At 75.0% G+C, this 55,190-nt stretch carries 56 protein-coding genes (2 of these 56 running past the window's edge); 29 read left to right on the top strand and 27 right to left on the bottom strand.

Translation table 11 applies throughout. The features are described 5' to 3' along the window. Positions 1-1,669: the 3' portion of an APC family permease gene (locus SLAV_RS33005; RefSeq protein WP_030231477.1), read on the top strand. 290 nt of this gene lie to the left of the window's left edge; only the last 1,669 of its 1,959 coding nucleotides appear in the window; its start codon lies off the left edge, out of view; the stop codon is at positions 1,667-1,669. Here SLAV_RS33005 and SLAV_RS33010 read toward each other — a convergent pair. Continuing rightward, positions 1,569-2,909, bottom strand: a complete 1,341-nt coding sequence (locus SLAV_RS33010) for a PucR family transcriptional regulator (RefSeq protein ID WP_030231474.1) — start codon at positions 2,907-2,909, stop codon at positions 1,569-1,571. The genes SLAV_RS33005 and SLAV_RS33010 overlap by 101 nt on opposite strands. 142 nt (positions 2,910-3,051) lie before the next feature. Continuing rightward, on the bottom strand, positions 3,052-4,359 hold the full coding sequence (locus SLAV_RS33015) for a M48 family metallopeptidase (protein ID WP_030231472.1): 1,308 nt from the start codon (positions 4,357-4,359) through the stop codon (positions 3,052-3,054). Positions 4,360-4,778: 419 nt separating this feature from the next. Between SLAV_RS33015 and SLAV_RS33020 the strand changes: the two genes are divergently transcribed. From SLAV_RS33020 to SLAV_RS33045, 6 genes are all read left to right on the top strand, one after another. Next, the gene (locus tag SLAV_RS33020) at positions 4,779-5,192 is read left to right on the top strand and encodes a hypothetical protein (RefSeq protein ID WP_030231468.1); all 414 of its coding nucleotides are present in this window, start codon (positions 4,779-4,781) and stop codon (positions 5,190-5,192) included. Further along, positions 5,189-5,953: a hypothetical protein gene (locus SLAV_RS33025; protein ID WP_030231465.1), complete on the top strand. Its 765-nt coding sequence runs from the start codon at positions 5,189-5,191 to the stop codon at positions 5,951-5,953. Before SLAV_RS33020 ends, SLAV_RS33025 begins: the two co-directional genes overlap by 4 nt. Positions 5,954-6,024: 71 nt before the next feature. Further along, positions 6,025-6,474, top strand: a complete 450-nt coding sequence (locus SLAV_RS33030; RefSeq protein WP_234333651.1) for a roadblock/LC7 domain-containing protein — start codon at positions 6,025-6,027, stop codon at positions 6,472-6,474. Positions 6,475-6,566: 92 nt separating this feature from the next. Further along, positions 6,567-6,941, top strand: a complete 375-nt coding sequence (locus SLAV_RS33035; protein ID WP_030231460.1) for a hypothetical protein — start codon at positions 6,567-6,569, stop codon at positions 6,939-6,941. A 184-nt stretch (positions 6,942-7,125) separates the two neighbouring features. After that, complete coding sequence (locus tag SLAV_RS43260; protein ID WP_030231458.1) at positions 7,126-10,686, top strand: bifunctional glycosyltransferase/CDP-glycerol:glycerophosphate glycerophosphotransferase; 3,561 nt, start codon at positions 7,126-7,128, stop codon at positions 10,684-10,686. Positions 10,687-10,803: 117 nt separating this feature from the next. Further along, positions 10,804-11,286: a VOC family protein gene (locus SLAV_RS33045; RefSeq protein WP_030231455.1), complete on the top strand. Its 483-nt coding sequence runs from the start codon at positions 10,804-10,806 to the stop codon at positions 11,284-11,286. Positions 11,287-11,305: 19 nt separating this feature from the next. Here the strand turns inward: SLAV_RS33045 and SLAV_RS33050 are convergent, their stop codons facing one another. Further along, on the bottom strand, positions 11,306-12,034 hold the full coding sequence (locus SLAV_RS33050; protein WP_030231452.1) for an SIR2 family NAD-dependent protein deacylase: 729 nt from the start codon (positions 12,032-12,034) through the stop codon (positions 11,306-11,308). Positions 12,035-12,191: 157 nt separating this feature from the next. Here SLAV_RS33050 and SLAV_RS33055 point away from each other — a divergent pair, with 157 nt between their 5' ends. Together SLAV_RS33055 and SLAV_RS33060 are read left to right on the top strand one after the other, a co-directional pair. Further along, a complete protein-coding gene (locus tag SLAV_RS33055; protein ID WP_030231450.1) occupies positions 12,192-12,629 on the top strand; it encodes a hypothetical protein in 438 nt (145 codons plus the stop codon). A 95-nt stretch (positions 12,630-12,724) separates the two neighbouring features. After that, complete coding sequence (locus SLAV_RS33060; RefSeq protein ID WP_030231442.1) at positions 12,725-13,570, top strand: GNAT family N-acetyltransferase; 846 nt, start codon at positions 12,725-12,727, stop codon at positions 13,568-13,570. 90 nt (positions 13,571-13,660) lie between these two features. On the opposite strand, the gene SLAV_RS33065 is transcribed toward SLAV_RS33060, so the two are convergent. From SLAV_RS33065 to SLAV_RS33075, 3 genes are all read right to left on the bottom strand, one after another. Beyond that, the gene (locus SLAV_RS33065; protein ID WP_030231440.1) at positions 13,661-14,104 is read right to left on the bottom strand and encodes a subtilase-type protease inhibitor; all 444 of its coding nucleotides are present in this window, start codon (positions 14,102-14,104) and stop codon (positions 13,661-13,663) included. Between the two features lie 224 nt (positions 14,105-14,328). Next, positions 14,329-14,793 (bottom strand): Crp/Fnr family transcriptional regulator, encoded by a 465-nt coding sequence (locus tag SLAV_RS33070; RefSeq protein ID WP_030231438.1) that lies wholly within the window; start codon positions 14,791-14,793, stop codon positions 14,329-14,331. Between the two features lie 202 nt (positions 14,794-14,995). Beyond that, a complete protein-coding gene (locus tag SLAV_RS33075) occupies positions 14,996-15,298 on the bottom strand; it encodes a hypothetical protein (protein ID WP_030231436.1) in 303 nt (100 codons plus the stop codon). 239 nt (positions 15,299-15,537) lie between these two features. Here SLAV_RS33075 and SLAV_RS33080 point away from each other — a divergent pair, with 239 nt between their 5' ends. Further along, on the top strand, positions 15,538-17,460 hold the full coding sequence (locus tag SLAV_RS33080; RefSeq protein ID WP_037687523.1) for a glycoside hydrolase family 5 protein: 1,923 nt from the start codon (positions 15,538-15,540) through the stop codon (positions 17,458-17,460). Between the two features lie 76 nt (positions 17,461-17,536). On the opposite strand, the gene SLAV_RS33085 is transcribed toward SLAV_RS33080, so the two are convergent. After that, entirely contained in the window at positions 17,537-18,196 is a 660-nt protein-coding gene (locus tag SLAV_RS33085) for an HAD family hydrolase (protein ID WP_030231421.1), read from the bottom strand. A gap of 29 nt (positions 18,197-18,225) precedes the next feature. Beyond that, positions 18,226-18,915, bottom strand: a complete 690-nt coding sequence (locus SLAV_RS33090; RefSeq protein ID WP_030231419.1) for a hypothetical protein — start codon at positions 18,913-18,915, stop codon at positions 18,226-18,228. 367 nt (positions 18,916-19,282) lie between these two features. Between SLAV_RS33090 and SLAV_RS33095 the strand changes: the two genes are divergently transcribed. Further along, positions 19,283-22,012: a DNRLRE domain-containing protein gene (locus SLAV_RS33095; RefSeq protein ID WP_030231417.1), complete on the top strand. Its 2,730-nt coding sequence runs from the start codon at positions 19,283-19,285 to the stop codon at positions 22,010-22,012. Positions 22,013-22,266: 254 nt separating this feature from the next. Here SLAV_RS33095 and SLAV_RS33105 read toward each other — a convergent pair whose 3' ends face one another. Then, on the bottom strand, positions 22,267-22,749 hold the full coding sequence (locus SLAV_RS33105) for a hypothetical protein (protein ID WP_030231416.1): 483 nt from the start codon (positions 22,747-22,749) through the stop codon (positions 22,267-22,269). Positions 22,750-22,838: 89 nt separating this feature from the next. On the opposite strand from SLAV_RS33105, the gene SLAV_RS33110 reads away from it, so the two are divergent. Further along, the gene (locus SLAV_RS33110; RefSeq protein ID WP_051841036.1) at positions 22,839-23,150 is read left to right on the top strand and encodes a hypothetical protein; all 312 of its coding nucleotides are present in this window, start codon (positions 22,839-22,841) and stop codon (positions 23,148-23,150) included. 83 nt (positions 23,151-23,233) lie between these two features. Here the strand turns inward: SLAV_RS33110 and SLAV_RS33115 are convergent, their stop codons facing one another. The 4 genes from SLAV_RS33115 to SLAV_RS33130 form a co-directional block, all read right to left on the bottom strand. Continuing rightward, a complete protein-coding gene (locus tag SLAV_RS33115; protein WP_030231411.1) occupies positions 23,234-23,605 on the bottom strand; it encodes a MerR family transcriptional regulator in 372 nt (123 codons plus the stop codon). 26 nt (positions 23,606-23,631) lie between these two features. Continuing rightward, positions 23,632-24,441, bottom strand: coding sequence for an SDR family NAD(P)-dependent oxidoreductase (locus SLAV_RS33120; RefSeq protein WP_030231410.1), 810 nt, complete (start codon positions 24,439-24,441; stop codon positions 23,632-23,634). Between the two features lie 50 nt (positions 24,442-24,491). Beyond that, a complete protein-coding gene (locus SLAV_RS33125; RefSeq protein WP_030231407.1) occupies positions 24,492-25,325 on the bottom strand; it encodes a MerR family transcriptional regulator in 834 nt (277 codons plus the stop codon). 66 nt (positions 25,326-25,391) lie between these two features. Next, positions 25,392-25,868: a hypothetical protein gene (locus tag SLAV_RS33130; protein ID WP_030231404.1), complete on the bottom strand. Its 477-nt coding sequence runs from the start codon at positions 25,866-25,868 to the stop codon at positions 25,392-25,394. Positions 25,869-26,150: 282 nt separating this feature from the next. Between SLAV_RS33130 and SLAV_RS33135 the strand changes: the two genes are divergently transcribed. The 3 genes from SLAV_RS33135 (at position 26,151) to SLAV_RS41195 (ending at position 28,672) form a co-directional block, all read left to right on the top strand. Beyond that, positions 26,151-27,476 (top strand): MFS transporter, encoded by a 1,326-nt coding sequence (locus SLAV_RS33135; protein ID WP_078950379.1) that lies wholly within the window; start codon positions 26,151-26,153, stop codon positions 27,474-27,476. A gap of 44 nt (positions 27,477-27,520) precedes the next feature. After that, entirely contained in the window at positions 27,521-27,754 is a 234-nt protein-coding gene (locus tag SLAV_RS33140) for a hypothetical protein (protein ID WP_158740699.1), read from the top strand. Positions 27,755-27,817: 63 nt separating this feature from the next. Then, positions 27,818-28,672: a peptidoglycan-binding domain-containing protein gene (locus tag SLAV_RS41195; RefSeq protein WP_158740697.1), complete on the top strand. Its 855-nt coding sequence runs from the start codon at positions 27,818-27,820 to the stop codon at positions 28,670-28,672. A 70-nt stretch (positions 28,673-28,742) separates the two neighbouring features. Here SLAV_RS41195 and SLAV_RS33150 read toward each other — a convergent pair whose 3' ends face one another. Continuing rightward, on the bottom strand, positions 28,743-29,486 hold the full coding sequence (locus SLAV_RS33150; RefSeq protein ID WP_030231393.1) for an SDR family NAD(P)-dependent oxidoreductase: 744 nt from the start codon (positions 29,484-29,486) through the stop codon (positions 28,743-28,745). 168 nt (positions 29,487-29,654) lie between these two features. Between SLAV_RS33150 and SLAV_RS33155 the strand changes: the two genes are divergently transcribed. Beyond that, positions 29,655-30,731: an RNA ligase (ATP) gene (locus SLAV_RS33155; RefSeq protein ID WP_030231390.1), complete on the top strand. Its 1,077-nt coding sequence runs from the start codon at positions 29,655-29,657 to the stop codon at positions 30,729-30,731. A 194-nt stretch (positions 30,732-30,925) separates the two neighbouring features. Further along, positions 30,926-31,843, top strand: a complete 918-nt coding sequence (locus SLAV_RS33160; protein ID WP_030231388.1) for an NADP-dependent oxidoreductase — start codon at positions 30,926-30,928, stop codon at positions 31,841-31,843. Positions 31,844-32,066: 223 nt separating this feature from the next. Here SLAV_RS33160 and SLAV_RS33165 read toward each other — a convergent pair whose 3' ends face one another. From SLAV_RS33165 to SLAV_RS33175, 3 genes are all read right to left on the bottom strand, one after another. After that, positions 32,067-34,949 carry a poly(A) polymerase gene (locus SLAV_RS33165; RefSeq protein ID WP_030231378.1) on the bottom strand — a complete coding sequence of 961 codons (2,883 nt, stop codon included), beginning with the start codon at positions 34,947-34,949 and terminating at the stop codon, positions 32,067-32,069. Then, positions 34,949-36,760: an RNA ligase family protein gene (locus SLAV_RS33170; protein WP_030231360.1), complete on the bottom strand. Its 1,812-nt coding sequence runs from the start codon at positions 36,758-36,760 to the stop codon at positions 34,949-34,951. Before SLAV_RS33170 ends, SLAV_RS33165 begins: the two co-directional genes overlap by 1 nt. 94 nt (positions 36,761-36,854) lie before the next feature. Then, on the bottom strand, positions 36,855-37,472 hold the full coding sequence (locus tag SLAV_RS33175; RefSeq protein ID WP_030231345.1) for a hypothetical protein: 618 nt from the start codon (positions 37,470-37,472) through the stop codon (positions 36,855-36,857). A gap of 369 nt (positions 37,473-37,841) precedes the next feature. Between SLAV_RS33175 and SLAV_RS33180 the strand changes: the two genes are divergently transcribed. The 6 genes from SLAV_RS33180 to SLAV_RS33205 all read left to right on the top strand — a co-directional run bounded on the left by SLAV_RS33180 (position 37,842) and on the right by SLAV_RS33205 (position 43,100). Further along, on the top strand, positions 37,842-38,849 hold the full coding sequence (locus SLAV_RS33180; RefSeq protein ID WP_051841034.1) for an NUDIX domain-containing protein: 1,008 nt from the start codon (positions 37,842-37,844) through the stop codon (positions 38,847-38,849). A gap of 51 nt (positions 38,850-38,900) precedes the next feature. Then, positions 38,901-39,431: an SRPBCC family protein gene (locus tag SLAV_RS33185; RefSeq protein ID WP_051841033.1), complete on the top strand. Its 531-nt coding sequence runs from the start codon at positions 38,901-38,903 to the stop codon at positions 39,429-39,431. 136 nt (positions 39,432-39,567) lie between these two features. Next, the gene (locus tag SLAV_RS33190) at positions 39,568-40,302 is read left to right on the top strand and encodes an SDR family oxidoreductase (protein ID WP_030231323.1); all 735 of its coding nucleotides are present in this window, start codon (positions 39,568-39,570) and stop codon (positions 40,300-40,302) included. A gap of 102 nt (positions 40,303-40,404) precedes the next feature. After that, on the top strand, positions 40,405-41,019 hold the full coding sequence (locus tag SLAV_RS33195) for a hypothetical protein (protein ID WP_051841032.1): 615 nt from the start codon (positions 40,405-40,407) through the stop codon (positions 41,017-41,019). A gap of 76 nt (positions 41,020-41,095) precedes the next feature. Further along, positions 41,096-42,022 carry a TIGR04222 domain-containing membrane protein gene (locus SLAV_RS33200; RefSeq protein ID WP_030231314.1) on the top strand — a complete coding sequence of 309 codons (927 nt, stop codon included), beginning with the start codon at positions 41,096-41,098 and terminating at the stop codon, positions 42,020-42,022. Between the two features lie 142 nt (positions 42,023-42,164). Continuing rightward, the gene (locus tag SLAV_RS33205; RefSeq protein WP_030231312.1) at positions 42,165-43,100 is read left to right on the top strand and encodes a class I SAM-dependent methyltransferase; all 936 of its coding nucleotides are present in this window, start codon (positions 42,165-42,167) and stop codon (positions 43,098-43,100) included. A gap of 57 nt (positions 43,101-43,157) precedes the next feature. Here SLAV_RS33205 and SLAV_RS33210 read toward each other — a convergent pair whose 3' ends face one another. Both SLAV_RS33210 and SLAV_RS33215 read right to left on the bottom strand, forming a co-directional pair. Next, positions 43,158-44,669, bottom strand: coding sequence for a DEAD/DEAH box helicase (locus SLAV_RS33210; protein WP_078950375.1), 1,512 nt, complete (start codon positions 44,667-44,669; stop codon positions 43,158-43,160). A gap of 174 nt (positions 44,670-44,843) precedes the next feature. Further along, the gene (locus SLAV_RS33215) at positions 44,844-45,338 is read right to left on the bottom strand and encodes a MarR family transcriptional regulator (RefSeq protein ID WP_030231306.1); all 495 of its coding nucleotides are present in this window, start codon (positions 45,336-45,338) and stop codon (positions 44,844-44,846) included. A gap of 91 nt (positions 45,339-45,429) precedes the next feature. Between SLAV_RS33215 and SLAV_RS33220 the strand changes: the two genes are divergently transcribed. Together SLAV_RS33220 and SLAV_RS33225 are read left to right on the top strand one after the other, a co-directional pair. Further along, positions 45,430-45,798: an HGxxPAAW family protein gene (locus SLAV_RS33220; RefSeq protein WP_030231297.1), complete on the top strand. Its 369-nt coding sequence runs from the start codon at positions 45,430-45,432 to the stop codon at positions 45,796-45,798. Positions 45,799-45,913: 115 nt separating this feature from the next. Further along, entirely contained in the window at positions 45,914-46,120 is a 207-nt protein-coding gene (locus SLAV_RS33225) for a cold-shock protein (RefSeq protein WP_030231294.1), read from the top strand. A 103-nt stretch (positions 46,121-46,223) separates the two neighbouring features. Here the strand turns inward: SLAV_RS33225 and SLAV_RS33230 are convergent, their stop codons facing one another. From SLAV_RS33230 to SLAV_RS33240, 3 genes are all read right to left on the bottom strand, one after another. Beyond that, positions 46,224-46,418, bottom strand: coding sequence for a ferredoxin (locus SLAV_RS33230; protein ID WP_030231293.1), 195 nt, complete (start codon positions 46,416-46,418; stop codon positions 46,224-46,226). A 5-nt stretch (positions 46,419-46,423) separates the two neighbouring features. Continuing rightward, positions 46,424-47,611 (bottom strand): cytochrome P450, encoded by a 1,188-nt coding sequence (locus tag SLAV_RS33235; RefSeq protein WP_030231290.1) that lies wholly within the window; start codon positions 47,609-47,611, stop codon positions 46,424-46,426. A gap of 142 nt (positions 47,612-47,753) precedes the next feature. Then, positions 47,754-48,092, bottom strand: a complete 339-nt coding sequence (locus tag SLAV_RS33240; RefSeq protein WP_030231287.1) for a thioredoxin family protein — start codon at positions 48,090-48,092, stop codon at positions 47,754-47,756. Positions 48,093-48,225: 133 nt separating this feature from the next. Between SLAV_RS33240 and SLAV_RS33245 the strand changes: the two genes are divergently transcribed. After that, complete coding sequence (locus tag SLAV_RS33245; protein ID WP_030231284.1) at positions 48,226-48,495, top strand: hypothetical protein; 270 nt, start codon at positions 48,226-48,228, stop codon at positions 48,493-48,495. A 105-nt stretch (positions 48,496-48,600) separates the two neighbouring features. On the opposite strand, the gene SLAV_RS33250 is transcribed toward SLAV_RS33245, so the two are convergent. Continuing rightward, positions 48,601-49,194, bottom strand: a complete 594-nt coding sequence (locus tag SLAV_RS33250) for a TetR/AcrR family transcriptional regulator (RefSeq protein WP_030231283.1) — start codon at positions 49,192-49,194, stop codon at positions 48,601-48,603. Positions 49,195-49,256: 62 nt separating this feature from the next. Here SLAV_RS33250 and SLAV_RS33255 point away from each other — a divergent pair, with 62 nt between their 5' ends. Next, positions 49,257-49,742 (top strand): hypothetical protein, encoded by a 486-nt coding sequence (locus SLAV_RS33255; RefSeq protein ID WP_030231280.1) that lies wholly within the window; start codon positions 49,257-49,259, stop codon positions 49,740-49,742. On the opposite strand, the gene SLAV_RS33260 is transcribed toward SLAV_RS33255, so the two are convergent. Next, positions 49,739-50,116 (bottom strand): DoxX family protein, encoded by a 378-nt coding sequence (locus tag SLAV_RS33260; RefSeq protein WP_030231278.1) that lies wholly within the window; start codon positions 50,114-50,116, stop codon positions 49,739-49,741. The genes SLAV_RS33255 and SLAV_RS33260 overlap by 4 nt on opposite strands. A gap of 244 nt (positions 50,117-50,360) precedes the next feature. Here SLAV_RS33260 and SLAV_RS33265 point away from each other — a divergent pair, with 244 nt between their 5' ends. After that, positions 50,361-50,717: a YciI family protein gene (locus tag SLAV_RS33265; RefSeq protein ID WP_030231275.1), complete on the top strand. Its 357-nt coding sequence runs from the start codon at positions 50,361-50,363 to the stop codon at positions 50,715-50,717. Between the two features lie 67 nt (positions 50,718-50,784). Then, the gene (locus SLAV_RS33270) at positions 50,785-52,020 is read left to right on the top strand and encodes an RNA polymerase sigma factor (RefSeq protein WP_030231272.1); all 1,236 of its coding nucleotides are present in this window, start codon (positions 50,785-50,787) and stop codon (positions 52,018-52,020) included. On the opposite strand, the gene SLAV_RS33275 is transcribed toward SLAV_RS33270, so the two are convergent. The 3 genes from SLAV_RS33275 to SLAV_RS33285 form a co-directional block, all read right to left on the bottom strand. Continuing rightward, on the bottom strand, positions 52,010-53,476 hold the full coding sequence (locus SLAV_RS33275; protein ID WP_030231270.1) for a condensation domain-containing protein: 1,467 nt from the start codon (positions 53,474-53,476) through the stop codon (positions 52,010-52,012). The two genes, SLAV_RS33270 and SLAV_RS33275, sit on opposite strands and share 11 nt — an antisense overlap. A 112-nt stretch (positions 53,477-53,588) precedes the next feature. Further along, on the bottom strand, positions 53,589-54,596 hold the full coding sequence (locus tag SLAV_RS33280; RefSeq protein ID WP_051841031.1) for an ABC transporter ATP-binding protein: 1,008 nt from the start codon (positions 54,594-54,596) through the stop codon (positions 53,589-53,591). Continuing rightward, positions 54,593-55,190, bottom strand: the final stretch of a protein-coding gene (locus tag SLAV_RS33285) for a hypothetical protein (protein WP_100661117.1). The gene runs 2,204 nt beyond the window's last position; the window shows 598 of its 2,802 coding nt (coding positions 2,205-2,802); its start codon lies off the right edge, out of view — the gene reads right to left on this strand; its stop codon occupies positions 54,593-54,595. Before SLAV_RS33285 ends, SLAV_RS33280 begins: the two co-directional genes overlap by 4 nt.

The raw sequence follows: 55,190 nt of genomic DNA on the forward strand, positions 1-55,190 counted from the left end.
CGTCAGCTCCGAGAACCTCGGACCGACCGCCGCCCTCACCGCCGCCAGCGCCCTGCTCGTCGACTACGTGATGACCGTCGCCGTCTCCGTGGTCTCCGGGGTCGACGCCATCACCTCCGCGATCCCCTCCCTCAGCGACCACGAAGTCGCCCTGTCCGTCGCCTTCGTGGTGCTGCTGACCCTGATGAACCTGCGCGGCGTGCGCGAGTCGGGCCGCGTCTTCGCCATCCCCACGTACGGATTCGTCCTGGTCATCTACGTGATGTTCGCAGTCGCCGCGGTCCGCATCGGGACCGGCGAGACCATCCGGGCCGAGTCCGCCCAGCTGCCGATCCACGCCGTCGGCACCTACACCGGCTTCGCCGTGGTCCTCCTGGCCATGCGCGCCTTCGCCTCCGGCTGCACCGCCCTCACCGGTGTCGAGGCCATCAGCAACGGCGTCCCCGCCTTCGAGAAGCCGAAGGCCAGGAACGCGGCCACCACCCTCGCCGCCATGGGCGTGCTGTCCGTGACGATGTTCTCCGGCATCACCGTCCTCGCCATGACCTACCAGGTGCACGTCGCGGCCGACCCCACCGAACTCGGACTGCCCCCCGGCACCCCGATGTCCACCGCGCTCGCCCAGATCGGCCGCGCCACCTTCGGGAACTGGCACTTCCTCTTCTACCTGCTCCAGGCCGTCACCGCGGGGGTCCTGATCCTCGCCGCGAACACCGCCTTCAACGGCTTCCCGATGCTCGCCTCGATCCTCGCCAAGGACCGCTACGCGCCCCGCCAGCTCTACAACCGCGGCGACCGGCTCGTCTACTCCAACGGCGTCGTGCTGCTCGCCCTCGCCGCCATCGCCCTCATCGTCGCCTTCGACGCCGAACTGACCCGCCTCATCCAGCTCTACATCATCGGCGTCTTCGTCTCCTTCACCCTCTCCCAGGCCGGCATGGTCCGGCACTGGCGGCGCACGCTCGCCTCGGCGGGCACGCCCCGCGGGGACCGGGTCCACATCCACCGCCGCCTCGCCATCAACGCGGTCGGCGCCTGCATGACCGCCGTCGTCCTGGTCATCGTCCTCATCACCAAGTTCACGCACGGCGCCTGGCTGGTCGTCATCGCCATGCCCGCGCTCTTCATCGGCATGAAGGGCGTCCGCCGCCACTACGACGTCGTCGCCCGCCAGGTCACCGTCGCCCCCGGGATCAAGCCCCGCAAACCGTCCCGCCACCACGTCATCGTCCTCGTCGCCTCCGTCCACGCCCCCACGCTCAAGGCCCTCGGCTACGCCCAGGGGCTGCGGCCCGACACCCTGACCGCCCTGTCCGTCGCCGCCGACGAGGAGGACGCGCAGCGGCTGCGCCAGGCCTGGGGCGAGCACGACCCGGGCATCGCGCTCAAGATCCTGCACTCGCCCTACCGCGAGGTGGTCGGACCGGTGATGGCGTACGTGGAGGAACAGGCGGCCGCCGAGGGCACCGACGTGCTGTCGGTGGTCATCCCCGAATATGTCGTCGGCCACTGGTGGGAGCAGCCCCTGCACAACCAGAACGCGCTGCGGCTCAAGGCGCGGCTGCTGTTCACCCCGGGGGTCGCGGTGATCGACGTGCCGTACCTGCTGGAGTCGGCGCGGCACCCGGAGCCCCGCGAGGGGCGGGAGGCGGGGGCGCCGCGGGGGTAGCGGCCCGCTGGGTCACCGCCGCGTGGGCCAGGGCCAGTTCGACCACGTGCGCCGGGTCGGACAGGGCGCGCCCGGTGAGCTGCTCCAGGCGGCGCAGCCGGTTGGAGACGGTGTTGCGGTGGCAGTAGAGCCGCTGGGCGGCGTACGTCGTCGAGCCGCGGCAGGCCAGCCAGGTGCCGAGGGTGTCCAGCAGTACCCGCGTGTCCTCCGGGGGCAGCGCCAGCACCGGGCCCAGCACCACCTCGCGCAGCCGGCCGGCGAGTTCCGGGTCGCCCGCCACCAGGGCCGCCGGCAGCCGCTCGTCCAGCAGGACGGCGCCGGGAGCGGAGGCCGCCGGGGCGGTGCGCAGGGCGAGGGCCGCGAGCCGGCGGGCGCCGGCCAGCGCGGCCGGCGCCGACACCACCGGGCTGATCCCGGCGGGCACCCCGAGCGGCGCGAGGAGCTCGCGCAGCGAGTCCAGCGGATGGTGGCCGAGGTCGACGAGGCCGGTCTCCCCGTCGGCCCGCACCCGCCACAGCACCCGGGGCCCACCCACGTCCGCCCCCGGCCCGGGACCGCCCCGGGGCCTCCCGGCGGCCGTGACCGGCGCGGCGGCCGTCCCCGGTCCGGTGGCCGGTGCGGTGTGCGGTCCGTCGGTGCCCGGGGTGCCGGTGCCGGGGGCGAGGACGACCACGGCGAAGCGGCCCCGGTCCGCCAGTCCCAGCCGCCCGGCCGCCGCCGCCGTGCCGCCGGCCGTGCCACCGCCGTCGAGCAGCGTGTCCAACAGGGCCGCCCGCAGCTCCCGTTCGCGCTCGCCGCGTTCGGCCTCGGTCCGCAGGTACGCCTCCGACGCGGCGTCCGTCATCTGGTCCAGTACGTCCCACAGCGCCATCGCGCCCGGCAGCAGCCCCGGGAGCTCCGCCCGGTCGTGCGCGGCAACCGCCTCGGTCAGGCTCTGCCACAGCAGCCGCCCGCCCCGCCGGTAGGTCCGCCGCAAGGAGGCGAGCGGCACCCCTTGTTCGGCACGCAGCGCACCCGTGGCGCGGGCGCCGGCCAGCTCGGCCGGCAGCCCCCGGGCGCCGCGGACCAGGCCGTCGACGGCCTGGGTCAGGGTGAGGTGGATCCGCTCGCGCAGCTCGGCCCGCCCGAGCCGGGCGGCGTAGGCGGGATCCTCGGTCAGGGTCCGGTCGGCGAGCCGGTCCGCCGCGATGCCGATCCGGCGGTCCAGGTCCTCGCGTATCTCCTCGATGATCCGCTCCATGACGGGCAGGGTTGCACGGCCGGGGACGCGCTGGGGAGGGCCCGGAGGGCGAAGGTCCGCCGACGCGTGCGGAGCACTGCGCATGCAGTGCTCCGGAAACGGCCCCGGATCCCGCACCGCGCCCGCGAGCGGTGGTGCGCCGTCAGCGTGCGTGGTCGCGGATCACCCGACGGGCCAGCACCGCACGGTGCGCGGCGAGTTCGGCCGCCACCGCCGCCTCGCGCGCGGCGTCGCAGACGACCAGCGGAGGCTTCGGGGGGATCGCCGCGGCGTGGCGCCGCCGCAGGTGCGTCGGCGGGTGGGTGTCGTCCGCGCTGTGGCCGCGCAGGGCCCCGGCCCGGCGGAGCCGCTCGTACTCCCTCTCGGGAACCTCCCCGATGTGCGCGGCCAGCCGCTCCCACAGGCCCCGTTCCGCCCGCTCGCGGTCCTCCCGGCCGCCGCGCCCGCCCCGCATCTGCGCCGCCACCGACTCCCGGCGCAGCTCCGTGGCGACCGAACGGGAGACCAGCAGCCGGTCCAGCAGCCCGAGGGCGGCCTCCACGGACCCGGCGCGGGCCGCGCCCGTATCGGCCAGGTACTCGGCACGCTGTGAAGCGCGCAGGGTCAGCCGGTCCAGGAGCAGCAGCGTCCCGTACGCGGCCCAGCGGGGCAGGAAGGTCGCCGCGTTCACGAACCGGTCCAGCAGCCGCACCGCCGGGGCCGGCGCGAGGACGTAGTACCAGACCCTCAAGGAGTGCAGCGCCCCGGAGGTGACCCGGCCGTAGCGGAGGTCGCCGTGCGCGAAGTGGCCCAGCTCGTGCCCCAGCAGCGCCACCCGCTCCTGCGGCGACAGGATCTCCCAGAGACCGAGTCCGAGGTCGAGGACCCGGCGGCGGCGCAGGCCGTAGGTCGTCACCGCCGCGTTGCAGTGCGTCCCCACGACCACGGCGTGCACACCGGCCGTCCCGACCACCGCACCGACCTCGTCGATCAGCTCGAACAGCCGCGGCGCGTCGGCCCGGTACAGCACCGGGGCGTCCTTCGGCAGGCGCACCGTACGGGGGCGCAGCACCGCCGCCAGCCCCAGCAGCAGGGCGCCGACCACCGGCTGCACCCCGGTCTCCCACCCCAGGACCACCAGCAGCACCCCGGAGACCAGCAGGATCAGCGTTACCGCGTGCACCAGGAGGGCCAGCCCGAACGCGAACACGGTCGAGGCGTCCCACCCGGGCCGCACGCTCTCCGCGGCGGCCCGCTCCATCTCCTGCGCCAGTTGCTCCCCGAAACGGTGCGCCAGGCGTCGGCGCGCGGCCGCGATCCGCCCGGGCTCGGGATCGGGCGCACCCGGGTCGACGTTCCATTCGCACTCCGCGCACCACTCGACGTACCGCTCGTGGAGCGGTAGCGGACTTCCGCAGTCCGGGCACGGCCGCGTCCTCTCGGCCGTCGCCACCTCATTGCCGATCTCCATGTTCCCTCCCCGCCGGGCCCGTCCGGGTCCACGGCCCCGGAAGGATAGAAGGGGCCGCGCGCCCGCGAGGGGGCGGGGCGGCGGTCGAGCGGTTCGCCCGGCCGGCCGGCGTCGCGCCGCCGGCCCTCTACCACTTGCTGCGGACCCTGACCCGCGAGGGGTACGTTCAGGGGGAGCGAAGGTCCTTCCGGCCGACCGGTGCTTTTGCCGCCGGCGTCGTGATCCGGTCCTGGAACGTTCCTCTGATCGCACCCTTGATCAGAAACGAACATGTTCCGGCCAAGCTGTCACGCGGTACCGCGCATGTTCCAGCGGAAAATGCCAGAACGCCTTTTCGCAGAGTGGAAGTTGAGTAAGTTCCCTTCTTGTCGCGCCGTAGGACCGTGCATTCAGCACGTGCGGCCGGGAGGGGAGCCCGCGTGCCCGGGATCGACGAATGCCTGCTCGAAGCCATGGCCCTACCGGGTGCGCGTGGGGCCGCGCTGGTCGACTGGAGCAGCGGACTGGCCCTCGGCACTGCGGGGGAGTCGCCCGTCGGTGACCACGAGACCACCGCCGCCGAGACCGCCGAGCTGGCCCGGGCGGCGGCCGAGTACGAGTCGTTCGCCCCCGCGCCGGGCGAGCCGGGCTCCGTCGGCGGACCCGCGGCCGCCGGACCGCCCGTCGAGGACCTGATCGTCACCACGCGCACCGGCTACCACGTGCTCCGCTTCGTCGAGACGAGCTTCGACAGCAGCGTCTTCCTCCACCTCTGGCTCGACCGGACTGACGGGAACCTCGCCCTCGCCCGGCTCAGACTCCGCGCGCTGGCCGAAGGGCTGGTGCTCAGGTGACCACCGCCGTCTCCCCGCTGCTCACCCGGCTCGCCGCCGAACGCGCCACCGGCGCCCTGCTCCGCGACCGCGGGACCCTCTTCCTGGAGGACGGCCGCGTCGTCCATGCCGAAAGCCCCTCAACCCCGGGCCTCGACGTCCTGCTCACCACCGGCGGCGGGCTCGCCCCCGAGCGCTGGAAGGAGGCGGTGGACGAGGCCGGGGGCCGCCGTCAGGTCGCCCGCTTCCTCGTGGACAGCGGCGGCCTCGCGGACGGCGAGCTGGAGATCTGCCACCTCGCGGCGATCTTCGACGCCGCCTTCTTCGCGCTCTCCCCGGGCAGCGGCCCGTCCCGGTTCCGCCGCGGCGCCACCCACTGGATCGGTTCCGTCCGCTCGGTCCCGGCCGAGGCCGTCGAGCGCGAGACCCGCCGCCGCCGCGAGCTGCTGGACGCCGTGTGGCCGTACCCGCTGCTCGACATATCCCCGGTGGTGCCCCGGCAGGCCGCGCCCGGGCAGACGGTCACCACGCGGCAGCGGATCCTCCTGGGGCAGGCCGACGGCGTGCGCACTCCCGCGGACCTGGCCTGGGTACTCGGCCGGCCCGCCTTCCACACCCTGCTCGACGTACGAAGACTCGCGGCGGCCGGGCTCGTCGAGACCCCCCATACCCGGCCGGTCCCGCTGTCGGCCGCCCCACTGCCCGACTGGATCACCGAGGCCCAATCCCCGGACGTGGCTCTGCTCCGCCGGTTACGCGACGCACTGGAGGCAAGTCTGTGAGGCTCCCGCTGCGACCGGTTCTGCGAGCCGACCGTTCCGAGCGGAGGCCGCTCGAAGGGAGGAAGGCCGACATGAACACGGCGATGGTGCCCGCCGAGGCCGAAGCCGAGATACTCGCCGAGCTCCGGCGGCTGCGGGCACGGGTTCCCCAGCTCACCGGAGCCCTGGCCGCGAGTGCCGACGGACTGGTGCTCGCCCAGGACAGCGCCGCCACCGAGGCCGAGTCCGTCGCCGCGCTGACCGCGGCCGCCCTGGGCGTCGCCCAGCGGCTCAGCGACTGCACCGGCCAGGGCGGATTCCGCGAACTCCTCGTGCGCGGGGAGAACGGATACGTCGCCACCTACGCCGCCGGTGACACGGCCGTCCTGACCCTGATCGCGGAGCCGCGCGTCAACGTCGGACGGCTCCACCTGGAAGCCCGCCGCTCCAGCCTGCGCATCACCGAGCTGATCGACCACAGCCTCGGCCGCCGGGGCCCGGGGACGCCGCCGGCCCTCGGCCCCGCGGGCCCGTTCTCCTGACCCACTCCTCCTGACCCACTTCTCTCTTGGCAAACGACAGCACATCAGTACCTCCGTACAACGGACAAGCGACAGCAGAAAGAGGAACCCCCATGGCCAACGTGGAAACCGCCCTGAAGGAAGCCACCACCACCATCGACGGGGCGCTCGGTGCGGCCCTCGTCGACTACGGCAGCGGCATGGCCCTGGGCACCATCGGCGGCAGCAAGGATCTGGACCTTTCGGTCGCCGCCGCCGGCAACACCGACGTGGTCCGGGCGAAGGTCCGCACGATGGAGATGCTCGGTCTGCAGGACGAGATCGAGGACATCCTGATCACTCTCGGCAGCCAGTACCACCTGATCCGGCTGATGAAGGCGCGGGGCTCCAGCGGCTTCTTCCTCTACCTCGCCCTCGACCGGGGACGGGCCAATCTCGCGATGGCGCGGCACCAGCTGAGGAAGATCGAGGCCGAGCTGGAGATCTGAGGCACCCGAGGGGGCTGTGACGGCGCGGTGGCGGGCGGTCGAATTCTTTGCCGTCCGCCCCGGCAGCCCCTACTGATATGTCCGGGATGGGCGGACTTTATCATCCTGTTACAGAGTAAGATGCTGTAATCAGCTGATCATTAACTCATCGACAAAGCAAAAAACGCTGGAGAACCCGCCACCCATGCCCCCGCGCCTGAGCATCGTCGTACCTGTCTACAACGTCGAGCTCTACCTCGACGAGTGCCTGGAGTCCATCGCAGCTCAGACGTTCGACGACTTCGAGGTCGTGATCGTCGACGACGGGTCCACGGATGCGAGTGCCGTCATCGCGAAGAACTTCGCGGAGCGTGACCAACGGTTCCGGGTGGTCCTCCAGAAGAACGCGGGTCTCGGCGCCGCCCGGAACGTAGGCTTCCGCCACCTTGCCGAGGGCACCGAGTACGTGGCCTTCGTCGACAGCGACGACACCATGCCGCCGTACGCCTACGAGAAGCTGATCGCGGCCCTCGACCAGACCGGCTCCGACTTCGCGGGCGGCAACGTCCGCCGCTTCCGCTCCGTCGGCATGCAGCAGTCCTGGGGCCACCGGATCGCATTCGCGAACACCCGGCTGAAGACCCACATCTCCAAGTTCCCGGCGCTGGTCACCGACCGCACCGCGTGGAACAAGGTCTACCGGCGCAGCTTCTGGGAAGAGCACGGCTTCGCCTACCCGGAGGGCATCCTCTACGAGGACGCCCCCGTCAGCATCCCGGCCCACTACTTCGCCAAGAGCGTCGACGTGATCGGCGACGTCGTCTACCACTGGCGGGTGCGCGAGACCGGCGAGCGCTCCATCACCCAGCGCGCCACCGACCCGGTCTCCCTCACCGACCGCGTGACCTCCGTCCGCCTGGTCCGCGAGGCCCTCCTCGGCAAGCAGGGCGAGAAGTACGCCCGCTACCTGCGCGACTACGACCGCAACGTACTGAGCGAAGAGCTGCCCCTCATCTACAAGTACGTCGGCGAGGCGGGACCCGAGTTCCGCGCGGCCTTCGTCAAGGAGGTCGGCGGCCTCATCCGGGAGATCGGCACCGAACCCTGGAACGACCTCACCGTCGCCGACCGGCTCAAGGCCTACCTGGCCCGCGAGGGCCGCGTCGAGGAGTTCATCGCCCTCGTCCGGCACCAGAAGGACTTCACCTACAGCGTTCCGGTCAAGGGACTGGCCCGCCCGCAGGCCGACTACCCCTTCCTCAAGGCCCCCGTCCCGGCCAAGCTGCTCACCCTCGGCCCGCGCGAGCGCCGCGTCGTGAGCCGGCTGGAGCAGGCCGCCTGGAGCGACGGCAAGCTGCTGCTGCGCGGCTACGCCCTGCCCGGCCACATGGGAGCGGAGAGCCGCCTCGGCTCCCGCAAGATGCTGATCTTCCGGGAGAACGGCAAGCGCCGGCGCACCGTCGTCAACACCCGCACCGTCGCCTCCCCGATGGCCACGGTCAACAGCCCGCACCTCGCCCTGCGGCACGCGGACTGGGCCGGCTTCAGCGCCGTCGTCGACCCCACCGTCTTCCAGTCGGGCGGCAAGTGGCGCGAGGGCATATGGTCCACCTCCATCGCCGTCACCGGCGCCGGAGGCCTGCACCGCGCCCGCCTCAAGGGCGGCGAACACGACAGCGGACTCACCCCGCCGGCGTACTGGGCCACCCCCGACGTCCGCATCCTGCCGACCGTCTCCGGAGTCTTCACCGTCCAGGTCGAGATCGTCCGCGCCCGGGTCCTGGACGTCCGCCCCGCCGGCGACGACGCCCTGGAACTGACCGGCGAGCTCGCCGCCGAGGTCGGCGGTGACGCCACCCTGCAGGCCACCCAGGCCGGCTCCGTCCTCACCTTCCCGCTCACCACCTCCGAGGCCCGCCCCGGCGGCCGGATCCCCTTCACCGTCACCGTCCCGCTCGCCGCCCTGGGCGAGGTGCCCGACGGCGGGGGACAGGCCGGCGGATGGCGCCCCCGGCCGTGGAACCTGTCCGTGGTCCGCGCCGACGGGACCCGCCACCCCCTCGCCCACGACGAGCGCGGCGGGTTCACCGGCCTGGTCGCCCCGATCCCCGGCGACGGCGCCGAGCGCACCGTCTTCGCCAAGCGCGGCATGAGCGGCCACCTGGTCCTCTCCGTCCAGGCCTCCCCGCCGCTGGTCGACACGGTCACCGCCCAGGAGGGCGTCCTCACCCTCGGGGGCACCTTCCGCGCGCCCGCGAGCACCGCCGGCGAACCGTACGAACTCGTCCTGCACAACCAGTACGGCATGGAGTTCAGCTACCCCGTCACCCGGGACGGCGACCGCTTCGAGGCTTCCTTCGAGCCCGTGCTCCCCGAGCCCTTCGGCGGCCGCACCAGCCTCCCGCAGGGCCGCTGGTGGCCCACGCTGCGCCCGGCGGACCGGGGCGGGTCGACCGCGGGCCTGCTCGGCGTCGACCGCGGCGCGCCCGTCCAGCTCATGGCGCCCGTCCTGGCCTCCGGACCGCACGCGATCACCGTCCTCGGCCGCCGCATGCGCGTCGAGGCCCGCCTCCACGACCGGATGGCGCTGGTCTGCGACCCGGTCCTGAGCCCGCACGACCGCTCGCACTACGCCCAGCGCGTCGCCCGCGACGTGACCTACCCCGCGCAGCGCGCCCTGCCGGTCAAGGACGTGGTCGTCTACGACGCCTTCAAGGGGAACGGCGCCGGTGACTCGCCCCGGGCCATCCACGAGGAACTGCTGCGCCGCGGCGAGAAGCTGGAACACGTCTGGCTGGTGCGCGACGGCCGCGCCGAGGTCCCGCCGACCGCGCGCGCCGTCCAGCACGGCAGCCTGGAGGCCTGGGAGCTGCTGGCCCGCGCCCGCTACTACGTCGTCAACGACAGCGTTCCGGCCACCTTCCGCCGCCGCCCCGGCCAGACCGTCGTACAGACCTGGCACGGGACGCCGCTGAAGCAGATCGGCTACGACTTCATGCACGACTACTACACCAGCCCCGAGGTGCTGGAGGGGCTGCAGCACGACAGCGCCCAGTGGTCGCTGCTCGCCTCCCCCAGCTCGTACGCCACGCCCATCCTCAAGCGGGCCCTCGGCTACCAGGGCGAGGTCATCGAGGCCGGGAGCCCGCGCACCGACGCCCTGGTGCGCCCCGACGCGGCGCGGATCGCCGAGGTCCGGCGCCGGCTCGGGCTGCCGGAGGGCAAGAAGGTGGTCCTCTACCTGCCCACCTGGCGCGAGAACCGCCTCGGCTGGACCGGCGGGTACAAGCTCGACCTGAGGATCGACCTGGACGCGGCCCGCCGTGAGCTCGGCGAGGACCACGTCCTGCTGGTGCGCGGCCACCACAAGGTGGGCGAACAGGTCCGCGAGGGCGTGCGCGACGGCTTCGTCGTCGACGTCTCCCGCTGGCCCGACACCACCGACCTGCTGCTCGTCGCCGACGTGCTGATCTCGGACTACTCCTCCGCGATCTTCGACTTCGCGCTGACCGACCGGCCGATCCTGCTGTTCACGTACGACCTGGAGCACTACCGCGACACGCTGCGCGGCTTCACCTTCGACCTGGAGGCCAAGGCCCCCGGACCGCTCCTGGCGGACTCGCCGAGCCTGATCGCGGCCGTGCGCGACGCGGACGCGGTGGGCGCCGAGTACGCGGCGGCGCGGGCGGCGTTCCGCGCCGAGTTCTGCGACCTGGACGACGGCGGCGCCACGGCGCGCGTCGTCGACCGGATGCTCGGGATGTAGCCCGAACGGGTGAAAGTACGGACAGGTCCCGCGCCCACCGATGAGTTCGGGGCGCGGGACCCGTCTGTAGGTGGGGACGGCAGCCGCCGCACCTCACCCCCATGCAGGGAGGCAGTCATGGCCAGCAACGGTTTCACCACGTGCCTGTGGTTCGACGGCGACGCGGAGGCCGCCGCCGACCACTACCTGTCGGTCTTCAAGGACGGCCGGCGCGGCCGGACCGCACGCTACAACGAGGCCGGGCCCGGCACGCCCGGCGCCGTGATGGTCGTCGAGTTCGAGATCAACGGCCAGAAGTTCATCGGCCTCAACGGCGGCCCCCAGTTCCCCTTCACCGAGGCCGTCTCCTTCCAGATCCACTGCCGGGACGAGGCGGAGGCCGACTACTACTGGGACGCCCTGACCAAGGACGGCGGCGAGGAGGGCGCCTGCGGCTGGCTCAAGGACCGCTTCGGCGTGTCCTGGCAGGTCATCCCGCCCGGCGTCATCGACCTGATCGCCGACCCCGACCCGGCCCGCGCGGCCCGCGCCACCGCCGTGATGATGAAGATGAAGAAACTCGACGCCGCGGCGATGCGCAGGGCGGCGGAAGAGGGCTGACCCGACGGCCCCCGCCGGATCAGCCCGCCGCGATGCGGCTCAGCAGGGCCGGCAGGGCCGTGCCGATCGGCTCGCGGACGATCTCGTCGGCCAGGGCGTCGTACGGGGTCTCCTCCGCGTTCACGATGATCAGACGGGCCCCCGCCTCCGCCGCCATCCCGGCCAGCGAGGCGGCGGGCTGGACCTGGAGGGTGGTGCCGACGGCGATGAACACCTGGCAGCCCTTGGCCACGGCCACGGACTGCGCCAGGACCTCCGGGTCGAGCCGTTCCCCGAACATCACGGTCGCCGTCTTGAGGATCCCGCCGCACGCCAGACAGGCGGGATCCGGCTCCCCGGCGGAGACCCGGGCCAGCGCCTCCTCCAGCCCCGTCCGGGCGTTGCAGCCGGTGCAGACCACCGACCGGGCCGACCCGTGCAGCTCGAACACCTTCCGCGCGGGCATCCCGGCGAGCTGGTGCAGCCCGTCCACGTTCTGGGTGACCACCCGCACCGGGGTGCCCCCGCGTTCCAGCTCGGCGACGGCCCGGTGCGCCGCGTTGGGCCGGGGCGCGGCGGCCCAGACCTCGGCGCGCATCAGCCAGGAGCGCCGGCGGATCTCCGGATCGGCCATGTAGTACTCGTAGGTCACGAGCTTCTCGGCGTCGGGCTCACGCCTCCACAGACCCTGCGGCCCCCGGTAGTCCGGGATCCCGGAATCCGTGGACATCCCTGCCCCACTGAACACTGCGACGAGCGGCTTCCCCATGCGCCGACCCTACGCGGGCGCCGTCCCGGCCCGCGACCCCATTTGTCCGCGTGCGGGCCGGCCCCGCGCGGTGCCGGCGGTGAATCTCCACGTCCACCGGAGTGAGCCCGCGTCGCGCCCCTCCCGGCGCGGGCGGGCGAGCCGCTACAACCCGGTCATGACGCTCACGCCCCACCGCTCCGGTGCCCTGCTGCTCGCCCTGTCCGCGGCCCTGTTCCCCGTACTCGCCTCCCCCGCGGCGGCGTCCGCCGATCCGGGGCCGCTGCGCCACCACCGGCACACCGCCGAAGAGATCACCCGCTTCCTCACCACCTTCTACGGCAAGCACGGACCCACCGAACAGGACCGCGCCCTGCGGGTCTCGCAGCAGCTGAAGACGAAGCAGGAGCACACCCGCGACTCCGACGTGCTGCTCTGCTCCGTGAGCGCCCCGCGGGAGATCGAGGTGGGACCGGCCACGGTGGCCCCGTCGGCGGGAGTCGGCTGGGCCACCGTCACCACCTCGTGGGACTCCGGTGCGACCGACACCTTCACCGCCTACGTCCGCCTGGACTCCCTGCCGATCCAGCTCGACGACGTGATCTGCGCGGGCTGAGCCGCCCGGACGCCGCCCCGGAGGCGTCCACCGGGCTCCTGATGGCCGGTCAGGCCCTGCTGCGGCGCCCCTTCCGGTCTGGTACAACACCGGACATGACGGGATTCGAGATCGGCGGCGCGAGCGCCGCCGACATGGAACTGCTGCGCGGCTGGGCCGAGGCGGAGGGCTGGAACCCGGGCGACAGCGACCGTTTCGCCTTCGCGGTGGCCGATCCGCAGGGCTTCCTCCTCGGACGCCTCGACGGGGATCCGGTGGCCTGTGTCTCCGCCGTGCGCTACGGCACCTCGTACGGGTTCATCGGCTTCTACATCGTCCGCCCCGACCTGCGCGGACGGGGGTACGGTCTGCGGGTGTGGAACGCGGCGACGGAGCGGCTGGCCGGCCGGCTCACCGGCCTGGACGGGGTGGTGGAGCAGCAGGCCAACTACCGCAAGTCCGGGTTCCGTTCCGCCTGGACGAACATCCGCTTCGAGGGGGTCCCGGACGCGGGCGGGGAGGACGGCGCCGTGCGGACCGTCGACGCGGCCTCGCTGCCGTTCGACCGGCTCGCCGCCTACGACCGCCGGTTCTTCCCGGCGCCACGCGACGCGTTCCTCTCCGCCTGGACCGCCCTGCCCGGCCGGACCGCCCTCGCCGCCGTCCGCGACGGGCGGATCGAGGGCCTCGGCGTGGTCCGGCCGTGCGGGGCGGCCTCCCGGATCGGTCCGCTCTACGCGGCCACCCCGGAGGTGGCCGCCGCCCTGGTGCGGGGGCTGGCCGGGTACGCCCCCGGAGGGGAGGTCGCGGTGGACGCGCCCGACGTGAACCCGGCCGCGGCCACCCTGCTGGCCGGGCTCGGGCTGTCCCCGTCGTTCGAGACGGCCCGCATGTACACCGGCCCGGCGCCCGAGGTGGACACGGCCGGACTGTACGGTGTCACCAGTCTCGAACTGGGCTGACGGCCGGGCCGCCGCGGCGCGGGGCCGGACGGCGGTCGCACGGCGCCGCCCGGCGCACCGGGGGGAGGGGGCCCGGCCGGGACCCGGGGCTCAGATGCCGAACAGCACCCCGGTGCTGGCGCGCAGGCCGCACGGGTTCCCGAAGGTGTAGGTGTAGCTCAGGCGGCGGCCCTGCCACACCCCGTCGGCGGTGACCGTCACGGGGTTCCACTCGCGGGTGCAGGCGGTGTTCGGGCGCGGCGCGGCGAGGGCGTCGAGGGCGGGGCCGTTCGCCTTCAACTCGGCGCAGGCCGCCGCGGCGTCCGGGTGGGTGCCGCTCGGCCGGGGCGCGCACACCAGCGTCGCCGCGCGCAGCACCGTCCCGTGGGCGGCGTCCGGTCCGGCCGTCACGCTGACCACGAGCGCGGACGGCGCGTACACGCTCTGCGCGCCGGAGGGCGCCGCGTCGGCGGCTCCGGTGCCGGCCAGCGCGGTGAGGGCGGTGAGCGCCATTGCTCCGGACGCCAGTCCCAGGCTCCTGGTGATGGACCGCATTTCGAACACTCCTCGGCTCGGTGTTTCGGATAACGGACGGGAGTCTTGCGGATCCGGAGCGTGAACGCCCGTTCGTACCGCTGTTTCTCGTCACCGATCGTGAGCGCATGAGCGCAGTCCGCAGCGACGCCACCCGTCGTGACCTGTGGGGGAGCGGACCGCCGAATCGGCTGAACACACCCCCCGGAAAGGGGTTGGCAGGGCGCTCGCGGAGCGCGGGCGGGTCAGCGGGTGGCCCCCGTGCGGGGGGCGTAGAGGTCCAGGAGCCGGGTCCGGGTCTGGTGGAGCCGTACCGCGAGGACCCGCCCGACCCAGTGCCCGACGGCCGAGCCGAAGGCCGGATCGGCGTCCATGAGCAGCCGTACCGTCTCACCGTCGAACTCGTAGGCGCGCACCGGGGTCATCGCCTCGGCGCTCAGCTGCCACACGTACGGCGGGAACAGCCAGGACCAGCCCACGAGCTCGCCGGGGCCCAGGCTCTCGACGGCCGCCGACCGGTGGTGGCCGGGCAGGGGGATCTCCAGGGTCACCGTGCCCGAGCGCACGATCCAGAAGGACCGCGCCGGGCGGCCCTCGTCGAAGAGCCGCGCGCCCTCGGCGAAATTGACCTCGCGCGCGTGGGACATCAGCCGCCCGCGGTGCTCGGCGGACAGGACGGCGGCGATGCGGATGGGGGAAGGTGTGCTCACGACAGCCTCCGATCACGACCCCCCGCAACCTGCTGGTCCCCCCAGTGTCGCCGACCCCGGCCCGGATGACGGCATGCCGCGGCCCGGAGCCGGCGGCGGCCGGTACGGTCGGCCCTCCGCCACCCGCCCGGAGTGGCGGACCGCTGCTTCGGAGCGTCGCCCGCCACCCGCCGGAGGAAACCCTTCCGGTGGACTCCGGCGGCTACTCCTCGGCGTTCGCCTCCAGGCAGGCCAGCTCCATGGCGTCGAGCACCGCCTCGTGACTGCGCCGGCTCAGCTCCGCGACGTTCTCGATCTGCGCCGTCGCCCAGGCGGCCAGGGTCATCACCAGCACGCGCAGCCCGTCGGTGCCGTGCTCGGCGAGGATCGCGTCCGCGACGACCATGGCTTCCTCCGGCACCTGCTCGGGCGGTTCCAGCCCGGCGAGCCCCCGCAGCATCGCGAGCGTGCGGCGGGAAATCTCCGGCGTCATCCTCGCCAGCCGCATGTCTTCTTCGTCGTCCATCAGCCCCACCCTCCGGTGCACGTACCCGTCCCCTGGGTGCACCGTAGGGGGAGCCGGGCCCGCGCGGGGCGGTTTTGCCGGGCCGGGGCCCTGGGGAGGGGTGGCGCGGTCCCGCCCGGGTTGACGGGTCCCGGGTGGCGGGGCGGGGGCCGCCGAAGCCTTCCCAGTGGCGCGACCGGCCGGTAACTTGTGCGCCGCAGCCGCCCGGACCGGGGCGGCCGGAGCCGGCGGGAGCCGACATGAAGAGCCTTCTACGGGCGGTGCTGAGCGTGCTGCTCCTGGCGGGCGGGACCCTGCCCGCCGTCGCCGCGCCCGCGCCCGCCCCCGCGCCGCAGGCCGCGCCCCCCGCGGCCGCCGACGCCCCCTGGACGCCCCCGCTCTCCACCCGGGGCCGCTACATCGTCGACGCCCGGGGCGAGCGCTTCCGCCTGCGCTCCGGCAACTGGGACGGCGCCCAGGGCTCCTGGAACGGCTCCGGCGACCGGAACGACCCGGCCACCCACCACGCGGGCCAGGACTCCCACGGCATACCGCTCGGCCTGGACCGGGTAGCCCTGCCCGCCCTGCTCGCCGACTTCCGCGCACTCGGGCTCAACAGCGTCCGGCTGCCCTTCTCCAACGAGATGCTGCACACGACCGCCCCCGTCCCGGACTCCGCCGTCGCCGCCAACCCCGCCCTGCGCGGCCGCACCCCCCTCCAGGTCTACGACGCCGTCGTGAGCGCCCTCACCGATGCCGGGTTCGCCGTCATCCTGAACAACCACACCGGCTCCACCCGCTGGTGCTGCGGCCTCGACGGCAACGAACGCTGGAACAGCGGCCGTTCCACCGCCCAATGGGCCGACGACTGGGTCTTCCTCGCCCGCCGCTACCGCGACAACCCGCGCGTCGTCGGCGCCGACCTCTACAACGAGGTCCGCCGGGACACCTGGGACGACCCCAACTGGGGCCTGGGCGACGCCCACGACTGGCAGGCCGCCTCCCAGGAGGCCGCCGACCGGATCCTCACCGAGGCCAACCCCGACCTGCTCATCGTCATCGAGGGCATCAACTGGACCGGGATCCCCCTCGACGGCCTCGCGCACGGCCGGCCCACCCTCACCCCCGTCCGTACCCTCTCCCACACCCTGGTCGTGTCCGACAAGCTGGTCTACTCCGCCCACTTCTACGGGTACACCGGCCCCCACCACAGCGGCGCGACGGGCCTGGGCGAGACCCATGACGCCCGCTACCAGGACATGACCCCCGCCCAACTCCAGCAGACCCTCTACGACCAGGCCTTCTTCGTCTCCGCCGAGACGGGCACCCACTTCACCGCCCCCGTCTGGATCAGCGAGTTCGGCATCGGAGCGGACGAGACCGCAGCCGCCCCGCGCGCCTGGTTCCAGAACTTCACCGGCGACCTCGCCGCCTCCGACGCCGACTTCGCCTACTGGCCCCTCGTCGGCTGGAGCACCACCGCGCAGGGCGCACCGGGCGGTGACAGCTGGGCGATGCTCCGCTACGACGCCACCGGCCGCCGCACCGGGGTCCTCGATGCCGCCGACTGGCGCACCGCCCCCTGGACGGCCCTCGCCACCGCCCCCGGCCGCACCGGGCCGGTCCCCGCCGGCCCCTCCTGGTACCAGCTGGACACCTCCCACCGCGATCACGTCGCCTCGCTGCGCACCCGCGCCGCCGGGGACTGGGACGCCGGCGCCCGCAAGGCCGTCTGCCCCGACGGCGCCCGCCTGGCGGGCCTGAGCCACACCGGCGGGTACGGCCTGTGCACCACCTCGGACCTGCGCTCCCCGACCGGAGGCCAGACGGTGGTCCGCGACGAGGCGTACGTCCCGGCGGGCGGCGACTGGGCCGGCGGCTACACCAAGTTCCAGTGCCCGGCGGGGCAGTTCCTCATCGGGTACTCGGAGCGGGGCGAGCGCGTCTCGGCGGCCCTGTGCGCCCCGGCCCGCACCGCGCCGGCGACGACCGGCGGGCGCACCGTCTGGTTCGACCGCGGGGACAACCGGCCGGCGGGCGCGGGCGGCGGCGACTTCGCCTCCGGGCACTACAAGGGGCAGTGCACGGCGAGCGAGTACGCGGCGGGCATCGCCTTCACCACGCGCATCGGCTCCCGTCCCTCCCCGGCGGCCCTCCTGTGCCGAGCCCTCCCGGCCACCTGAACGCGCCCCGTCCGGGGGCCTCAGCCCCCGGACGGCCCGGCCCCGCCACCAGCGCGGCGACCGCGGCGGCGCCGGTTCACACGGCGCCGAGCAGGGCGGGCAGTTCGCGCATGTCGGTGAAGACCGTCGTGCCCGGTCCCGCCAGGGCCGAGGCGGGGGTCAGGCCGCCCGCGTAGCCCAGGGAACGCATGCCCGCCGCGCGGGCCGCCTCGACGCCCGGCCGGCTGTCCTCGACGACCACGCACGCCGACGGGTCGGCCCCCATGCGGGCGGCGGCGTACAGGAACAGGTCCGGGGCGGGCTTGCCGCGCGGGACCTCGGTGGCGCTGTGGATACGGCCCGCGAAGCGGTCGTAGAGGCCGGTGCGACCCAGCGTGTGCCGCATCTTCTCGTGGGACCCGCTGGAGGCGACGCAGGTCGGCAGGGTGATCCGGTCGAGCGCCTCCGGGAGGCCGTCCACCGGGGCGAGGCCCGCGTCCACGGCCTCGGCGTGCATGCGGGCGAAGGACTCGTCCCACTCGCGGGCCGTCCCCTCCCCGAGCCGGGCGGCCACCTGTTCCCGTACCGAGGCGCTGGAGCGGCCTATGAAGCGGCTCACCACCTCGTCCTCGGTGAGCGGCCAGCCGAGCCGCTCACCGAGGGCCACCTGCACGCGGGCGGCGATGCGCTCGCTGTCGACGAGCACCCCGTCGCAGTCGAAGATCACCAGCTGGACGGGTCCGTTCGCAAGGATCATGCGGGAAGGCTAGGCCACGCACGGTGCGATCAGGTACCGGCCTTGCACTTCAGCTTGAAGGTCGCCGAGTCCGACGCCTTGCCGGCGTTGAGCTGGGCGAAGACCTGGGGCGGGTTCGTGGACGGGGCGCTGCGGGCGGTGGACTTCACGGTGAAGGGGGTGGCCGCGGTGTTCGGGGCGGCGAACTTCACCGTCGGGGAGCTCGTCTTGCTGTTGCTGCCCGTCCAGGCGAGGTCGACGTCACCGGTGCCCGTACCCGAGATCTTGCCGGTGAAGGTGACGCTCTGGGCCACCGAGCAGTCCACCTCGGGGCTGGTCGCCGGAGCCGAGACGTCCACGTCCGTGACGTGCACCGCCGTGGTGGTCGTCCTGGCCGGCTTGGTGCAGGTGATCGTCTTCTTGCCCTGGTTGTTCCCCTGGACCGTCGCGTTGTAAGTGCCCTTCGTGACGTCCTCGTTCGTTGCGGCGCCTGCCCCGTTGGTGGTGAGGGTGAACTTCTCCGGGCCGGTGATCCGGACGCTCTGGTTGGCCCTGAAGCCGGTCAGCGTGAGGTCGAACTCCTGGGGATTGGTGTTGGGAGCCGCCACCAGCGCGCAGGTCGCCCGGGGGACCGCCGCGGGCGCCGACGACGTCGCCGCCGCACGGGCCAGCGTGGACGGCATGGCGACGGCTGACACCAGGAGCGGGGTGAGCAGTGCGTAGCGAGCGTGCCGATTCATGCGTTCCCTCCTCGGCTGGGAAAGCATCGGGTCGAAGAGCGGACGCCCCCGGTGGCGCGCGCCGTCGGCGCGGCCGTATGCCCGGGCCTCGCGGGATCCGGTCCGTCTGTGGGCGGCCCCGGGGCCTGGACGTCCGTTTTCACCCTATCCCGGGGGCCGGGCCGCAGCACCCCGAGCGGCCCGGCCCCCGGGACGGTTGGGCATCCGATGGGTCAAGTCGGATGACCGCTCCGCCGATTCGTCCTAGGGTGCGCCCGTACGCACGGCCGTGCGCCCGTCCGCGGGGACCGGCCGTACGTCGGTGTGCCGCGCCTCCCGCGCGGCACACACGCAGCGCAGCACCCACGCACACCGATCTGGGGGGTCCATGCGTAGATCCAGAGGGCTGGCAGCCGCTCTCGCCCTGTCCCTGGCAGGCTCCGGCGCGGCCGTCGGCCTCGGCCTCGTAGCGCCGGCGGCGGCCATCACCCCGCCCGTCGCCTTCACCGCCGACCCGCTGCCCACCTGGCAGCCCAACGGGGTCGTCTGGGCCCTCGCCGAGGCCGGCGGCACGGTCTTCGCCGGCGGCACCTTCTCCACCGTCCGCCCGCCCGCGGGCGGCGGGGGCGCCGAGCAGCCGGCGGTGAACTTCGCGGCCCTCGACGCCGCGACCGGCGCCCCCACCTCCTGCAGCCTGTCGTTCACCATCGGCAGCGGCACCGCCACCGTCCGCGCGCTCACCCTCTCCCCGGACAAGAAGACGCTCTACGCGGGCGGCTACTTCGGCGCCGTCAACGGCACCCCGGTCTCCAGCATCGCCGCCATCGACGTGGCGACCTGCACGGTGAAGCAGTCCTTCCGCCCCGCCTTCGCGGCCACCGTCCGCGCCATCGCCGTCACCGACGACACCGTGTACGCGGGCGGCGACTTCCTGACCGTCGCCGGCCAGCCCCGCCAGCGCTTCGCGGCGGTCGACGCGGCCGACGGGGCACTGCGCCCCTTCCGGGCAGACGCCGACGACCCGGGCCGCGCCGTGGAGGTCACCCCTGACGGCAGGAACGTTTTGCTGGGCGGGGACTTCTTCACCGTCAACGGGACGAACACGCACGCCCTCGCCGTCGTCGACGCCGCCAGCGGGGCCCTCACCAAGGCCTACCCGGGCTTCATCGAGACCAACTCCGTGGTCAAGGACATCGCCACCGACGCCACCGGCTTCTACACCGCCAACGAAGGCACCGGCGGCGGCGTCTTCGACGGCCGCATCGCCCTGAACCTGTCCGACTTCGGCCAGCGCTGGCGCGACACCTGCCTGGGCGCCACCCAGGCCGTCCTGCCGTACCGGAGCGTGCTCTACAGCGCCTCGCACGCGCACGACTGCTCCAGCGTCGGCGAGTACCCCGACGGCCAGCGCCACCACCTCCTCGCGCAGCCGACCTCGGCCGTCGGCAAGCTGGGCTGGGCCCCCGACACCAACGACGGCATCGGCGAGGGCATCGGCCCACGGGTGATGGCCGTCGGCTCCAAGGCGGGCACGGACTACCTGTGGGTCGGCGGCGAGTTCACCACCGTCAACGGGGCGGCGCAGCAGAGCCTGACGCGCTTCTCCTCCACCGGCGACACGGGCGCCCCCACCACCCCCGTGGCGAGCGCGGCGGCCTTCCGGCCCGGCGAGGTGCAGGTGCGCTGGCGCACCAGCCTCGACCTGGACGACAGCGCCCTGACGTACCGGATCTACCGCAACGGCGCGGCCACCCCGATCGGCACGGTCACCGCGGACTCGCTGTTCTTCAAGCGCCCGCAGGCCTCCTGGACCGACACCACCGCCCAGGCCGGCCAGTCGTACACCTACCGGGTCACGGCGACGGACGCCGCGGGGAACGTCAGCGCCCCCTCGGGCACCGTCTCCGTGACCGTCCCGGTGACGGCGGACGCGTACCCGAGCCAGGTCCGCGCGGACGGCGCCCAGCTCTACTGGCGCTACGACGAATCGTCCCTGCCGTACGTCGCGGACTCCTCCGACGGCAACCAGGCGGGCGTGCACCAGAACGCCCCGGCGCTGCGCCAGTCCCCCGGGGCGGTCGGCGGCGCGAGCACGGCGATCGGCTTCAACGGTACGAACGCCCACGTCTACGGGGACCGCAGGCAGAGCATCGGCAGCACCTACAGCATCGAGACCTGGTTCAGGACGGCCACCACCCAGGGCGGAAAGCTGATCGGCTTCGGCAACCAGCAGATCAACGGCAGCAGCCAGTACGACAAGCACGTCTACATGACCGATGACGGCCGGCTGGTCTACGGCGTCTACACCGGCGCCACCCGCACCATCACCACCACCGCCTCCTACAACGACGACAAGTGGCACCACGTCGTCGCCACCCAGGGCCCCGGCGGTATGACCCTGTACGTGGACGGCGCGCAGAAGGGCACGCTGAACGTCACCACGCACGAGAACTTCTCCGGCTACTGGCGGGTCGGCTTCGACGGCCTCGGCGGCTGGCCGGACCGCCCCACGAGCGAGCACTTCGCGGGCCTGATCGACGAGACCGCCGTCTATCCGGGAGTTCTGAGCGCGGCGCAGGTGCAGCACCACTACGCCCTCGCCTCCGCCCCGGCCGACACCGTCGTCCAGCTCACCGCGTCCGAGGACACGTACGCCAACGCGGGCGCCCCGGACGGCAATTTCGGCACCTCCGGCTCCCTCGCGGTGCGCGGCACCTCCCTGTACGCGAGCTACCTGCGCTTCGCGCTGCCCGCCGCGCCCGCCGGGACGGTGCTCAAGTCGGCCACGCTGAGCGTGAAGACGAGCACGATGGCGGGCGCCGGGACCACGGACACCGTCTCGGTGGTGCCGGTGACCGGCGCGTGGACGGAGGCCGGGACCACCTACAACAACCGTCCGGGCCTGGGCTCCACGGCCCTCGGCGGCTTCCCCGGCATCCCCGACGGATCGGCGGTCCACACGGCCGGACTGGACACGGCCGCCGTCGCGGGCGCGCTCGGCGGCTCCTGGTCCCTGGCGCTCACCAGTGCCGGGACGGACGCGCTGTGGCTGTGGTCCTCGGAAGCCGCCGCGAACGAGGGGACGCCGCGGCTGACGCTGACCTTCGGCGCGCCGTAGCACCGGGACGGTCGCGACGGCAGGGGGCGCGGACCCGTCGGGGTCCGCGCCCCTCCGCGTGCGCCCGCCCGCGCCTCCTACGCGGGCCCCCGTGGTGCACGTGTGCCGGCACCTGCCGGAGCAGATCGGCGACGTGCGCCTCCTGCAGCGCGTAGACCACGCTGCGCCCCTCGCGCCGGCCCGTGACCAGGTCGAGGTGGCGCAGCAGGCGCAGGTGGTTGGAGACGGCGGGCCCGGGAACGACGCCCCCGCGGTCAGCCCGCGGGCCCGGGCGGCGGGCGGTGCGCGGGTTCCACCTCCAGGAAACGGCGGCCCCGCGGGCCCCGGTACAGCAGGCATTCCCAGCCGTGCCGCTCCAGCTCCGCCGCGCAGGCCGTCAGCCGCTCCCGCTCCTCCTGCGCGGCCCCGCCCCCGGGCGGCCCCGGCCAGCTCACCTCGACCCGGTCCGGCCCCGCCCCTGCCGCCGCCACCCGGTAGCCCGACCGGCAGCGCCGCCCCCCGGCGTCCACCGCCGACGGCGGGAACCCGGCCGCCTCCAGGACCAGCGCCACCGCGCGCGGCGCCGCCCGCAGCTCCCAGGGCGCGGGCACGTCCTCCCGGCCGACGAGCAGGCGCCGGATCCGCAGCAGCCCCTCGTACGCGGTCCGCAGCTCCGCCGCCCGCGCCGGGCCGCCGCCGCTCTCCGGGCCGTCGCCGCTCGCGGGCTCGAAGCCCCGCTCCCGCTCCGCGTCCGGCACCCCGCACCACCCCTTCTGAGTACATCGTGCGCAACGGCCTGAGTATGCGCGCCGATTCCCGGCCGCGACGCCGCTGCTGGAATGGCGGCATGACACCGGTGACCGCCCCCGACCCCGCCCCCACGACCCACCCCCGCCTGCGGCAGGTGGGCGCCGCGGGCTCCGCGCTGGCCGTGGCCCTGGTGCCGCTCGTCGTGGGCGTGCTCGTCGCCAAGGGGATGGCGGCCGACCCGCACGCCCCGGTCAACGCCCTGATCAGCGGCGGCGGGCAGCGGGCCGGGCTGCCGCGCGCCGAATGGCGCCGCCGCGGCCACGACACGGTACGACGGCTGCGGACCGTCCGCCGCGAAACGATCCGCCGCTGCGCCCACGCCCGCGGCCTGCGCCGTCCGGCCGCCTGAGCGGCCGCGGACGCCGTTCGCGCCGATGCGGGCGCGCACGCCGTTCGCGCCGATGCGGCCGCGCACGCCTTCGTCCGCCGGGGTCAGGCAACCGGGCCGGGCCGGTCGCCGGTCGCCGCGTGGAGCGCGGCCGCCAGCCGGTCGCGGGCCTCGGTCTGGGCCGCGATCCGCCGGTCGAGGACCGCGAGACGCTCCAGCGCCACCCGCAACCCCTTGTCCGAGGGCGGCGCGGCGGCCACGTCCCCGTCGAGGCAGGGCAGGAACACGCGTACGTCGTCCAGCGTGAGCCCGGCGGCCAGCAGGCGGCGGATGTTGCGGACCCGCACCACGGCCCGCCCGTCGTAGACGCGGTAGCCGTTGTGGGCCCGCTCGGAGGAGATCAGCCCGGCCTGCTCGTAGTGCCGCAACGCGCGTGCGGTCGTACCGGTCGCCCCGGCCAGCTCGCCGATCCGCACGTCCCCCGCCTCCCGAGCCGCTTCCCTCACGCCACCACCGCACCGCCGTCGACCGGGAGCACCACACCGGTGACGAACGACGCGGCCGTAGCCGCGAGTTGGGTGATGGCCCAGGCTACCTCCTCGGGACGGCCGATCCGGCCCAGCGGGGTGTGCGCCACCTGCCACGCCCGCACCGAGGCCCTGCGCTCCGGCGTCAGCCCCTGGTGCTCGCCGATGGGGGTGTCGATCGCGCCCGGGGCGACCGCCACCACCCGGATCCCGCGCGGTGCCAGCTCCACCGCCCAACTGCGGGTGAGCAGTTCCAGGGCGGCCTTGGTCGCCGCGTAGACCGAGTTGCCGGGCCAGGCCCGCTGTCCCACCGAGGTGCTGACGTTGACGATCACTCCGCCCGACGCCTCCAGCAACGGCAGCGCGGCCTGTGCCAGCAGGACGGGGGCGACGAGGTTGACCGAGAGCTGCGCGGTGATCAGCTCCGGTGTCAGCGTGCCCAGGGCGCCGGCGCGCACGATGCCGGCGTTGTTGACCAGCACGTCGAGGCGCCCGTACCGCTCGGACACGGCCCGCGCGAGCCGTTCGGGCGCGTCCCCGTCGGTGATGTCGAGGGGCAGGGGAGTGATCCGGTCGTGCCCGGCCGCGGTGTCCCGGAGCGGTTCGGGCCGCCGTCCGACGGCCACGACGCGGGCGCCCGCGGCGGCGAAGGCGCGGGCCGTGGCCCGGCCGATGCCGCTGCCGGCGCCCGTGACGGCGACGACCCTCCCGGCGGGGTCCGCGCCCCGCCCGCCGCTGTTGCTGCTGTTCGTGCTGTTCGGGTTCTCGCTGTCCATGCCGGTCATCGTGCGACCCTGCCGCCTGCGGCAGGGTCAACCCGGCCCGGTCCGCGGGATCAGGGCAGCAGCGGCTCCTGGAGCTCGGTGACCCACCGGTCCCGGTCCTCGGGGCAGTCCAGGTTCAGCTCGCGCGCGTAACCGGACGAGCGGTGACCGTTCGCGTCGATCCACCGGGCCAGGGCCTGCGCGGTCGGCAGCACCCCGTCCATCGACCCTCGGTGCACCACGGTCGCCGCCCGCTCGACCCCGGGCAGTTCGACGATCCGCACCCCGCCCCCGAGGTCCTCGGCGCGGACGGCGGCGGCGACCGGGAGCCCGGCGTGCACCAGGACGGATCCCGGCTCGCCGCCGGGAGCGGGCTCGTAGTGGGCCAGGCCCGGACCCGTCGGGACCACCCCGGCGCGCTCGATCCGGGAGCACAGGTCCTCGTACAGCGGGCCGATGACCGGCCCGATGTCCTGGGGGGCGTAGCTGGCGGCGACCCCGGTCAGTTCCGCCAGGCGGACCGGCGGCAGGCTCTTGACGACGATCTCTTCGGTGGACATGGTTCCCTCGTTCTCGATGGACCGGAGCCTCGTCTCGACCTGCGTGAGCCGGGCGGCGGCCTCGGCCGCGGCGGTCTCCAGCTCCGCGCGGCGCAGCCGCAGCATCCCGCGAAGCTCCTCCGCGCTCACCTTCGCGTCGAGGATCGTCCCCACCTGTTCGAGGCTGAAGCCGAGCTCCTTGAGCGCGATGACGCGGTTGAGGCGGGCGAGCTGCCCGGCCTCGTAGGACCGGTAGCCGGTCACGGGGTCGACACGTGCGGGGCGCAGCAGTCCGAGGGCGTCGTAGTGACGCAACATGCGGACCGACACCCGGCCGTGCTTGGCGAAATCTCCGATGCTGAACATGACGCTCTCCAGTGGACGGCCTGACACGGTGTGAGGGTCAAGTCTCCACGGAGGCGGGAGGTCGGGTCAGCGCCCGTACTGGCGCACGCACAGGTCGACGACCGACGGCGGGAGCGCTCCTTCCGCCGCGGCGCACAGCTCTTCCCCGCGCGGCGTCCTCGGCACCGCCGGCCGGGGCACGTGGGGCGGCGCCGGCCCCAGCGGCCGTACCCGCCGGGGTACCGCCGGCTTCGCGGGGCGCTCGGCGGGCCGGTGGACGGCCGGCGGGGGCGCGGGCGCGGGCTCCGGTCCGGCCGCCGAGGGAGTGGGGTCCGTCTCGGGGAGTTCGCCCAGCGGCAGCGGCAGGGAAGCACCCGGCGGCGCCTCGGCGGCCCGGTGGGCGGGGGCGACGTCGGGTCCGTCGGCCGTGTCGGGGGCGTCGACGGGCGGCACGGAGCCGCGCGCCGGGCCGGGGCCGCCGGACTCCGGGGTGACGGAGACGCACCCGGCGCTCGCGAGGAGCGCCAGGAGGGAGAGGGGCAGGGCGGCCCGGCGTAACTGCATCCGACCACCATGCCGTAGTCCGGGGCGGCCGGGTTCCGCGGCTCACGCGTCCGGGTGAAACCGCCCGGGGACGCGGGCGCGGGAGCGGAAGGGGACACCTCGTTGCCGAATCGATCCTTCACGGGGAGGCCGCACCCGCCGCCGACGGTCGCAGAATGGGGCACGAACGCGATCGGCACGGCACGGCAGTGCGGGAGCCGGGGGAGGCGCGACCCCCGGATCCTGGTGCCGCCGTGCCCCGTTCACCCGTCCGCCCGCCCGCTGTCGTACGGAGTGCCGAGCATGACCGAACCCGCCGCGTCCAGTGTTCCCGAACCGGGCCGAGAGCCCGGCCCCGAAGCCGAGCCCCGCAGGGGATGGGCGGCCGTCTCGGCCGTCTCCCTCGGCATCTTCTGCCTGATCACCTCGGAACTGCTGCCCATCGGACTCCTCACCCCGGTCGGCACCGCCCTCGGCGTCTCCGAGGGGACGGCGGGCCTCATGGTCACCGTCCCCGGGGTCGTCGCGGGCCTCTGCGCGCCCCTGGTGGCCGTCGGCGCGGCCCGCCTCGACCGCCGCCACGTGCTGTGCGTCCTGGTCGCGCTGATGGCCGTCGCCAACCTGGTCGCCGCCCTCGCCCCGGACTTCGCCGTGGTGCTGGCCGCGCGCCTGCTCGTCGGCGTCAGCGTCGGCGGGTTCTGGGCCATCGCGGGCGGCCTCGCCGTCCGGCTGGTGCCCGCGCACCACGTCCCCCGGGCCACGGCCCTGATCTTCGGTGGAGTCCCCACCGCCTCGGTGCTCGGCGTCCCCGCCGGGACCCTGCTCGGCGAACTCGGGGGCTGGCGGACCGCCTTCGCGGCGGTCGGCGTCCTCGGGGCCGTCACGGCCGCCGCGCTGCTCCTGCTGCTGCCGCCCCTGCCGACGGCCCGCCGCGTCACCGCGCGCGAACTGCCCGCCCTGCTGCGCCGCGACCGCGGGGTCCGGACCGGGGTGATCGTCACCTTCTTGGTGGTCACCGGTCAGTTCGCCGCGTACACCTTCGTCCGCCCCGTCCTGCGGGAGGTCTCCGGCATCGACGCCTCCCACGTCAGCACCCTGCTGCTCGGCTACGGCCTCGCGGGGGTCGCGGGCAACTTCCTGGCCGGCCCGCGCGACGCCCGTCGTACGCTGCTGGCCGTCAGTGTCACCCTGGGGGCGGTGCTGACGCTGATCGCCCTGCTGCCCGGGGCCGTCGCCGGGACCGGCCTGCTGCTGGTGTGGGGGCTGGCGTACGGCGGGGTGTCGGTCAGCCTCCAGGGCTGGATGCTGAAGGCGGCTCCGCGGGCCGCCGAGGCCGCCTCCGCCCTGATGGTGGCCATGTTCAACTTCGCGATAGCGGCGGGCGCGCTCGTCGGCGGGCTCGCCGTGGACGGGATCGCCGTGCGGGCCGCCCCGTTGGGCGGAGCCGTCCTGATGGCGGCCGCCGCGGCGACGGTGGCGTTCTCGCTCCTGTGGGGAGGGGGCGGACGCCGGGGGCCCGGGCCGGGCGGAGGTGTTCCGGAGCGCGCGGACAACGGGACGGCGGAGCCGGGGAGTCGGGCCCGTCCCGCACAGAAGGGAAGGATGGGGCGGATCGGACATCCGGCTTGACCGGAGCGCCCCCGGACGGAAAGAGTCCGCTCAAGAGGCACCACATGATCCGCACTTCGGAGATACCTGGAATGTCGATGTCCGTCCGCTCCACGCTCCCCCCGGCCGCCCTCGGCGGTTCGCCCGCCGGGGGCGCGGTGGCCGACGGGTCCGGCACTCCGTACGCGGGTACCGCGCCGACCGGCGCGGACACGACGGTCCCGTTCCCGACCGGTGGCGCCACCGCGCCCGCCGCGGGAGCGGGAACGGCCCCGGCCGCCCGGCGGCGCGGGGCCTGACCGGCGGGACGGGGGCCGGTACCGCACCGCCGCACCGGCCCCCGACCGTGCCGGGAGACGATCGTGTCCCCACACCCCGATGAGAGGGCGCCCGAGTCCGCCGACCGCCGGCTCGTCCGCCCCTACGTGACCCCCGCGGGCCCGCCGCCGCACGCGACGGCCCCCGGCCCTCCCGCGCCCCCGGCCGCGGCAGCTCCCGCCGCACCGGTGTTCGCGGCGACGCCGTACGGTCCTGCGTCGTACGGGCCGTCGTCGTCCGGTCCCGCGTCGCCCTGGCCGCTGGACCCGCCCGGCGCCCCCGTGGCGCCCGCACCGCCGTCCGGCCCCCCGGTCCCGGCAGCGGCCGGAGGGGACCCCGGCCGGCGGCGCCGGAGTCGGCTGCCGTGGGCCGCCCTCGCGCTGCTCGTGCCGGCCGCGGCGGGCGGGCTGCTGTTCCTGCTGCGCGACCCCGCCCCGGAACCCGCCCCGGGCGCCGCGCACCCCGGGACCTCCCTGCCGGCGCTGCCCATGGGCAGCCCGGGAGCCGAGGAATCAGCCGGGCCCGGCGCGGACGGCTCCGGCGCCCCCGGTACGGCGTCGCCCGCACCGTCCGGCTCCGCCCGGGGGACCGCCTCCCCGGGGACCCCCTCGGCCGCGGCCCGGCCGTCCGGGACCCCCACGACCGCAGCCTCCGGCCCGGGCACGCCCGTGGCGAAGCCCCCGGGGCAGCCGTCGGGGACCCTGCGCCCGGGGGACAGCGGTCCCGAGGTGAGCGAGCTCCAGGAGCGCCTCTACGGGCAGGGGTTCACGTACGTCTCGCGGACCGGCGTCTACGACGAGCAGACCCGGCGCGGTGTGGCCCAGCTCCAGCGCGACCGCGACATCAAGGGCGACCCGCGCGGGATCTACGGCCCCGCGACCCGGGCGGCCTTCGGCTGACGGCCCCTCCGACGGCCCTCGCGACGGCTCCGTACGCCTTCTGCGCCCCCACCGGCGCCACCGCACCGGCTCACCGGCCGCCGGAGACGCGCAGCACCGCTCCCGTCGTGTAGGAGGCGTCCGCCGACAGCAGCCAGGCGATGGCCCCGGCGACCTCCCAGGGCTGCCCCGCCCGGCCCAGCGGGATGCCCGCCGCCGCCCGTGCGGGCCGGTCGGGATCGCCCATCGCCGCGTGCATCCCGGTCTCGATGATGCCGGGAGCCACCGCGTTGACCCGGATGCCGTCCGGGCCGAGTTCCTTGGACAGGCCCACCGTGAGGGCGTCGACGGCCGCCTTGGTGGCCGCGTAGTGCACGTAGTCCCCGGGGCTGCCCAGCGTCGCGGCCGCGGAGGAGACGTTCACGATGGCCCCGCCGCCGCTCTCCGCCATGTCCCGGGCGGCCCGGCGGCAGCACAGCAGGTACCCGAGCAGGTTCACCTCCACCACGCGCCGCAGGTCCTCCGTACGGGCGTCGGCGAGGCGGCCCAGCGGACCGGTCACGCCGGCGTTGTTGACCAGCCCGGTGACCGCGCCGAGTTCGGCGCCGGCGATGTCGAAGAGCCGTTCCACCGCGCACTCCTCGGAGGTGTCGCCCCGTACGGTCACGCACCGGGCGCCGGTCGCGCGCACGCGCTCCGCGACGTCCTCGGCGGCGGCCCGGTCGTGCGCGTAGCCGAGCGCCAGGTCGTGGCCGTCGGCGGCGAGCCGCAGGCAGGCGGCCGCGCCGATGCCCCGGCTGCCACCGGTGACGACCGTGACGGGGCGAACTGGCATCGGATCCTCCTGGGAGCGGGGACGAGGGGTGCGGTGCGGGTGCGCGGCGGGGCCGGACGGCCGGGCACCGCGCGGCGCAGGCTAACACCGCGATATTCGCTGGACCAGCGCAAAAGGCCCACCGGACAGTGGGCCGGACCACCTGAACCTCCCGAGAGGAGCCGTACCTTGTCCACTTTGCGCGTCACCGTCGAGGAACTCACCGTCCACGGACACCCGAACGCGGACGCCCTGGAACTGGCCCAGGTGGGCCTCTACCGGGCCGTCGTGGCGAAGGGCGCCTACCGCACCGGCGACTTCGCCCTCTACATACCCGAACAGGCCGTCCTGCCCGCCGCGTTGATCGAGGAACTCGGCCTGACCGGACGGCTCGCCGGAAGCTCCCACGACCGGGTCCGGGCGGTCCGGCTGCGCGGTGAGCTCTCGCAGGGCCTGGTCTGCCTGCCCCACGCGCTGGCCGGGGTGGACCTGGAGGCGGCGGCGAAGGAGGGCACCGACTTCGCCGAGCCGCTCGGCATCGTCAAATGGTCGCCACCGGTGCCCACGACGATGAACGGGGAGGTCGAGCCGGCCCCCGACCTGCTGCCGTGGACGGACATCGAGAACCTGAGGCGCTACCCGGGGATCTTCGAGGAGGGCGAGCCGGTGGTCCTCACGGAGAAGCTCCACGGCACGGCCTGCCTGATGACGTACGTCGCCGACGGCGAGCGGGTACTGGTCTCCTCGAAGGGCTTCGGCTCCCGCGGGCTCGCGCTCACGGAGGACGACCGCAACCTCTACTGGCGTGCGGTGCGCGGGCACGGCGTGGCCGGGGTCGCGGCCCGGCTGGCCGCGCGGCTGGGCGCCACCCGGGTCGGGGTCTTCGCCGAGGTGTACGGGTCGGGGGTGCAGGACCTGGCCTACGGGGCCCGCGGCGGCGCCTCCGACGAGCCGCCGGGCTACGCCGTCTTCGACGTCTGCGCCGAGATCGGCGGCGAGGTCCGCTGGCTGGACCCGGAGCGGGTGCTCGCCGCCGGCGAACTCCCTCTCGTACCCCGGCTGTTCGAGGGCCCGTACGTGCTGGAGGAGGTACTGGAACTGGCGAACGGCCGCGAGACCGTCTCCGGCCGGGGCCTGCACCTGCGCGAGGGCGTCGTGATCCGCCCGGCGGCGGAGCGCTACAGCCCGGTGACCGGAGGGCGCGCCATCGCGAAGGCGGTCAGCCCGGCGTACCTGACGCGCAAGGGCGGCACCGAGTACGAGTGAGCCCGCGTGGTGCCGCCGGGGGAGCCCCCCGCCCCGCCCCGCCCCGACGCGCCGTGCCCGCCCCGCCTCCCGGGGCGGGCACGGCCCTTCGTGGTGGGATGGACGAGGGGGCGCTTCCACCAGATCACGGCACCGGATCACGGATCACGGCTCACGGAGAGGGCGCGCACATGCCGGAGGACACCCAGGCCACCATGCGGGCGATGACGTACGAGACGTACGGCGGGACGGAGGTGCTCTCCGAGACCCGGCAGCCCGTCCCCAAGGTCGGCCCCGGCGAGGTGCTCGTCCGCGTCCGCTGCGCCTCCGTCAACCCCGTGGACTGGAAGATCATGGCGGGCGGCCTCGACGCCCTGATGGACGTGGTCCACCCGGTGGTCCCGGGCTGGGACGTGGCCGGCACGGTCGAGCGCGTCGGCATCGACACCCCCGAGTTCTCCGTCGGCGACGAGGTCATCGCCTACGCCCGCAAGGACTACGTGCACGGCGGCACCTTCGCCGAGTACGTCACCGTCCCCGTACGGGCCCTCGCGCCCAAGCCCCTCTCCCTCAGCTGGAAGCAGGCGGCCGGCCTGCCCCTGGCCGGGCTCACCGCCTACCAGCTGCTGACCCGGCTCGGCACGGGCGAGGGCGACACCGTCCTCGTCCACGGCGCGGCCGGCGGCGTCGGATCCCTCGGCGTGCAGATCGCCCGCGCCCTCGGCGCGCGCGTCATCGGAACCGCCTCCCCGCGCAACCACGACCGGCTGCGCTCCCTGGGCTGCGAGCCCGTCGCCTACGGGGACGGGCTGACCGAGCGGGTCCGCGCCCTCGCCCCCGAGGGCGTCAGCGTCGTCGCGGACTTCGTCGGGGGCGTCCTCGACGTCACCCTGGCCGTCCTCGCCGAGGGCGGCCGGCACGCCTCGATCGCCGACCACACGGTCCTCGGCGCGGGCGGCCAGTGGATGTGGGTACGCCCCGCGGGCGTCGACCTCATGGCCCTGGGGGCCCTCGCCGACGCGGGACAGCTGACGGTCACCGTCGCCGAGACCTTCCCCCTCGCCGACCTCGCGGCGGCCTTCGCCCTCAGCCAGGCCGGCCACACCGCGGGCAAGATCGTCATCGAGGTCTGACCGGCCGCTGCCGTCGATCCCGTGTCCGTACGGGCCCCGGGTGGTGGGACCTCCCCCTCGGCCCGGCGGGCGGCTCGCATCCGTGGCCCCGGCGGACGGTCGCGGCCGCGCCGCAGGAGCGGTGGCTGCCCGGGCCCCGGCCCTCGGGCGTGCCCGAACGAGCCCGCGGGGGTCCGGGGACCGGTGCGTCCGTTGCTCGCGGCCCCCGGCCGCCGGGCCTCCGTCAGGGGAGGTCGGGGACCTCGCCGTTCAGGGCCCGGGTGACCGCCACGCCGGGGAGGCCGGCCGACCAGGGGGCCGCCAGCGCCGCGAGGGCCGGGGCGTCCGGCGGTGTGGGGCCCAGTCCGATCGCGTACCGGGCCAGGGTGCCGGTCCGCTCGAACGGACGGGGCCAGGCGTGCGCGTCCGGGACCCCGGCGTCCGCGAGCGCGCCGAGCAGGGCGCGCACCCGCCCCCGGGTCCGGCCCAGCCGCTCCTCGAACTCCCGCGGCGCGTCGGCCCGTACGTCCACCACCACCCACGCCGCGTGCCGCCGGTGCAGCGGCGGCGCCGACAGCAGCCGGCCCGGCCCGTCGGGATCCTCCTCCAGCAGCTCCCACGCCCGGTACAGCTCCCGTACGAGCAGGTCCCGCACGCCGGCACCCACCTGCCCGGTGCAGCTGCGGACCGGCGCGGAGGGAGTGAGGACGGTGACCGGGTCCGGCCCGGGCAGGGAAGGGGCGCCGGGGGCCAGGGCCACCGGCCGCGTCCAGTCCCAGGCCGCCCAGGTCCCGAAGAACTCCCGCCGCAGCGACCCGGCGGACAGCCCCCGGTGGTCCCGGACGGTCCGTGCGGCCAGCACCGACCAGGCGAGCCCCGGCAGCCCCCCGAAGGGCGCCGAGTCCAGACCGCGGGCCCGCGCCCAGGCCTTCACCTCACGCGCCAGCCGGGCGAAGGCGGCGTGGTCGGCGCCCACCGACTCCCGTACGGCGTCCGCGTCGGTGAGCGCGCTCAGCGCCACCGAGGCCGCCTCACCCAGCTCCGCCCGGCGCTCCACGGCCGACGCCGGCTCCAGCGCACCCGCGCCTACCACCACCAGGTCCACGTCCAGCCCGGACGCCCGCAGCCGCAGCCCCGGCACCCGGGCCCCGGTCACCTCCCGAAGCCGCTCCGCCTCCGGCAGGGCCGCGGCGACCCGCGCCCGCACCCCGGCGACGTCCGGCGCGCCCGGCAGCACCGCCACCAGGTCCAGATCGGCGCCAGGCAGTGCACACCCCATCAGGCGGGACCCTGCCGGACGCACGATCCCCTGCGACAGGGCCCCCGCGATCCGCGCCGCGACCCGCCCGGCAACCACGTCGCCGGGGGATGTCTCCGCAGGGTATGTCTCCGCCGCCGCGTCCGACCCCGCCGGTGTCGTGGGGGCCGGCTCCCGGATCCACCGGATCCCGCCCGTTCCGAGGGCCACCGTCGCCCGGACCCGCATGGGTCCGTCCCCGCGCCGGGACAGTACGGCCAGGGAGCCCACCCGCGTCGCGGTGCCCCCGGCGAGCCGGGCCGCCCAATCCCGTTCGGCCCGCCGCGGATCCCGGCTGCGGCCCAGCGTCAGGTGCGGGGTCCAGCCGTCCGCGCGGCCCGCGCACTCCGGGAACCGGTCCACCAGGGCCCGGCGCAGTTCCCGCCAGGGGGCGTCACCGTCCGGTCCCGCCGCCGGGTCCAGCCACAGGGTGGCCTCCTCCCGGTGCCCGAAGGAGTGCACCCCCTCCAGCCGGGCCGTGAACGGCCGGGTGTCCGCCGCGGCCGCGGCCAGCAGCGGCAGGGCCTCCTCGAAGGAGGACTCCGGCACGAAGCCGAACAGCAGGTTCACGTGCGCGGGCCAGCGCTCTGCCCCGGGGTCGTGCGCCCGGCGCAGCTCCTCGACCGCCGGGTCGTGCGGCGGCAGCCACGCCACCGCCGTCCGCGCCGTCACCGGTACGCCGCTCAGCGCGGCACCCGCGCCCGCGGCACCGGCCCCGTACTCCAGCGTGGCCTCCACCCCGAAGTGGTCGGAGGTGAACAGCCCCTCCGGCCCCGGCACATCGCCCCGCAGCGCCGCCTCCCGCACCCGGACGTCCCCGGACGGCCGCAGCAGGATCCGGTCCAGCCGGCCCGCCCGCCCCGACAGCGATGACAGCGCGGCCAGCGGGTTCGCCCCCGGGTCGAAGGTCGGGGTGTCGTCCGCCGGGCCGTGGACCTCGGTCCAGGCGTCCCGCAGCCCCAGCGCGGCGGCGGGCCCCCGGTCCCCGGACCGGCCGTCGTTGAAGTCGCCGAGCAGCGCGACGCGCCCGTCGACCCCGGCCAGACCCTCGGCGAGCCGCGCCAGTTCGGCCTCCCGCCGGCCGGCCCCGTTCTCGGAGTGATCGCTGCTCAGGTGCGTCGCCGCGACGACCAGCGGCCCGCCCTCGGTGTCCACGGTGACGGCGGTGACCGCCTTGTGGCGGCCCAGCCGGTGCAGGCCGGCCTCCCGCACCGGCAGCCGGCTCAGCAGCAGCAGCCCGTTGTCGGCCACGTCCGTGCCGTCCGGATCGGTGCCCAGCCGGTACTCCGCCCGCACCCACGGTTCGGCCAAGAGCAGGGCGAGCAGCTCCGGTTCGACCTCCTGGAGGGCGATCACGTCGGCGTCGGCCGCGGCCAGAGCGGCCAGGAGCAGCGGCCGGCGCCGCGCGGTGGCGATGTGCGGGGCGTCGTACCGGTCCCACAGGACGTTCCAGGTCAGCAGCCGCACCCGGGACGGCGGCCGCCCGGCGGGTCCGGCGGCCGCGGGCCGCCAGGCACCGCCGTCCGCCGGGTCCCACACGTGCGGGGTCCGGGCCGTGAAGAACGGGGAGGCCAGTACGCGGACGTCGCGGACCCGCCCGGCCTCCGTCTGGTCGATCCGGTCCACCCCGGTGGCCCGGTCCCACACCAGCTCGTCGTCGGCCTCCACGAACAGCACCCGGTGCCAGGGGATGTCCCCGCCGGGCACGAAGGAGGGCAGGGGCACCCGCTTGGGCGCCGCGCCCCGCTGGAGGAGGCCGAGGGTGAACCGCGCCGGATCGAACCGGGGGTCCCACCGGACCTGGTGGTACAACTGCTCGCTGGTACGCATCAGACGCCCTCCCCTTCGCCGCGCGAGGGCCCCGCGCCGCCCGCCGTGTCCTCCACCGCGCCGCCCGCGCCCACGTACCAGGTGCGGTGCGCCTCCCCCGGGTAGGGAGGGGCGAACCGGCGCAGCTGCGCCTCCATTACGGTCCCGGGCACGGGGTGGGGGCGCACGGCGTTGCGCCGCACCAGTTCCGCCTCCCCGACCAGTACGACCACCTGGGTGACCAGCGCGTTCCGGCGCCGTGCCAGCGCACCGGCGAGGCCGCGCTGGCGTTCCGTCAGGGAGGTGGCGTCCCACACCACGGTGCCGCCCGCCGCCAGCGCCCGGTCCAGCCGCTCCAGCCCCTCGCGCAGCACCTCCGGGTTGGCCCGCTGGTCGGCGCGCGCACCGCGGGCGGAGCGCAGGTCGTCCAGGCTGACGTACGCGTCCGTTCCCGGCAGGCCCCGTGCGAAGGTGCTCTTCCCGCTGCCCGAGGGGCCGCACAGCTGCACCAGCCGCGGGAAGGTGCCGGCGTCGCGCCAGCGCCAGGTCGCCGCCACCGCCTCCTCGGGGGTGGACAGCGCGCCCCGCCCGTAGGCCTCGCGGGCCTCCGCCCAACAGCGGTCGGCGGCGTCCCCGTCCAGACCGGCCAGAGCCTCCCGCAGCCCGGTCCGCAGTCCGCCCAGGGGGTCCGGGCCGAGCAGGCCCGCCTCCTCGGCGTACAGCGCGGACCACTCGACGCATTCCCGCGCCCCGGGGTCGTCCTCCCCGCCCGGCAGCGCCGCCGCCAGTGCGTGCAGTACCCCGACGTCGGCCGCCGCCGCCATCCGGACCAGCCCGGCCCGCCGTTCCTCGTCCGGGAACGGCCGCCGCAGGGCCGGGTACAGCCCGACCAGGTCGGCCACCCGACGGGCGGTCGCCATTCCCAGCGGCCCCGCCGCGAGCCGCGCGCCGAGGGCGGCCCGGTGTTCGCGGTGCAGCGCGGCGGCCAGGACCCCGGCCAGCCGGGCGTCCCCGGTGCGGCCCGCGCCGTCGAGCCGGGCGGTGACCTCGGCGACGGCGCGCCCGACACCGGCCGCGGCGGCGTCCGCGGCGGCGTCCGGGTCCGCGTCGCCGTGCCCGTCGCGCCCCCCGGCCCGGTCCGGGCCGGATCCGACCGCGGCCAACAGCCCGGCCACGTCCGGCTCCGAGCCCGAACGGACCGCCCACAGCGGGGCGTTCGCGCCGAGCCCGTTCGGGACGACGGGGGCGTACATCCAGTGGGTGTCGGTCTGTACGTGGCCGCCGCGGACCCACTTGGCCACGCAGCGGCCGAAGTCCTCGCGCCGGAAGCCCGCCGTCGTGCGGACGACGTAGCCCTCCTGGCGGGTGGTGTCGACCCGCAGCCGGCGCAGCGCGCGTTCGTCGTAGACACCCCGCCAGAGCACGCGCGGCGTGGGGACGCCGAGCCGGCGCAGGAAGCGCACGGTCCCGTCCCAGTCGAGGCAGTGGTCGCCGTCCCATACGGAGAACCCGTAGAACCAGCTGTCGAGTTCCTCGTAGGCGAGCGAATGGCGGGCGTAGAGGTTCTCCCCGCACACCCGCCCGCCCTCGGGTATGCCGGAGCCGATCCGGCCCTGGAGTCCCTTGACCCAGGCGCGTGACGGGTGGTGTCCCGAGTCGAGGGAGCGGGCGTGGAGGCCGTCCCGGTAGAGGGTGGTGTTCTCCCCGTCGAGCTTCTCGGTGACGACCACCTCCCGCCCGGCCAGCGCCGACGGCCCGCTCGCGCGCACGTCGTCCGGCGTGGCTCCCGGGGACCACGGCAGGTGCGCCGTACGGGGGTAGTGCGTGCGCATGGTGGGGCTCCTGCCGGGTGACGGGGTGTCCGGTCACTCTAGGTATCCGGAGCAGGAGCATCCACCCAATTTGCCGCCGCCACGGGCCCCGGCCTCAGTGGCACAGGGCCACGATGGACGGGTCGACCCTCCCGCGGGCCGCCGCGCACAGGGGCGCCATGTCGAACGTACGCCCCGGCGCGGGCCGGGCCGCGGGCGGCGCGGGCCGGCGGGCGCGCGGCTTGGCGGCGGGAGCGGGAGCGGGGGCGGCGGCGGGCCCGCGGTGGGCCGGCCCGCGGTGCGCCGGGCGGGCGGGGGAGTCGTCCCGGCGCGGACGGGCGGGCTCCGGGGCGGGCGCCGCTCCCGGCCCGTCGGCCCCGGGCCCGGCGGCGTCCGCGGGCGCCGGATCCGGCGGCGCAGCGGCCCCGGTCTCGGCGGGCGGAGCCTCCGGGAGCGGACCCAGGGGCAGTTCCCGCACCGGCGCCGGGCGGGCCGGGGCCGGTGCGGTACGGGCGGCTTCGGCGGTGCGGGGCGCCCCGGCGGGGTCCGGGGGCCGCACGGTCACGCACCCGGCGGTCAGCACGAGCACGGCGAGCAGCAGCGGCACGGACAGCGGCACGGACAGAGGCACGGACCGGCGCGCGCGCAGTGCCGCGGTCGGCGGCGCGGTCCGCGGCGGGGGCGCGGGAACGGACGGGGCGGGGCGGCCCGGCAGGGCCCGGCGCGAACGCATCCGCCCACCCTGCCGCACCGGAGCCCCGCCGGGCGCGCTCCTTCACACGGACGGGTGAGCCCCGCCCCCGGCACCGCCCCCGGAGAGCCGCGCGGCCGACCGCCCGCGCTCCGGGGGCCGATCGGCACGCTCCGTACGCGGTGCGCGGCGTACGGCGCTCGTGCCCTCCCGGCCGGTTACGTGGTCGGGCCAGCGGCTTTCACCCCGACGGCCCGCACGGCGCACTCTAGCAAGATCGACATAACCAGGTAATAAGGAGGTATAGGGACGGTAAAACGGATCCGGCGGCTCCGGGGCCGCCGCCGTAACCCGGGGGCCGCGCCCGCTGTTGCACACGCGGCGGGTCCACCCACGGTGAACGGAGTTCCCATGCCCCAGCTGACCGACGACCCCGAGCGCACGGGCACCTGGATGACCCCGGAGGAGTACGGGGCCTCGCGCGCCGCCCTCTGGACCGGAGCGGTCGTCCTCGTCACCGACCCCGACGGGCGGATCCTCGTCCAGAGCGTCGACTACCGCCCCGACCGGCTCCTGCCCGGCGGCGCGGTGGACGCCGGCGAGTCGCCCGCCGCGGCCGCCGCCCGCGAGATGCGCGAGGAACTCGGCGTCGACGGCCACTACCCGCGCGGGCTCGCCGTCGACTGGATCCCCGCCGACACCCCCGGCTTCCCGCCCGAGATGCGCTTCCCCGGCGAGATCCTGCACGTCTACGACGGCGGCACCTGGACCCCGGAACGGATCCGTTCCGTCCGGCTGCCCGACCGGGAGATCACCGGCATCGACTTCGCGGAACCCGCCGACCTGCCGGCCCTGATGGACCCGGGCGACGCCCGCCGCGCCCTGTCCGCGCTGCGCGCCCGGATCAACGGCTCCGGACCCGCCCTGCTGGAGGACGGCCGCCCCACCAACCCCACCGACCTCGACCGGCTGGGCGTCCTGCGCACCCGGCGCACCCCGCAGCACGGCACCTGGCACCCCGGCCCGCTCCCCGCGCACCTGCCCGTACGGGAACGCTCCGGCTGGCTGTTCGCCCCCGACGGCCGGGTGCTCCTGCTCATCGCCCGCGCCACCGGCGCCGCGCACCTGCCGGGCCCGGCGGCGGAACCCACCGCCGGGGCGCTCGCGCTCGGCCACCGGTACGCCGACGGGGGCGCCTCGGCCCGCACGGCGGCCCGGCTCACGGCCCTCACCCCGGCCGTGGACCCGGCGTACGCCCGGCTGCTGGCCACCCCGGAGCAGGTCCGCGAGCTCAGCGACTGGGGTCCGGCCGGCCGGGAGGAACTCGCGTCGGTGCACGCGGCCCGCGCCCGCCTCGCCCTCCCCGCCCCGCCCCGGACCCCGCCCACGGAACTGCCCGAACAGGGTCTGCGCTGGTGACGCCCCGTTCAAATCCCGCGCGGGCGGCAACCGGTCCCGCAGCATGGGGCCATGAGCGACAGCGTGATCGACTACACCCTCTACATCCAGGCGGATCCGGCCCGGGTCTGGCAGGCCCTGACCGAGCCGGCCCTCACCCGCCGGTACTGGGGCCTGAGCTTCGAGACGGACTGGGCGGTGGGTTCGCCCATGGCCTGGGTCGAGCGCGGCGCCCGCACCAGCGACCCGGCCCAGGTGGTCCTGGAGTGCGTCCCGGACCGCAGGCTCTCGTACACCTGGCACACCTTCAGCCCCCAGTGGGCCGAGTCCGCCGGCATCGGCGAGGAGCTGCGCGCCGAGCTGGCGGCAGAGCCGCGCACGACGGTGACGTACGAGATCGAGCCGGTCGGTGACACCCTCGCCCGCCTGACGGTCCGCCACGAGGGGTTCACCCCGGGCGGCACCCTCATCGGCATGTGCGCGCGGGCCTGGCCGATGCTCGCCTCCAGCCTGAAGACGCTGCTGGAGACGGGGGCCCCGCTGCCCGAACCGGGACACGAGTCCGGCCAGGGCGCAGGAGGGTACGAGGCCCACGGGCGCTGACCCTCGCCGTCCGCCCCGCCCGGGCCGCGGCCCGCGTCTCCCCGGCGGACGGCCTCCGCTGCGCCCGGCGGAGGGGCGCAGCGCCCCGGGCCGGGACTGCGATCATGGAATTCGACCCTTGATCGGAGTGCTGGCCATGGCATTTGAACACCACCGCGTCGTCATCACCGCCGCAGGACGGGACTTCGGGCGGACCCTTGCCCTCCGCTTCGCCGCGCAGGGCGCGGAGGTCCACCTCTCCGCCCGTACACCCGAAGCCGCGGCGCGGGTCCGCGAGGAGATCCTCGCCCAGGGGCACGACGCCGACCGCGTGCACGCGTACGCCTGCGACCTGACGGACCCGGCGTCCGTGCGGGGCTTCGCGGCCGCGGTCGCCGCCCGCGCGGGCCACGTGGACGTCCTCGTCAACAACGGGTCCCGCTACCAGCACGGCACCGACCTGCTGTCCGCCTCCGACGAGGACGTGGTGGAGACCCTCGCCTCCGGAGCCACCGGCACCGTCCTGGCGACGAAGGCCTTCCTCCCGCTGCTCCTGAAGTCGGGGATGCCGGACATCGTGACCATGGTCTCCGGCTGCGGGGAGCCGGGGAACCAGCGCTCGGACGCCCACGACTCCTTCTACGCGGCCAAGAGCGCCCAGGCGGGTTTCACCGCGACCCTCTCCCGCCGGCTCCGCGACCAGGGCGTCCGCGTGATCTCCCTCTACCCGCCGGACTTCGACAACCACGATCCGCTCTCGCAGGCCTGGGAGGGCGCCCCGCGCACGGCGAAGGACCCGTTGACCGCCCAGTCGCTGGTGGACTGCGTCTTCTTCGCCGTCGGGCAGCCCCGCGACTGCTTCATCAAGGCGTTCCACTTCGAGCAGGTCTGAGCCGGCCCGTCACCCCGCTCCGCGCCCGGGGTCCGGGGCTCCCGGGCGCGGAGGGTACCCCTGGGCGCCCCCCGTTCACGCCGGTCGTGTGGAATGGGAGGCATGGGGATACGCGACCACCAGACGAGCCGGCCGCCGGGAGGCGGTCCGGCGTACCCGGCCGCGGCGCCCGCGGGCACCGAGCCGGCCCTCCGCCGTCCCGTGGCGGACCCGGGGGAGGCACCGCAGGAGGCGTCCCGGGAGGCCGCCGTCCCCGGGCGGTGGCGCTACACCCGCCACCTCGACCGGCTGGCCGCAGTCGCCGCCGTCACGGGAGGGCCCCGGGCGGGCGGCCCGCGGGAGGCCGAGGCGGTCGCGGCCGTCCTGCGCGACCCCGACCCGGTGATGGCCGAGAGCGCGGTGGTCACCCACCTGGACCGCCGCGCGCCGCGGCTGCTGCCCGGCACGGAGTTCCCCGACTGGGCCCGCGCCCTGCACCCCGTCCTCGACGGCCACGCCTTCCCGGCCCGCAGGCTGCGCGAGTGGAGCCTGCTCAAGGCGATCGAGGCGGGCACCGACTGGAACCCGGCCGAGCTCGCCACGGCCTCCGACTGGTGCCAGAACACGGCCGCCCGCTCCCTCGCCTCCCGCGAGGCCCTGACCCTCCTCGCCGCTTCCGCCCGCACCCGTCGCGTGCGCAACACCGCCGCCCAGCGTCTGCGCAGGAGCGCGGCATAGGTCCGGTACGGGGTGTTGCCGCACCCCGTACCCGGCCCCACACTCACCCTCAGGCAGTCGGCGCCGGGGGGCACAGATGTGGCGGTTCATCCTTCTCGTTCCATCCGTCCTGCTGCTCGGGGCGGCCTGCGCCTGGCGGATCCGGGCCTTCCGGCGGATGGCCGGGCCACCGGTCCGCACACCCCGGCGCGCCGGGGAACCCCTGACGGTCTACGAGGTGGCCTACCTGCGCGACGGCCGGCGTGCCGTCGCCGAGACCGCGATGGCGGTGCTCCACGCCAACGGCCGGCTCCCGGTGGTCGGCACCTACGGGGTGTCGCCCGCGGGGCGGCCCCGCGAGGAGGTGGAGGCCGCGGTCTTCGCGGCGCCCGGCAACCGGCCCGCGCGCGACGCCCGGGCGGTCCGGTCGGCGGTCACGGCCTCGCCCGCCGTCGGCCGGGTCGTCGCCCGTCTGGTCGCGCAGGGCCTGGCCGTGGACGAGGCGTACGCCGGGCGGGCCCGGCGGGCCGAGGTCCTCGAAGCGGTCGCGGCGGTGGCGGCGGGCTGCGCGGGCGCCGGGGCCGTCGTCTGGTCCGTCCTCGCCGGGGACGGACCGCTGTGGCCGCTCGTCGCCTTCGCCCTCCCGCTCGGCGCCTGGGCGGTGGTGCGCGTCCGGCGTCCCCGCCGGTACGCCCTGGGGCACGGCACGCGGACGGGTCGCGCCCTCTACCGTGCGACCCTGGCCGACGACGCCTGGGAGCCGCGCCCGGCCCGGTCCGTCCAGCTGCCCACCCGGATCCGGGCGACCGTCGCAGCCGCGGCCCTGCGGGGCGTGACTCCCGGCGGGGGGCTCGCGGAGCTGGCCACGGCCCTGGCGGGCCCGCCCCCGCCGGTCCGCCCGAAAACCACCCCGGCCGGCTCGCGGGAGACCTCCGCCCCCACGGTCTCGGACCCGCCGGCCCTGGGGGGAGTGGGCTGCGGTGGCGGCTGCGCGGGATGCGGCGGATGCGGGGGAGGCCTGTGAGGTCCGCCCGGACCTGCGGCCGGGCGGAGCGGAGGGCGTAGTACCGAAAAGCTCGCCATCCGCCGTTCGGGGGTTTATCTTCTGCATACCTGGCCGGGTAACAGCGTTGGACCGATGCCATTCCGCTGGAGGATGACTCTCCGTGCAGCACGTTTCACAGGCTCCCGTCACCACCCCCGACGCCGAGCCCGCGCCGCCCGAGCCCCGTGCGTTCAGCGAGGTCAAGGGCTGGTTCTCGGCCTACGACCAGACGCTCTTCGACTGGTTCCTGAGCCGCCAGAACGCCACTTCCGAAGCATCGGGCGACATCCTCGAACTGGGTGCGTTCATGGGCAAGAGCGCGATCTTCCTCGCCGGATACCTGCGGGAGGGCGAGGAGTTCACGGTCTGCGACCTCTTCGACTCGCCCGCGCCCGACGACTTCAACCTGGCGGAGATGCGGGACTCCTACCCCACCCTCACGCGCCGCGGGTTCGAGACGAACTACCTGGCCTTCCACCCGGCGCTGCCCACCGTCATCCAGGCCCCGACCTCCGTGGTCGCGGACCGGGTGCGCCCCGGCAGCTGCCGCTTCGTCCACGTCGACGCCTCCCACCTGCACGAGCACGTGGTCCAGGACATCGCCTCCTCACGGCTGGTGGCCGCCCCCGACGCCGTCGTGGTCTTCGACGACTACCGCGCCGCCCACTGCCCCGGCGTCGCCGCCGCGGTCTGGGCGGCGGTGGCCACCGAGGGACTGCGGGTGATCGCCGTCTCCGCCTCGAAGCTCTACGCGACCTGGGGCGACCCGGTGCCGCACCAGTCGGCGCTGCTGGCCTGGCTGGAGGGCCGCACGGACCTGTGGCACGGCGTGGACGTGGTGGCCGGGCACCCGCTGGTGCGGATAGGCGACGAAGGGGTGGTGGCGCCGCCCGCGCCGCAGCCGCTGCGCCCGCCCGCGGAGCCCGTCGCGGCCCCGCCCGCCCCCGCGCGGCCCGCGGCGGGGAAGCCGGTCCACTGGCGCCGACTGGCCAAGGACCTGCTCCCGCCGCTGCTCACCCGCGCCATCGTGGCCCGGCGCCGGCGCCGCCGGGGCTGAGCACGGCACGTACGGCGACGGCCCCCACCCGGGCGGGTGGGGGCCGTCGCCGCGGCGTCAGGGCGTCAGGCCCTTGCGGACCCGGGCCGCGCGGCGGGCCTCGGCCGCCTGGCGCGCCTCGATGGTCTTGCGGGACTCCTTGCCCTTGCCGGGCCGGCCCGGGCGGGTGCCGATCCCGCGGAACCCGAGGTCGGTACCGCTCGGGCGGCCCTTGGCGTCGGTCGGCGCGGCCCCGGCCAGCGGTACGCCGGAGGGCGCCTTCGCCCCGGTGATCCGGCTCAGCGCCGCCTCGCCGGAGCGCACCTGGGTGATGGTGGGCCGGATCTTGGCGTCGGCCATCAGCCGCGTGATGTCACGCCGCTGGTTGGGCGTGATCAGGGTGACGACCTTGCCGGACTCACCGGCCCGGGCGGTCCGGCCGCCGCGGTGCAGGTAGTCCTTGCTGTCGGCCGGCGGGTCCACGTTGACCACGAGGTCGAGGTCGTCGATGTGGATGCCCCGGGCGGCCACGTTGGTGGCGACCAGCACGGTGACCAGGCCGTCCTTGAACTGCCCCAGGGTCCGGGTGCGCTGCGGCTGGGACTTGCCGCTGTGCAGCCCCTCCGCCCGTACGCCCATGGCCCGCAGGTGCTTCACGAACTGGTCGACGCCGTGCTTGGTGTCCAGGAACATCAGCACCCGGCCCTCGCGCGCGGCGATCTCGGTCGCCGCCGAGATCTTGTCCGCCGCGTGGATGTGCAGCACGTGGTGGTCCATCGTGCCGACCGAGGCCGACTGCGGGTCCACGGAGTGCGAGACCGGGTCCTTGAGGTAGCGGCGCACCAGCTGGTCGACGTTGCGGTCCAGGGTCGCGGAGAACAGCATCCGCTGTCCGGCGTGGTGGACCTGGTCCAGGATCTCGGTGACCTGGGGCATGAACCCCATGTCGCACATCTGGTCGGCCTCGTCCAGCACCGTGATCCGCACCCGCTCCAGGTGCACGTCACGCCGTCCGACCAGGTCGCTCAGCCGCCCCGGGGTGGCGACGACGACCTCCACGCCGGTGCGCAGCGCGCCCGACTGGCGGCCGATCGAGAGCCCGCCGACGACGGTGGCCATGCGCAGCTTCAGCGCCCGCGCGTACGGGTCCAGCGCCTCGGTGACCTGCTGCGCCAGCTCCCGCGTCGGTACGAGGACCAGGGCGAGCGGCCGCTTCGGGTCCGCCTGCTGCCCCGCCGTACGGGCCAGCAGGGCCAGGCCGAAGGCGAGGGTCTTGCCGGAGCCGGTACGGCCGCGGCCGAGGATGTCACGGCCCGCGAGGGAGTTGGGCAGGGTCGCCGCCTGGATCGGGAACGGCTCGCGCACCTCCTGCTCGGCCAGGGTCGTCACCAGCTCAGGGGGCAGGCCGAGTTCGTCGAACGAGGCCACCGGGGGCAGTGCCGGGGTGCCGGTCCGGGGCATGGCGAACTCGCCCTGCGGACCGAGGGTCCGCGGCGTCTTGCCGGCACCGCCGCGCTTGGCTCCCGGCTTGGAGCCTGCCTTCGCTCCGGCCTTGATGCCGAAACGCCCATGAGCTGACGGGTTCTTCATGCAGAACCTTCCGTGGAGAGAGCGGGAGGGGACGGGCGCGGCGGGCGGACGGGACCGTGAACGGCGACGAGCCGGGCCCGTACCCCTCGGTACGGCCCCGGCTCGTCGTACGTGTCCGCATCGGGCCAAAGCGCCCCGCGCCTGAAGTTTCCCGCCCATTTTACCAGTCGGGGCCTAGGGTGCCGCGGGGCCGGGTGGGTCGCCGCAGACCTCCTCGTGATGGGCCCGCATCTCCTGCGCCGCCCGCTCGAACCAGTCGGCGATGACGGCGATCTCGTCGGGGGTGTAGTCGGCGAACAGCGTGCCGAGCCGTGCGTAGAAGGGCTCGTACACGGCGACGACCCGCACGGTCGCCGCCGGATCGGCCACCACCCGTACGCGGCGACGGTCGTCCGGGTCCGGGCGGCGGTGCGCATAGCCGGCGCGCTCCAGGCGGTTGATCACCCCGGTGACGGCGCCGGTGGTCAGGTTGGTGAGTTCGGCGAGGTCGCCTGCGGAGAGCGGGGCGTCGGCGGCTCCCAGGACGTGGCCCAGGCAGGTCAGATCGGTGACGTTCAGGCCGAGCCGCTGCGCCATCTCCTGCTGCCCGATGAGCCCGAGTGCCACGAACCGGTCCATGCGCGCGAGAGCCTCCCCGGCCGTGACCGGGGGGCGGGTCTTGCCGTGCACCCACACACTCCTTAGTATCTAAGTTACTTAGCTCGTGAGATAAAAGATCCTGCTCCGAGCCTACCGCCGTCCGTACCTCCGAGGAGAAGTCATGAGCGCGCACGGACACGTCGACCTCGGCCACACCGTGGCCGGCTGGACCGGTACCGCCCTGGCCCTGCTGGGCGCCACCGGAGCCGGACTCGCCGTCTGCGCCGGCTGGGCCCCCGGCGTCTGGCTGGGCCTCGGAGTGGTCCTGCTGGCCGGGCTGGTCACCTGGCTCCTCCACCTCGCCGGATGGGGCAAGCCCAGCGGGCCCCGCCCGGAGGCCGAATGGGACTGGCGGGTCCGGGACACCGCCGCCCGCACGGGGCACGCGGACTGCCTGGGCTGCCGGGCCGGCGGGCCCCGGAGGGCCGCCGCGGCGGCCCTCACCCCCCGCTCCGCGGTGTCGCTGCCCGCCGGGGACGGCGACGCGTGAACGTCCCGGTCCACCCCCGGTTGGCCGCGCTCGGGGTGTGGCCCGCGTGACGGGTGGGCAGGATCGAGACGGCCGCACGTGCGGCCCGAGTGGAACGTTGAGAAGGATCAGCCAGATGGCAACAGGCACCGTGAAGTGGTTCAACTCGGAGAAGGGGTTCGGCTTCATCCAGCAGGACGACGGCGGCCCCGACGTGTTCGTGCACTTCTCCGCCATCCAGACGACCGGCTTCAAGGAGCTGGCCGAAGGCGCGAAGGTCGAGTACGACGTCACCCAGGGGCCCAAGGGGCCCCAGGCGGAACAGGTGGTCACGATCGGCTAGCGCCGCTTCACGAGAGCCCGGCCCGTGAGGGGAGCCCCCGCCGTTCGTCCGGCGGGGGCTCCCGCGCGGTGGCGGGCCGTCGGCCGGAGCCGGGTCCGGTCCGTCAGTCCTCCGCCACGGTGATCGCCGAGACGGGGCAGGCCCGCGCGGCCTCCCGGACGAGGGGGCTGCCGTGTCCGTCCTCCCGTCCCGGCAGCACCTCGCCCATCCCGTCGTCGTCCTGGGTGAACACCTGGGGCGCGGTCAGCGCGCACTGGCCGGCGCCGATGCAGCGGCCCTGGTCGAGCGAGATCCGCACGCCGCTCACCAGGCCACGGGGAGTTCGACCATGCCCTGGATGGTGTCCCCGGGCTTGAACGGGATCCGGTCCGGTTCGGCCGCCAGCCGCAGGCCCGGCAGGCGCCGGAACAGGGTCCCCAGTGCGATCTCCATCTCCGCGCGGGCCAGGTTCTGGCCCAGGCATTGGTGGATGCCGAAGCCGAAGGCCAGGTGGTGCCGGGTCGGCCGGTGCCAGTCGAGGGCGTCCGGCTCCGGGAACACCGCCTCGTCGCGGTTGATGACGGAGGTGGAGAAGACCACCCCGTCGTCCGGCCGGATGGTGACCCCGCCGACCGCGATCTCCTCGGTGGCCACCCGCAGCATGCCGTCGGCGATGGACAGGAAGCGCATCAGCTCCTCCACCGCCTCCGACATCAGCGAGGGGTCGGCCCGCAGCTCGGCCAGCTGCTCCGGATGGCGCAGCAGGGTGAAGGTGCCGAGCGAGATCATGTTCGCGGTGGTCTCGTGGCCCGCGATCAGCAGGATCGTGGCCAGGGAGACCAGCTCCTCGATGTCGGTCTCGCCGGTCTCCAGGCGGGTGGCGACGAGTTCGTCCAGCAGTCCGTCGCCCGGATCGGTACGCTTGCGCCGGATCAGCGCCTCCAGGTACGTGTCGAGCTCGTGGCGGGCGTCCTCGACGTCGGCGGGCTCGGGGCCGCGCAGCAGCCTGCGCGACTGGGCCTCGAAGAACTCGTGGTCCTCGTAGGGCACGCCGAGCAGCGCGCAGATCACCATGGAGGGCACCGGCAGGGCGAAGGCGCCGACCAGCTCGGCGCGCGGTCCGGCCGCCACCATCGCGTCGATCAGCCCGTCCACCGTCTCCTGGATCCTGGGCCGAAGGTCCGCCGTCCGCTTGACCGAGAAGCTCGGGATCAGCATCCGGCGCTGTGCGTTGTGCTCCGGATCGTCCACTCCGAGCAGGGCGGTGCGCCGGTTCTGGAGCCCCTTGAACCGCCGGGTGGGCGTGGGGAAGGACTCCTTGGTGCGGTCCGTGGACAGGCGCGGGTCGGAGAGCAGGGCCCGCGCCTGCGCGTGGCCGGTGACCACCCATACGGAGCGGCCGTCGAAGAGGGTGACCCGGGAGAGGGGTCGCGCCTCCCGGAGGGGCCCGTAGGCGGCCGGCGGGTGGTAGGGACAGGTGCGGTCCTGGGGGAAGGCAACGGCATCGGACATGGAAAGCAACACCTCGCAAGCGATGGTTCCGTCTCGCCGGACTCCATTACATGCCTGAGGCACCTATCTTACCTATGCCACTTTCGGCCAGTCTGCCCAGGTTCACCCGGGCGCGCTTTCCCGGCCCCGCCGGGGCTCCGGCTCACAGGTGGGTGTCGAGGAAGGTCCGGAACTCGTCCCCCGTCATCGGACCGGCGTGCGTCGCCACCGCTTCCCCGGACCGCAGCAGGACGACGGTGGGGGCGCCGGTCACCCCGTAGCGCAGGACCGCTCCGGGGCAGCGGGTGATGTCCGCGCGGACGGCGGTCAGGCGGCTCCCGTACTCCCGCGCCAGCTCCGCGAGGAGGCCCTCCATGGCCCGGCAGGCCTCGACGGCCTTCGGCCAGGTGCCGGTGAAGCAGACGAGCACCGGGCCCTCCGCCATGCCGACGATGAAGTCGAACTCTTCGTTCTCCAGTGGCCGGTGTACCCGACGGGTCATGGGGGTGCTCCTCGGTCGTTCGTCCGCGTGACCGTCAGCCTAGGCGGCGCCGAGCCGGGGGAGCGGGTCGGGCGGGGGCCGCCGGAAGGCCGGACCGGGCCGGATTGTCAGTGCCGCCTGTGAAGCTGGCCCCATGGACGACAGGATGCTGCGGCGCCGGGTCTACGGCGGCGACCACGACGACCCCGACCCGGGCCCACGGCCGGGCCACAGCTACGGCGAACTCGTCGGCGGCCCCCTCGACGGGCTGCTCCTCGACGTCACCGGCTGGAGCGCGCGCCAACTGGCCGAGGAGGCCCGGCTGCCCACCGAGATAGGGCGCTACGGGCCGGGCGGCCGGGCTCACTACCGCCGTCGGCCCGGCGACGGGGAGCACTGGGACTGGTCGGGCGACAGCCGGTAGCGGCGGGACGTGCGGACGGGCCCCCGATCCGCCGACGTGTGACCGGGGGCCCTGCACGTCTCTTCCGCCGCCGCCCGCCGATCGGATGCGCCGGATCCGGACGGATCAGGGCCGGGTGGCGGCCAGCAGGGTTGCGGCGGATTCCTCGGTGAGGTCCTCTGCGTGCGCCGGCAGCGGCTGCCCCGCGCGCAGGTGCCGGCGGACCACGGACAGCGGCAGGTCGACCAGGGCCAGGACCACGCGTTCGTGGTCCTGTGGGCTGCCCGCGCCGAGGGCTTCGGCGAGGGTTCCGAGGGAGCCGAACACGCGCTGGTTGCCCAGGTCCGCGCGTTCCCGGTGTTCCTCGGACCAGTCGGCGCGGCCGAACTCCGCGGCGCCGTAGAGGAGGAGCGAGGCCTCCTGCGGATGGGCGCGGCTCCACGAGACGACGTGCCGGGCGGCCGCGCGGGCCGCCGTACGGGGGTCGGCCGAGCTGCCGAGCGCGGCTGAGTACCCATCCTGGAAGCGCTCGACGGTACGCAGCCACACCTCGGCGAGCAGCGCCGCACGGCCGGGGAAGCGGTGGTACACGGATCCGCTCGGCGCGCCGATCGCCTGGGCGACGGCGGACATGGTCACGCCCGCCGGTCCGCAGGAGGCGGCCAGCCGGACGGCGGCGTCGAGGAACTGGTCGGTGTCGAAGCGGGGTGGTCTCGCCATGAATCAGAGAGTACTCTCCACATTATTAGAGACTGGTCTCTAATAATGCGAGGGGAGGACGCGTGGGCGTCTACAACGTGCACGAGCGTCTGCTGGAGGCCACGGCGGACGAGGTGGGCGCGCTCATCGACAGCCTGTCCGGCGGCGCGGCGGACCGGCTCTGGCCGCACCCGGACTGGCCCGCGGTGGAGTTCGACCGCCCGCTCGCGGTCGGCGCGACCGGAGGGCACGGCCCGGTCCGCTACACGGTCACCGCGTACGTGCCCGGGACCTGGGTCCGCTTCGCCTTCGGCGGGCCGCGCGGATTCCACGGCTTCCACGAGTACGCGGCGCTGCCGGTCGACGGGGAGCGCACCGTGCTGCGGCACACCCTCGCGATGAGGACCAGCGGCCCGGCGCGCCTGACCTGGCCCCTGGCCTTCCGGCCGATGCACGACGCCTGCCTGGAGGACAGTCTGGACCGCGCCGAGGCCGCCTGCACGGGCACGGTGGCCCGCCCGGCCCGCTGGAGTCCGTACGTACGCCTGCTCCGCGCGCTCGCGCGCTAGCGAGCGGCCGCCGACCGGCTCACGCTGCGGGCCCACAGCACCAGCGGGACCTGGAGCGGCAGCCGGCCGACGGCCACCGCGCGCAGGGCCGGCGAGCGGCGGCGGGCGTCCACCGCCATCTTCACGTTCGCCGGGAACACGCCGACGAAGAACGCCGCCGTCGCCAGCGCCGCCACCCGGCGGGTGCGCGGATGGGCCACGCCGACGGCCAGTGCCAGTTCGGCCGCGCCGCTCGCGTACGTCCACTGGCGCGGGGTGCCCGGCAGGGCCCGGGGCACGATGGCGTCGAACTGCTTCGGCAGGGCGGCGTGGGCCACCGCCGCCCCGGCCAGGAGGCCGGCGAGCAGGATCGGCGAGGAGGGGGTGCGGGGCATCGGGATCCTCTCGGAGGGGCCTGGGGCCGCGATCCTACTCGGCAGTAGCCCCGGCCGGTACGGGCCCGGGACATCCCCGCGGCGGCCGTCCGGCGGCCGTCCGGCGGCCGTCAGGCTGCCGTCGGGTGGCCGTCCGCAGGAAATCTTCGAAGAATTTTCCCGGAGCTGTCGATCCGGGCGCCTCCCGTTCGACGCAGGGGTGAGAGGCGGGGAACGTCCCCGCCCTCCCGACCGAGGAGTCACCATGCCGCGTTTCCTGAGCCTGATCCGCATCGACGAGCAGGACCTGCCCACCGACGGCTTCCCCGCGGACTTCGAGGAGCGCATGGGCGCTCTGATGGAGGAGATCACCAAGGCCGGGGTCATGCTCGACACCGCCGGGCTGCTCCCCACCTCCGAGGGCACCCGGGTCGACTGGTCCGGCGGGAAGCTCAGCTTCACCGACGGGCCCTTCACCGAGACCAAGGAGGTCGTCGGCGGCTACGCCCTGCTCCAGTGCAAGGACAAGGCCGAGGCCCTGGAGTGGACCAAGCGGTTCCTTTCGATCCACCCCACCAACTGGCACGTCGGCGCCGAACTGCGCCAGATCCAGGAGATGTGACGCTCCGCGCCCGCTCCGCGTTTGCCCCGCTCCGTCCCGGCTGCTCTGATGGGTGGCCGTGACGGCAGTGAGTACGGCCCAGGCGGTCGAAGCGGTGTTCAGGATCGAGTCCGCGCGGATCATCGCCGGCGTCACCCGCATCGTGCGGGACGTCGGCATCGCCGAGGAACTCGCCCAGGACGCCCTGGTCGCCGCCCTCGAACAGTGGCCGCTCTCCGGAGTCCCCGACCGGCCCGGTGCCTGGCTGATGGCCACCGCCAAGCACCGGGCGGTCGACCTCGTCCGCCGCAGGGAGACCTACGCGCGCAAGCTCGCGGAGGTCGGCCGCACCCTGGAGGACGTACCCCCGCCCGCCGAGCCCACGGCCCCGGACGACATCGACGACGACCTGCTGCGCCTCGTCTTCACCGCCTGCCATCCGGTCCTGGCCACCGAGGCCCGGATCGCGCTCACCCTGCGCCTGGTGGGCGGCCTCACCACCCAGGAGATCGCCCGCGCCTTCCTGGCCTCCGAACCCACCGTCGCCCAGCGCATCGTCCGGGCCAAACGGGCCCTGGCCAAGGCCGGGGTGCCCTACGAGGTCCCGTACGGCGCCGACCGCGAACAGCGGCTCGCCTCCGTCCTCGAAGTGATCTACCTGATCTTCAACGAGGGCTACGCGGCCACCGCCGGCGACGACCTCCTGCGGCCCGCCCTGTGCGAGGACGCCCTGCGCCTGGCGCGGGTGCTGACCGCCCTGATGCCGAAGGAGTCCGAGGTCCACGGACTCTGCGCGCTCCTGGAGTTCCAGGCCTCCAGGACCGCCACCCGCACCGGCCCCGACGGGGAGCCCGTGCTGCTCGCCGACCAGAACCGGGCCCGCTGGAACCGGCTCCTCATCCGGCGCGGAGTCGACGCCCTGCACCGCGCGGGCACCGGCCCGTACTCCCTCCAGGCGGCCATCGCCGGATGCCACGCGGCGGCCGTCCGCTACGAGGACACCGACTGGGCCACCATCGCCGCCCTCTACGGGCGGCTCGTCCGCCTGGTGCCCTCACCCGTCGTCGAACTCAACCGGGCCGTCGCCGTCTCCATGGCCGAAGGCCCCGCCGCGGCCCTGCCGCTGGTCGACGCCCTCGCCGGCGAGCCCGCCCTGCGCTCCTACCACCTGCTGCCCAGCGTACGGGGGGACCTGCTGGAGAGGCTCGGACGCGGACCGGAGGCCCGCGCCGAGTTCGAGCGGGCGGCCGCCCTCACCCGCAACGCCCGCGAACGGGACCTGCTGCTCGCCCGCGCCGCCGCCCTCCCGCAGGTCAGGCCCTGAGCGGGGCCGCCTGCTCCGCGGACCGCCGCGGCCCGGCCAGCCGGCCCGGCCGGCGGAACCCGCCCGTACGGGCGACGCTGCGCACGGTCTCGCGCAGCGCGTCCTGGAAGTCGCCCATCGTGCGGCGGGCCGCCGCGGTGTCCACGTAGAGCGAGTTCATGTGCAGTCCGTCCGCGTCCCGCTGGAACCACGAGCAGGCCCCGTTGGCGCGCGCCGACCACACGTGCGTGGCGGGCCGCCACTCGTGGTGGCGTTCCGCGCCCCGGCACTTGCGCATGTCGATGTACGAGAAGAAGTTCACCGGGTACGGCCAGGAACGGGCGGCGAACTCCTGCGGCGCCAGCAGCTCCCAGGCCCGCACGAACGGCACGTCGATGTGGGCGATCATCTCGCCGAAGCCCGCCCGGACCGCCGCCATCACCTGGGCGAAGTCGCGGCCGGGGGAGGCGTCGAACTCGATCGGCATGGTGTTGACGAACCAGCCCACCGCGTCGTTCCAGGAACCGCGCCCGCGCTCGCTCACCGGCATGAACCCGCGGTAGACGCCCGGACCGCCGGCGTCCCGCAGACAGACGGCGACCGAACCGAGCAGCCCCATGAACGGCTTCGCGCCCACCTCCAGACAGGTCTTCTCGAACACCTCGGCCTCGGCCGGATCCAGCAGCGACGAGGCCTCGTTGACGATCGGGTACATCCGGTCCGGCTCGACGCCCAGGTCCAGGGGGAAGCGGGGGAAGAACTCCCCGTTGCGGGCGATGAAGGACTTCCAGTAGTCCAGGCGTTCGTCGTCCGCGTCGATGGAGAGGTAGCGGCGGCGCTGCTCCTCGGCGAAGTCGAGGTAGCTGGGGACCGGCGGCAGGGCCCCTTCCTCGCCGCGCCGCAGGGCCTCGTACGCCGTCATCACCTCGCGGACCACGATCGGCATCGACATGCCGTCGCAGACGATGTGGTCGAAGGCGAGGTACACGGTCGCGGAGTCCGGGCGCAGCACCGCCCCCATGGTGAACAGCGGCCACGACAGGGTGTCGATGCTGCGCTTGAAGCGCTCCACCAGGAACGCGCGCAGCCGCTCCGCCGAGTCGAACGAGGCCACGTGCTCGGCCTCCAGGGCGAGTTCGCCGGGGGCCAGGGGCTCGCACGCCAGCTCACCGGCCAGCCGCCGGAACTCGCAGCGCAGCACCTCGTGCCGCCGGACGAAGCCCAGCAGGGCCCGGGCGAGGGCCACTTCGTCCAGGGCGCCCTCGACCTCGAAGGTGATGGCCAGCCACGAGGCGACGGGGTCGTCGGCGCCGCGGCTCTCCTCGGCGACGGTGAAGTGCTTGTCCTGGTTGAACGAGGCCCTCCTGCCGGCCGGGTCACCCCCGTCCGCGCCCGCCGGCCCGGCCGTCGACCGCAACCGCCACTCGACCACGCGCCCCGGCGCCACGTGGCGCAACTCCAGAGGAAACTGCCGCATTCCGTCATCCCTTCGCCCCCGATCCGACCCCGAGCGCCTAACGACACCCGGACCACGGAAGTGACGCCCGCACCCCGATGACCGGTCCCGGGGAGGGCGGGGAAGGGAACTCCTAGGGTGCGGCAGGCTCCGCGCCGCCGCCCGCGCCGTCCCCCTCGTACGGGTCCTCCGCGTCGTCGCGGCGGACCTCGATGTGATCGGACGCCCGGTCGACCGCGACCCGGTGCTCCATGCCCAGCGCCTCCAGGAACTTCTGCGGCAGCTGCACCCGGCCCGTGCGGTCCAGCATCACGTACTCGCGCTCGCTGACCGACTCCGTCCCGTGCTCGTCGGTGACCGTCCGGCGCAGCACCTCGCTGCTGGTGCGGCCGTCGCGGATGGCCACCGTCCGGCGGACCTCGCCCGCCACCATCGGGTCGTGGGTCACGATGACCACCGTCGCCCCCAGCTCCCGGTTGACGGTGCGGAAGGCCTCGAAGACGGCGGCGCCGGTCTCCGAGTCCAGTTCGCCCGTCGGCTCGTCCGCGAGCAGCACCGCCGGCTCGTTGGCCATCCCCACGGCGATGGCCACGCGCTGCTGCTGCCCGCCGGAGAGCTCGCCCGGACGGCGGTCCGCGAGTGCGCCGATCTCCAGCGCCTCCAGCAGCTCGCCGACCCGCCCGGCCCGCCGGGCCGCCGCCCCGCCGCGCCTGCCGCCCTTCAACTGCATCGGCAGCGCGATGTTCTGAGCGACCGTCAGGAAGGGCATCAGGTTCTTCGCCGTCTGCTGCCAGACGAAGCCCACCGTCTCGCGGCGGTAGCGCAGCCGGTCCCGCGCGGACATCTCCAGCAGGTCGTAGCCGCCCACCGAAGCCGTGCCGGCCGTGGGCACGTCCAGGCCCGCCAGGATGTTCAGCAGGGTCGACTTGCCGCTTCCGGAGGCGCCCACCAGGGCCACCAGATCGCCCCGGGCCACGGTCAGTTCCAGCCCCTGCAGGGCCTGCACCTCGACCCCGGCCGAGGTGAAGATCCGCACGAGGCGGTCGCAGGCGATGGCGGTGCCCTCGGAGCGGGTCCGCGGCGCGGCGGCGGCCAGCGCCGCGTTCCGCAGCTCCTCGTAGGTGGGCGCTTCGCTGTTCAACGTGGGTCTCCCGCTCTCAACTCGGTGGTGATCTGGCGCCGGCCCGATATCGCCGCCTCGGCGACCACGGTCAGCACCAGCAGGGCGGCCAGGCCCAGCGACTGCGCGAGCACGGGCCACACGCTGAGCCGTACGCCCGTGGGCACGGCCGAGCCGACCAGCGTGGACAGGTCCACGGACGGACCCAGCAGGGCGACGGCCGCCGCCGCGACCAGGCCGCCGCCGAGCGCGGCCGCCAGGGTCTGCGGCAGGGACTCCGCCAGGATCAGCGCCACGCCCTGCCGGGGCCGCAGCCCCATGGTCCGCAACCGGGCGAGGAGGGCGGCCCGCTCGGGAGCGGCCCGTACCAGGTTCAGGAGTACGGCGAGCAGCGCGAAGGCCGCCACCCCGGCGAGGGAACCCCAGAACAGCCCGGTCGCCGAGGCCTGGAGGGGGTCGGCGGCGAGGGCCGCGGCCCCCGCGGAGCCGGTGCGCACCATGTACGCGTCGGCCTGGCCCTTCGGGACGGTGGAGCCGAGCAGCGCGCGCAGCGGGCCCTCCTCGACCGAGCCGAGGGCGAACCAGTGGGTGGCCTGCGCCGTCCGCGGCAGGCGG

Origin of the sequence: Streptomyces lavendulae subsp. lavendulae, from assembly GCF_002803845.1 — a bacterium.
Taxonomy (GTDB): domain Bacteria; phylum Actinomycetota; class Actinomycetes; order Streptomycetales; family Streptomycetaceae; genus Streptomyces; species Streptomyces lavendulae.

Coding starts and splice junctions, on each gene's coding strand:
- SLAV_RS33010 (WP_030231474.1), bottom strand. CDS start 2,909: ATGGAGCGGATCATCGAGGAGATACGCGAGGACCTGGACCGCCGGATC.
- SLAV_RS33015 (WP_030231472.1), bottom strand. CDS start 4,359: ATGGAGATCGGCAATGAGGTGGCGACGGCCGAGAGGACGCGGCCGTGC.
- SLAV_RS33030 (WP_234333651.1), top strand. CDS start 6,025: ATGAACACGGCGATGGTGCCCGCCGAGGCCGAAGCCGAGATACTCGCC.
- SLAV_RS33035 (WP_030231460.1), top strand. CDS start 6,567: ATGGCCAACGTGGAAACCGCCCTGAAGGAAGCCACCACCACCATCGAC.
- SLAV_RS43260 (WP_030231458.1), top strand. CDS start 7,126: ATGCCCCCGCGCCTGAGCATCGTCGTACCTGTCTACAACGTCGAGCTC.
- SLAV_RS33045 (WP_030231455.1), top strand. CDS start 10,804: ATGGCCAGCAACGGTTTCACCACGTGCCTGTGGTTCGACGGCGACGCG.
- SLAV_RS33050 (WP_030231452.1), bottom strand. CDS start 12,034: ATGGGGAAGCCGCTCGTCGCAGTGTTCAGTGGGGCAGGGATGTCCACG.
- SLAV_RS33055 (WP_030231450.1), top strand. CDS start 12,192: ATGACGCTCACGCCCCACCGCTCCGGTGCCCTGCTGCTCGCCCTGTCC.
- SLAV_RS33060 (WP_030231442.1), top strand. CDS start 12,725: ATGACGGGATTCGAGATCGGCGGCGCGAGCGCCGCCGACATGGAACTG.
- SLAV_RS33065 (WP_030231440.1), bottom strand. CDS start 14,104: ATGCGGTCCATCACCAGGAGCCTGGGACTGGCGTCCGGAGCAATGGCG.
- SLAV_RS33075 (WP_030231436.1), bottom strand. CDS start 15,298: ATGGACGACGAAGAAGACATGCGGCTGGCGAGGATGACGCCGGAGATT.
- SLAV_RS33080 (WP_037687523.1), top strand. CDS start 15,538: ATGAAGAGCCTTCTACGGGCGGTGCTGAGCGTGCTGCTCCTGGCGGGC.
- SLAV_RS33085 (WP_030231421.1), bottom strand. CDS start 18,196: ATGATCCTTGCGAACGGACCCGTCCAGCTGGTGATCTTCGACTGCGAC.
- SLAV_RS33090 (WP_030231419.1), bottom strand. CDS start 18,915: ATGAATCGGCACGCTCGCTACGCACTGCTCACCCCGCTCCTGGTGTCA.
- SLAV_RS33095 (WP_030231417.1), top strand. CDS start 19,283: ATGCGTAGATCCAGAGGGCTGGCAGCCGCTCTCGCCCTGTCCCTGGCA.
- SLAV_RS33110 (WP_051841036.1), top strand. CDS start 22,839: ATGACACCGGTGACCGCCCCCGACCCCGCCCCCACGACCCACCCCCGC.
- SLAV_RS33120 (WP_030231410.1), bottom strand. CDS start 24,441: ATGACCGGCATGGACAGCGAGAACCCGAACAGCACGAACAGCAGCAAC.
- SLAV_RS33125 (WP_030231407.1), bottom strand. CDS start 25,325: ATGTTCAGCATCGGAGATTTCGCCAAGCACGGCCGGGTGTCGGTCCGC.
- SLAV_RS33130 (WP_030231404.1), bottom strand. CDS start 25,868: ATGCAGTTACGCCGGGCCGCCCTGCCCCTCTCCCTCCTGGCGCTCCTC.
- SLAV_RS33135 (WP_078950379.1), top strand. CDS start 26,151: ATGACCGAACCCGCCGCGTCCAGTGTTCCCGAACCGGGCCGAGAGCCC.
- SLAV_RS33140 (WP_158740699.1), top strand. CDS start 27,521: ATGATCCGCACTTCGGAGATACCTGGAATGTCGATGTCCGTCCGCTCC.
- SLAV_RS33150 (WP_030231393.1), bottom strand. CDS start 29,486: ATGCCAGTTCGCCCCGTCACGGTCGTCACCGGTGGCAGCCGGGGCATC.
- SLAV_RS33160 (WP_030231388.1), top strand. CDS start 30,926: ATGCGGGCGATGACGTACGAGACGTACGGCGGGACGGAGGTGCTCTCC.
- SLAV_RS33165 (WP_030231378.1), bottom strand. CDS start 34,949: ATGCGTACCAGCGAGCAGTTGTACCACCAGGTCCGGTGGGACCCCCGG.
- SLAV_RS33170 (WP_030231360.1), bottom strand. CDS start 36,760: ATGCGCACGCACTACCCCCGTACGGCGCACCTGCCGTGGTCCCCGGGA.
- SLAV_RS33175 (WP_030231345.1), bottom strand. CDS start 37,472: ATGCGTTCGCGCCGGGCCCTGCCGGGCCGCCCCGCCCCGTCCGTTCCC.
- SLAV_RS33180 (WP_051841034.1), top strand. CDS start 37,842: ATGCCCCAGCTGACCGACGACCCCGAGCGCACGGGCACCTGGATGACC.
- SLAV_RS33185 (WP_051841033.1), top strand. CDS start 38,901: ATGAGCGACAGCGTGATCGACTACACCCTCTACATCCAGGCGGATCCG.
- SLAV_RS33190 (WP_030231323.1), top strand. CDS start 39,568: ATGGCATTTGAACACCACCGCGTCGTCATCACCGCCGCAGGACGGGAC.
- SLAV_RS33195 (WP_051841032.1), top strand. CDS start 40,405: ATGGGGATACGCGACCACCAGACGAGCCGGCCGCCGGGAGGCGGTCCG.
- SLAV_RS33200 (WP_030231314.1), top strand. CDS start 41,096: ATGTGGCGGTTCATCCTTCTCGTTCCATCCGTCCTGCTGCTCGGGGCG.
- SLAV_RS33210 (WP_078950375.1), bottom strand. CDS start 44,669: ATGAAGAACCCGTCAGCTCATGGGCGTTTCGGCATCAAGGCCGGAGCG.
- SLAV_RS33220 (WP_030231297.1), top strand. CDS start 45,430: ATGAGCGCGCACGGACACGTCGACCTCGGCCACACCGTGGCCGGCTGG.
- SLAV_RS33225 (WP_030231294.1), top strand. CDS start 45,914: ATGGCAACAGGCACCGTGAAGTGGTTCAACTCGGAGAAGGGGTTCGGC.
- SLAV_RS33235 (WP_030231290.1), bottom strand. CDS start 47,611: ATGTCCGATGCCGTTGCCTTCCCCCAGGACCGCACCTGTCCCTACCAC.
- SLAV_RS33240 (WP_030231287.1), bottom strand. CDS start 48,092: ATGACCCGTCGGGTACACCGGCCACTGGAGAACGAAGAGTTCGACTTC.
- SLAV_RS33245 (WP_030231284.1), top strand. CDS start 48,226: ATGGACGACAGGATGCTGCGGCGCCGGGTCTACGGCGGCGACCACGAC.
- SLAV_RS33250 (WP_030231283.1), bottom strand. CDS start 49,194: ATGGCGAGACCACCCCGCTTCGACACCGACCAGTTCCTCGACGCCGCC.
- SLAV_RS33260 (WP_030231278.1), bottom strand. CDS start 50,116: ATGCCCCGCACCCCCTCCTCGCCGATCCTGCTCGCCGGCCTCCTGGCC.
- SLAV_RS33265 (WP_030231275.1), top strand. CDS start 50,361: ATGCCGCGTTTCCTGAGCCTGATCCGCATCGACGAGCAGGACCTGCCC.
- SLAV_RS33275 (WP_030231270.1), bottom strand. CDS start 53,476: ATGCGGCAGTTTCCTCTGGAGTTGCGCCACGTGGCGCCGGGGCGCGTG.